Origin of the sequence: Pseudomonas guariconensis (assembly GCF_900102675.1) — a bacterium.
Classification (GTDB): domain Bacteria; phylum Pseudomonadota; class Gammaproteobacteria; order Pseudomonadales; family Pseudomonadaceae; genus Aquipseudomonas; species Aquipseudomonas guariconensis.
On the sequence record NZ_FMYX01000014.1, the window covers coordinates 1 to 55248 of the forward strand.

56 protein-coding genes (1 of these 56 only partly in view) are annotated in these 55248 nt (G+C 62.3%); 28 read left to right on the top strand and 28 right to left on the bottom strand.

Annotated features, from left to right (window positions below):
- Positions 1 to 218 precede the first annotated feature (218 nt).
- Entirely contained in the window at positions 219 to 1160 is a 942-nt protein-coding gene (locus tag BLS27_RS20130) for an AEC family transporter (protein ID WP_090346597.1), read from the top strand.
- A 54-nt stretch (positions 1161 to 1214) separates the two neighbouring features.
- Entirely contained in the window at positions 1215 to 2573 is a 1359-nt protein-coding gene (locus BLS27_RS20135; protein WP_043213224.1) for an amino acid permease, read from the top strand.
- Between the two features lie 120 nt (positions 2574 to 2693).
- Here BLS27_RS20135 and BLS27_RS20140 read toward each other — a convergent pair whose 3' ends face one another.
- The 6 genes from BLS27_RS20140 to gatC form a co-directional block, all read right to left on the bottom strand.
- Entirely contained in the window at positions 2694 to 3068 is a 375-nt protein-coding gene (locus BLS27_RS20140; protein WP_043213226.1) for a carboxymuconolactone decarboxylase family protein, read from the bottom strand.
- Between the two features lie 10 nt (positions 3069 to 3078).
- On the bottom strand, positions 3079 to 4122 hold the full coding sequence (locus tag BLS27_RS20145) for a calcium/sodium antiporter (RefSeq protein WP_070577098.1): 1044 nt from the start codon (positions 4120 to 4122) through the stop codon (positions 3079 to 3081).
- A gap of 61 nt (positions 4123 to 4183) precedes the next feature.
- Positions 4184 to 4558, bottom strand: coding sequence for a septal ring lytic transglycosylase RlpA family protein (locus BLS27_RS20150; protein WP_090346600.1), 375 nt, complete (start codon positions 4556 to 4558; stop codon positions 4184 to 4186).
- Positions 4559 to 4697: 139 nt separating this feature from the next.
- The gene (gene gatB, locus BLS27_RS20155) at positions 4698 to 6143 is read right to left on the bottom strand and encodes an Asp-tRNA(Asn)/Glu-tRNA(Gln) amidotransferase subunit GatB (protein ID WP_090346604.1); all 1446 of its coding nucleotides are present in this window, start codon (positions 6141 to 6143) and stop codon (positions 4698 to 4700) included.
- Positions 6144 to 6154: 11 nt separating this feature from the next.
- On the bottom strand, positions 6155 to 7606 hold the full coding sequence (gene gatA, locus BLS27_RS20160) for an Asp-tRNA(Asn)/Glu-tRNA(Gln) amidotransferase subunit GatA (RefSeq protein WP_043213233.1): 1452 nt from the start codon (positions 7604 to 7606) through the stop codon (positions 6155 to 6157).
- 15 nt (positions 7607 to 7621) lie between these two features.
- Positions 7622 to 7909 carry an Asp-tRNA(Asn)/Glu-tRNA(Gln) amidotransferase subunit GatC gene (gatC, locus tag BLS27_RS20165; protein ID WP_043213235.1) on the bottom strand — a complete coding sequence of 96 codons (288 nt, stop codon included), beginning with the start codon at positions 7907 to 7909 and terminating at the stop codon, positions 7622 to 7624.
- 201 nt (positions 7910 to 8110) lie between these two features.
- On the opposite strand from gatC, the gene mreB reads away from it, so the two are divergent.
- The 8 genes from mreB to tldD all read left to right on the top strand — a co-directional run bounded on the left by mreB (position 8111) and on the right by tldD (position 19206).
- Positions 8111 to 9148 carry a rod shape-determining protein MreB gene (gene mreB / locus BLS27_RS20170; protein WP_039575577.1) on the top strand — a complete coding sequence of 346 codons (1038 nt, stop codon included), beginning with the start codon at positions 8111 to 8113 and terminating at the stop codon, positions 9146 to 9148.
- Positions 9149 to 9359: 211 nt separating this feature from the next.
- The gene (mreC, locus tag BLS27_RS20175; protein WP_232095248.1) at positions 9360 to 10379 is read left to right on the top strand and encodes a rod shape-determining protein MreC; all 1020 of its coding nucleotides are present in this window, start codon (positions 9360 to 9362) and stop codon (positions 10377 to 10379) included.
- A complete protein-coding gene (gene mreD, locus BLS27_RS20180; RefSeq protein WP_043213239.1) occupies positions 10379 to 10867 on the top strand; it encodes a rod shape-determining protein MreD in 489 nt (162 codons plus the stop codon). Before mreC ends, mreD begins: the two co-directional genes overlap by 1 nt.
- 33 nt (positions 10868 to 10900) lie before the next feature.
- Positions 10901 to 11500 carry a Maf family protein gene (locus tag BLS27_RS20185; protein WP_043213242.1) on the top strand — a complete coding sequence of 200 codons (600 nt, stop codon included), beginning with the start codon at positions 10901 to 10903 and terminating at the stop codon, positions 11498 to 11500.
- 54 nt (positions 11501 to 11554) lie between these two features.
- Entirely contained in the window at positions 11555 to 13012 is a 1458-nt protein-coding gene (rng, locus tag BLS27_RS20190; protein ID WP_043213244.1) for a ribonuclease G, read from the top strand.
- An 82-nt stretch (positions 13013 to 13094) separates the two neighbouring features.
- Complete coding sequence (locus tag BLS27_RS20195; protein WP_090346608.1) at positions 13095 to 16913, top strand: YhdP family protein; 3819 nt, start codon at positions 13095 to 13097, stop codon at positions 16911 to 16913.
- Positions 16913 to 17764, top strand: coding sequence for a carbon-nitrogen hydrolase family protein (locus tag BLS27_RS20200; protein ID WP_090346610.1), 852 nt, complete (start codon positions 16913 to 16915; stop codon positions 17762 to 17764). Before BLS27_RS20195 ends, BLS27_RS20200 begins: the two co-directional genes overlap by 1 nt.
- Before the next feature lie 2 nt (positions 17765 to 17766).
- The gene (gene tldD / locus BLS27_RS20205) at positions 17767 to 19206 is read left to right on the top strand and encodes a metalloprotease TldD (RefSeq protein WP_043213252.1); all 1440 of its coding nucleotides are present in this window, start codon (positions 17767 to 17769) and stop codon (positions 19204 to 19206) included.
- A 72-nt stretch (positions 19207 to 19278) separates the two neighbouring features.
- Here the strand turns inward: tldD and yjgA are convergent, their stop codons facing one another.
- Positions 19279 to 19800, bottom strand: coding sequence for a ribosome biogenesis factor YjgA (gene yjgA, locus BLS27_RS20210; protein ID WP_043213253.1), 522 nt, complete (start codon positions 19798 to 19800; stop codon positions 19279 to 19281).
- A gap of 109 nt (positions 19801 to 19909) precedes the next feature.
- On the opposite strand from yjgA, the gene pmbA reads away from it, so the two are divergent.
- Entirely contained in the window at positions 19910 to 21256 is a 1347-nt protein-coding gene (gene pmbA / locus BLS27_RS20215) for a metalloprotease PmbA (protein WP_043213256.1), read from the top strand.
- 160 nt (positions 21257 to 21416) lie between these two features.
- Here pmbA and BLS27_RS20220 read toward each other — a convergent pair whose 3' ends face one another.
- From BLS27_RS20220 to BLS27_RS20265, 10 genes are all read right to left on the bottom strand, one after another.
- The gene (locus tag BLS27_RS20220) at positions 21417 to 21689 is read right to left on the bottom strand and encodes an HPr family phosphocarrier protein (RefSeq protein WP_043213258.1); all 273 of its coding nucleotides are present in this window, start codon (positions 21687 to 21689) and stop codon (positions 21417 to 21419) included.
- Between the two features lie 20 nt (positions 21690 to 21709).
- Positions 21710 to 22564 (bottom strand): RNase adapter RapZ, encoded by an 855-nt coding sequence (gene rapZ / locus BLS27_RS20225; protein ID WP_043213260.1) that lies wholly within the window; start codon positions 22562 to 22564, stop codon positions 21710 to 21712.
- Positions 22565 to 22566: 2 nt separating this feature from the next.
- The gene (ptsN, locus tag BLS27_RS20230; RefSeq protein WP_043213263.1) at positions 22567 to 23031 is read right to left on the bottom strand and encodes a PTS IIA-like nitrogen regulatory protein PtsN; all 465 of its coding nucleotides are present in this window, start codon (positions 23029 to 23031) and stop codon (positions 22567 to 22569) included.
- A gap of 12 nt (positions 23032 to 23043) precedes the next feature.
- Positions 23044 to 23352, bottom strand: a complete 309-nt coding sequence (gene hpf / locus BLS27_RS20235; RefSeq protein WP_043213265.1) for a ribosome hibernation-promoting factor, HPF/YfiA family — start codon at positions 23350 to 23352, stop codon at positions 23044 to 23046.
- A 77-nt stretch (positions 23353 to 23429) separates the two neighbouring features.
- Positions 23430 to 24923, bottom strand: a complete 1494-nt coding sequence (locus tag BLS27_RS20240; protein WP_090346613.1) for an RNA polymerase factor sigma-54 — start codon at positions 24921 to 24923, stop codon at positions 23430 to 23432.
- 158 nt (positions 24924 to 25081) lie between these two features.
- Positions 25082 to 25807 carry an LPS export ABC transporter ATP-binding protein gene (gene lptB, locus BLS27_RS20245; protein ID WP_043213270.1) on the bottom strand — a complete coding sequence of 242 codons (726 nt, stop codon included), beginning with the start codon at positions 25805 to 25807 and terminating at the stop codon, positions 25082 to 25084.
- Positions 25808 to 26332 carry a lipopolysaccharide transport periplasmic protein LptA gene (gene lptA, locus BLS27_RS20250; RefSeq protein ID WP_090346615.1) on the bottom strand — a complete coding sequence of 175 codons (525 nt, stop codon included), beginning with the start codon at positions 26330 to 26332 and terminating at the stop codon, positions 25808 to 25810.
- Complete coding sequence (lptC, locus tag BLS27_RS20255; protein WP_043213277.1) at positions 26319 to 26891, bottom strand: LPS export ABC transporter periplasmic protein LptC; 573 nt, start codon at positions 26889 to 26891, stop codon at positions 26319 to 26321. Before lptC ends, lptA begins: the two co-directional genes overlap by 14 nt.
- Positions 26892 to 26899: 8 nt before the next feature.
- Positions 26900 to 27424 carry a KdsC family phosphatase gene (locus BLS27_RS20260; RefSeq protein WP_043213281.1) on the bottom strand — a complete coding sequence of 175 codons (525 nt, stop codon included), beginning with the start codon at positions 27422 to 27424 and terminating at the stop codon, positions 26900 to 26902.
- Between the two features lie 14 nt (positions 27425 to 27438).
- Complete coding sequence (locus BLS27_RS20265) at positions 27439 to 28416, bottom strand: KpsF/GutQ family sugar-phosphate isomerase (protein ID WP_043213283.1); 978 nt, start codon at positions 28414 to 28416, stop codon at positions 27439 to 27441.
- A 234-nt stretch (positions 28417 to 28650) separates the two neighbouring features.
- On the opposite strand from BLS27_RS20265, the gene BLS27_RS20270 reads away from it, so the two are divergent.
- The 14 genes from BLS27_RS20270 (at position 28651) to BLS27_RS20340 (ending at position 40494) form a co-directional block, all read left to right on the top strand.
- Positions 28651 to 29460: an ATP-binding cassette domain-containing protein gene (locus tag BLS27_RS20270; protein ID WP_043213285.1), complete on the top strand. Its 810-nt coding sequence runs from the start codon at positions 28651 to 28653 to the stop codon at positions 29458 to 29460.
- Complete coding sequence (gene mlaE, locus BLS27_RS20275) at positions 29460 to 30257, top strand: lipid asymmetry maintenance ABC transporter permease subunit MlaE (RefSeq protein WP_043213287.1); 798 nt, start codon at positions 29460 to 29462, stop codon at positions 30255 to 30257. The genes BLS27_RS20270 and mlaE overlap by 1 nt, the downstream gene beginning before the upstream one ends.
- Complete coding sequence (mlaD, locus tag BLS27_RS20280; RefSeq protein WP_009683030.1) at positions 30257 to 30742, top strand: outer membrane lipid asymmetry maintenance protein MlaD; 486 nt, start codon at positions 30257 to 30259, stop codon at positions 30740 to 30742. Before mlaE ends, mlaD begins: the two co-directional genes overlap by 1 nt.
- Before the next feature lie 9 nt (positions 30743 to 30751).
- Positions 30752 to 31405: an MlaC/ttg2D family ABC transporter substrate-binding protein gene (locus BLS27_RS20285; RefSeq protein ID WP_043213291.1), complete on the top strand. Its 654-nt coding sequence runs from the start codon at positions 30752 to 30754 to the stop codon at positions 31403 to 31405.
- The gene (locus BLS27_RS20290; RefSeq protein ID WP_043213294.1) at positions 31402 to 31704 is read left to right on the top strand and encodes an STAS domain-containing protein; all 303 of its coding nucleotides are present in this window, start codon (positions 31402 to 31404) and stop codon (positions 31702 to 31704) included. Before BLS27_RS20285 ends, BLS27_RS20290 begins: the two co-directional genes overlap by 4 nt.
- 118 nt (positions 31705 to 31822) lie before the next feature.
- Positions 31823 to 32062: a BolA family protein gene (locus BLS27_RS20295; RefSeq protein WP_029613593.1), complete on the top strand. Its 240-nt coding sequence runs from the start codon at positions 31823 to 31825 to the stop codon at positions 32060 to 32062.
- 24 nt (positions 32063 to 32086) lie between these two features.
- Complete coding sequence (gene murA, locus BLS27_RS20300; RefSeq protein ID WP_043213299.1) at positions 32087 to 33352, top strand: UDP-N-acetylglucosamine 1-carboxyvinyltransferase; 1266 nt, start codon at positions 32087 to 32089, stop codon at positions 33350 to 33352.
- 88 nt (positions 33353 to 33440) lie between these two features.
- Complete coding sequence (gene hisG, locus BLS27_RS20305; protein WP_043213301.1) at positions 33441 to 34076, top strand: ATP phosphoribosyltransferase; 636 nt, start codon at positions 33441 to 33443, stop codon at positions 34074 to 34076.
- Positions 34077 to 34201: 125 nt separating this feature from the next.
- Positions 34202 to 35527, top strand: a complete 1326-nt coding sequence (gene hisD / locus BLS27_RS20310; RefSeq protein ID WP_090346618.1) for a histidinol dehydrogenase — start codon at positions 34202 to 34204, stop codon at positions 35525 to 35527.
- Positions 35528 to 35529: 2 nt separating this feature from the next.
- A complete protein-coding gene (gene hisC, locus BLS27_RS20315; RefSeq protein ID WP_090346621.1) occupies positions 35530 to 36573 on the top strand; it encodes a histidinol-phosphate transaminase in 1044 nt (347 codons plus the stop codon).
- Positions 36574 to 37626: 1053 nt separating this feature from the next.
- Positions 37627 to 38274 (top strand): FadR/GntR family transcriptional regulator, encoded by a 648-nt coding sequence (locus BLS27_RS20325; RefSeq protein ID WP_043210736.1) that lies wholly within the window; start codon positions 37627 to 37629, stop codon positions 38272 to 38274.
- Positions 38275 to 38287: 13 nt separating this feature from the next.
- Positions 38288 to 39568 carry a CynX/NimT family MFS transporter gene (locus tag BLS27_RS20330; RefSeq protein ID WP_090346625.1) on the top strand — a complete coding sequence of 427 codons (1281 nt, stop codon included), beginning with the start codon at positions 38288 to 38290 and terminating at the stop codon, positions 39566 to 39568.
- Positions 39569 to 39654: 86 nt separating this feature from the next.
- Positions 39655 to 40128, top strand: a complete 474-nt coding sequence (locus BLS27_RS20335; RefSeq protein WP_090346628.1) for a nuclear transport factor 2 family protein — start codon at positions 39655 to 39657, stop codon at positions 40126 to 40128.
- 54 nt (positions 40129 to 40182) lie between these two features.
- Positions 40183 to 40494 carry a GIY-YIG nuclease family protein gene (locus BLS27_RS20340; RefSeq protein WP_052352455.1) on the top strand — a complete coding sequence of 104 codons (312 nt, stop codon included), beginning with the start codon at positions 40183 to 40185 and terminating at the stop codon, positions 40492 to 40494.
- A gap of 31 nt (positions 40495 to 40525) precedes the next feature.
- On the opposite strand, the gene yejK is transcribed toward BLS27_RS20340, so the two are convergent.
- Positions 40526 to 41533, bottom strand: coding sequence for a nucleoid-associated protein YejK (gene yejK, locus BLS27_RS20345; RefSeq protein ID WP_043210730.1), 1008 nt, complete (start codon positions 41531 to 41533; stop codon positions 40526 to 40528).
- A 395-nt stretch (positions 41534 to 41928) separates the two neighbouring features.
- Here yejK and BLS27_RS20350 point away from each other — a divergent pair, with 395 nt between their 5' ends.
- Positions 41929 to 42210, top strand: a complete 282-nt coding sequence (locus tag BLS27_RS20350) for an HU family DNA-binding protein (protein ID WP_043210728.1) — start codon at positions 41929 to 41931, stop codon at positions 42208 to 42210.
- A gap of 70 nt (positions 42211 to 42280) precedes the next feature.
- Here the strand turns inward: BLS27_RS20350 and rlmF are convergent, their stop codons facing one another.
- The 5 genes from rlmF to BLS27_RS20375 form a co-directional block, all read right to left on the bottom strand.
- On the bottom strand, positions 42281 to 43219 hold the full coding sequence (gene rlmF, locus BLS27_RS20355; protein WP_090346631.1) for a 23S rRNA (adenine(1618)-N(6))-methyltransferase RlmF: 939 nt from the start codon (positions 43217 to 43219) through the stop codon (positions 42281 to 42283).
- 108 nt (positions 43220 to 43327) lie between these two features.
- Positions 43328 to 46174: a valine--tRNA ligase gene (locus BLS27_RS20360; RefSeq protein WP_043210725.1), complete on the bottom strand. Its 2847-nt coding sequence runs from the start codon at positions 46172 to 46174 to the stop codon at positions 43328 to 43330.
- Between the two features lie 200 nt (positions 46175 to 46374).
- The gene (locus tag BLS27_RS20365) at positions 46375 to 46743 is read right to left on the bottom strand and encodes a DNA polymerase III subunit chi (RefSeq protein ID WP_090346634.1); all 369 of its coding nucleotides are present in this window, start codon (positions 46741 to 46743) and stop codon (positions 46375 to 46377) included.
- Positions 46744 to 46748: 5 nt separating this feature from the next.
- Positions 46749 to 47177 (bottom strand): DNA polymerase III subunit chi, encoded by a 429-nt coding sequence (locus tag BLS27_RS20370; protein WP_043210720.1) that lies wholly within the window; start codon positions 47175 to 47177, stop codon positions 46749 to 46751.
- Positions 47178 to 47225: 48 nt separating this feature from the next.
- Positions 47226 to 48716, bottom strand: a complete 1491-nt coding sequence (locus tag BLS27_RS20375; protein ID WP_090346637.1) for a leucyl aminopeptidase — start codon at positions 48714 to 48716, stop codon at positions 47226 to 47228.
- 271 nt (positions 48717 to 48987) lie between these two features.
- On the opposite strand from BLS27_RS20375, the gene lptF reads away from it, so the two are divergent.
- Positions 48988 to 50103, top strand: coding sequence for an LPS export ABC transporter permease LptF (gene lptF, locus BLS27_RS20385; protein WP_090346640.1), 1116 nt, complete (start codon positions 48988 to 48990; stop codon positions 50101 to 50103).
- A complete protein-coding gene (gene lptG / locus BLS27_RS20390) occupies positions 50096 to 51157 on the top strand; it encodes an LPS export ABC transporter permease LptG (RefSeq protein WP_043210713.1) in 1062 nt (353 codons plus the stop codon). The genes lptF and lptG overlap by 8 nt, the downstream gene beginning before the upstream one ends.
- Before the next feature lie 161 nt (positions 51158 to 51318).
- On the opposite strand, the gene BLS27_RS20395 is transcribed toward lptG, so the two are convergent.
- The 5 genes from BLS27_RS20395 to gcvP all read right to left on the bottom strand — a co-directional run.
- A complete protein-coding gene (locus BLS27_RS20395) occupies positions 51319 to 51807 on the bottom strand; it encodes an RDD family protein (RefSeq protein WP_043210711.1) in 489 nt (162 codons plus the stop codon).
- An 89-nt stretch (positions 51808 to 51896) separates the two neighbouring features.
- The gene (locus BLS27_RS20400) at positions 51897 to 52109 is read right to left on the bottom strand and encodes a cold-shock protein (RefSeq protein WP_043210709.1); all 213 of its coding nucleotides are present in this window, start codon (positions 52107 to 52109) and stop codon (positions 51897 to 51899) included.
- A 344-nt stretch (positions 52110 to 52453) separates the two neighbouring features.
- Positions 52454 to 53575 (bottom strand): glycine cleavage system aminomethyltransferase GcvT, encoded by a 1122-nt coding sequence (gcvT, locus tag BLS27_RS20405; RefSeq protein ID WP_043210708.1) that lies wholly within the window; start codon positions 53573 to 53575, stop codon positions 52454 to 52456.
- A gap of 26 nt (positions 53576 to 53601) precedes the next feature.
- Positions 53602 to 54978 (bottom strand): L-serine ammonia-lyase, encoded by a 1377-nt coding sequence (locus tag BLS27_RS20410; protein WP_090346644.1) that lies wholly within the window; start codon positions 54976 to 54978, stop codon positions 53602 to 53604.
- A 144-nt stretch (positions 54979 to 55122) separates the two neighbouring features.
- On the bottom strand, positions 55123 to 55248 hold the 3' end of the coding sequence (gene gcvP / locus BLS27_RS20415; RefSeq protein WP_043210703.1) for an aminomethyl-transferring glycine dehydrogenase. The gene runs 2730 nt beyond the window's last position; only the last 126 of its 2856 coding nucleotides appear in the window; the start codon falls outside the window, past its right edge; its stop codon occupies positions 55123 to 55125.

Here is a 55248-nt window from a genome sequence, read left to right on the forward strand (position 1 = left end):
CCGCATGTGGGAGCCAGCGGTTTTTGCCTACTTTTGCCCAAGAGCAAAAGTAGGTCGCCGTAAAGGCGAAAAGCGCCGGTGGCGCCCCCACCAAACCCGGATATTCACCCAGCCTGAAAGCCAAACTTGCAGGAAGCTTCCTAAATCACCGCCAATTCCCCGCAACTCCCACCGCTCGCGTATCATTAGCCCCCTAACGGCAACCCCCAGGACCCGCAATGCTCGCCCTCCTCATCCAGACGCTGAACATCACGGCCCCGGTGTTCGCCATGCTGTTCATGGGCGTGCTCCTCAAACGCATCCGCCTGATCGACGACAGCTTCATCAAGGTCGCCTCGACCCTGGTCTTCAATGTCTGCATGCCAGCCTTACTGTTCCTGGGTATCTATCACGCCGACCTCGCCACCGCAGTCAAGCCCGGAGTACTGGTCTATTTCATCATCGCCACCCTGGCAGGCTTCGCCATGGCCTGGGGCCTGGCCATCTGGCGCTGTCCGCCTGTCGACCGGGGCATCTACACCCAGGGCGCCTTTCGCGGCAACAACGGTGTGATCGGCCTGGCCCTGGCGGCCAGTCTGTACGGTGACTACGGCATTTCCCTGGGGGCAGTGCTCGCGGGGTTGGTAATCCTTTTGTACAACTCCCTGTCGGCAGTGGTCCTGGCGGTCTACAGCCCGGACCTGAAGTCCGACCCCTGGAGCATCTGCAAGAGCATCCTGAGCAACCCGCTGATCATCAGCGTGCTGCTTGCCGCCCCCATGGCTTACGCCCAGATTCCATTGCCCAACTGGTTGCTCACCTCCAGCGACTACTTGGCGCAAATGACCCTGCCGCTGGCACTGATCTGCATCGGTGGCACCTTGTCCCTCGCGGCGCTGCGTGACAGCGGCAGGCTGGCGATCGATGCCAGCCTGGTCAAGGTTGTCTGGCTGCCATTGCTCGGCACGCTGAGCGCCTGGTTATGGGGTTTTCGAGGAGCGGAACTGGGCATCCTGTTCCTCTATATCGGCAGCCCGACCGCCGCTGCCAGCTATGTGATGGCGCGGGCCGCCAATGGCAATCATGAGCTGGCAGCCTCGATCATCGTGATTACTACGCTACTTGCTGCGATCACCACCAATATTGGCATTTTCATCTTGCAGTGGGGCGGATGGATCTAGATCCTTGACTGCAAATAACACCAACAACACTGCCTCCCGAATTGAGGACACTTCATGCAAGACCAGAGCACGCCCGAGCGGTTGCAGCGCGGGCTGAAGAATCGCCACATCCAGCTTATCGCGCTGGGCGGGGCCATCGGCACCGGGCTTTTCCTGGGAATCGCCCAGACCATCCAGTTGGCCGGCCCGTCCGTTCTGCTGGGCTATGCCATCGCTGGATTGATGGCTTTTCTGATCATGCGCCAACTCGGCGAGATGGTGGTCGAAGAGCCGGTCGCTGGCAGCTTCAGCCACTTCGCCCATCAGTACTGGAGCGAGTTCGCAGGTTTTGTCTCAGGCTGGAACTACTGGGTGGTGTATGTGCTGGTCGGCATGGCCGAACTCACGGCCGTCGGTATCTACGTGCAGTACTGGTGGCCGGATTTCCCCACCTGGGCCACCGCAGCGATCTTCTTCGTGGTGATCAACGCCATCAACCTGACCCAGGTGAAGGTCTACGGTGAACTGGAGTTCTGGTTCGCCCTGGTCAAGGTGGTGGCCATCGTCAGCATGATCGGCTTTGGTGCCTGGCTGCTGGGCAGTGGCCATGGCGGGCCGGACGCCAGTGTTGCCAACCTGTGGCAGTACGGTGGGTTCTTCCCCAACGGCATCACCGGGCTCATCATGGCCCTGGCGGTGATCATGTTCTCCTTCGGCGGGTTGGAACTGGTGGGAATCACCGCTGCTGAAGCGGACAACCCCCGTGAAAGCATTCCGAAGGCCACCAACCAGGTGGTCTATCGCATCCTGATTTTCTACATCGGCGCCCTTGCGGTGCTGTTGTCGCTCTACCCTTGGCAGAAAGTCGTGCAAGGCGGCAGCCCGTTCGTGATGATCTTCCACGAACTGGATAGCGATCTGGTGGCGACCATCCTCAACATCGTGGTGCTCACCGCTGCGCTGTCGGTGTACAACAGCTGCGTATACGCCAACAGCCGCATGCTGTTCGGCCTGGCCAGCCAGGGCGATGCCCCGCGTCAATTGCTGAAAGTCAGCCGCCGGGGTGTGCCGCTGACCGCGTTGGGTGTCTCTGCGCTGGCGACAGGGCTTTGCGTGCTGATCAACTATCTGATGCCGGGGGAGGCCTTCGGCTTGCTGATGGCGCTGGCAGTATCGGCACTGGTTATCAACTGGGCGAGCATCAGCATCACCCACCTGAAGTTCCGCAAGGCCAAGCTGGCGGCGGGCATCATGCCGTTCTACCGCAGTCTGGGACATCCGCTGACCAACTACCTGTGCCTGGCATTCATCGTGTTGATCTTGGTGGTGATGTACCTGACGCCACCGATCCGCATTTCCGTGATGCTGATCCCGCTGTGGATCGCGGTCTTGTGGGTGGCGTTCAAGTTGAAGAAGGCTCGCCAAGCCAGATAAGAACGGCGGCGGCTTCGTCGCGGATGAATCCACTTCCACAGGTGTTGCGCACTGAATGAAGGCAGCGCAATACCTGTGGGTGTGGTAAGGCCGCGAAGCGGAGGGGCATTGAAGACGGCTTCAGCCTTCGTAGCTGTCGATCACTTCCTGTGCCGCGCGGAACGCATCGATTGCCGCTGGCACCCCCGCATACACAGCGCAGTGCAGCAGCGCTTCGCGAATCTCTTCCACGGTGCAGCCGTTGTTCAATGCACCGCGGACATGGCCTTTGAGCTCCTGAGGGCATTTGAGGGCGGTCAAGGCGGCCAAGGTGATCAGGCTGCGGGTCTTGAGTGGCAACCCTTCACGGGCCCAGACGCTGCCCCAGGCGTGTTCGTTGACGAAGTCCTGCAGTGGCTGGGTGAAGTCGGTGGCGTTGTTCAGTGCCCGGTCGACGAACGCATCGCCCATGACCTGGCGGCGTATCTGCTCGCCGGATTTTCTCGAGTCGGTCATATCCAATTCCTTAGTGTTGACGGCGCCAGGCGCGTACCGTGGTGTACAGCAGCACCAGGCCGAGCACGGGCATTACGTAGAACAGCATGAGCCGCTCCAGGCGGCCAGCCAGCGGCATGCCGGTGGTGAACGCCACCACATGCAGGCCATAGGCCAGATACAGGCAAAGGAACACCAGGCCTTCAGCGCGGGTGACCCGGTAGCCGGAATAGAACACCGGCAGGCTCAGTGCCGCGACGCCCAACATCACCGGTAAGTCGAAGTCCAAGGCATTGGGTGAGATCGACAAGGGTGTCGGGGTGACCAGGGCGGTCAGACCCAGCACGGCCAGCAGGTTGAACAGGTTGCTGCCGATCACCGTGCCTACTGCGATCTCCCGTTCACCTCGCAAGGCGGCGATCAATGCTGCTGCGAGCTCGGGCAGCGATGTGCAGACCGCGACAACCGTAAGGCCGATGATTCGCTCGGAAAGACCCAGGTCGGTGGCGACCTCGACCGCCGCCTCCAGCAGCAGGTGGCCTCCCAGGCTCAGCAAGCCCAGGCCGAACAGTACTTGCAGCGCGGCGCCGCTCCAGAAGCGTGGAGCGCTGCTATGAATGGCCTCGGGGGCCGGGTAGGTCCGGGCGTAGTGGCGTGACTGGTGCCAGAGCATGGCCAGATAACCCAGCAGACCAAGCAAGAGCAGCAGGCCTTCGAGCCGCCCCAGCTGTCCGTTGATTGCCAGCAGATAGACCAGCGCGCTGGCGGCGATCATCAGCGGGATGTCCAGACGCACCAGTTGCCGGGAAACCCGCAAGGGAATGATCAACGCAGCCAGGCCGAGAATCACCAGCACATTGAAGATATTGCTGCCGACCACGCTGCCCACTGCGACGTCCGGTGCCCCCTGGTAGGCCGCTTGCAGGCTCACGGTCAGTTGCGGCGCGGTACTGCCGAAAGCCACCAGACTCAGACCGATGATCAGCGGGCGTACGTGCAGGCGCGTGGCCAGGCGCAAGGCAGCGCGTACCAAAAGCTCCGCGCCGATGACGAGCAGCACGAGGCCCACGCCCAGTTGCAGAAGGCTGAAGGTGGGAAGGGTGGCCAGGTCGAAAATGGTTGGGACTCCTGTCAGATCAGTCGCTCAGCCCTTGTACCCGGACGCGCGCCGTTCCGCTACGGATCATCCCGATTTTTTCTGCGGCAGCCCGTGACAGGTCGATCAGTCGGCCTCGCGTGTGCGGGCCGCGGTCGTTGATACGCACGACGACGCTGCGCTTGTTGCTCAGGTTGGTCACCAGTACGCGGCTGCCAAAAGGCAGGCTGCGGTGGGCGGCGGTCAGGCCATGCTGGTTGAAGGGTTCGCCGCTGGCGGTGCGTTTGCCGTGGTGACGGGAGCCGTAATAAGAGGCAGTGCCGGTCTGGTCGTAACCGCGGGAATCGATATCGTGACTGGCGCAGCCGGCCAGCAGGGAAAAGAGGGCGAGGGTGCCGAGGGAACGCTTGATCAAGTCGAAAGCTCCAGGACTGCGGTTTCAGGGCGCTACGCACCCCATCGCCTGCTTCGCCAGCGTCCACAGGATGGCGGCTATACCTCCTGCGGAAGCTGGCGATGCCTGCGTTGGACTGCCTAGCAGCCCCAGAACAGAATCACCCTTCGAGCTTGGCTTTGAGCAATTGGTTCACTTGCCCCGGGTTGGCTTTGCCCTTGGATGCCTTCATTGCCTGGCCGACGAAGAAGCCGAACATCTTGCCACGCTTGGCCTCGTCGGCGGCGCGGTACTGTTCGACCTGTTCGGCGTTGGCAGCGAGCATCTCGTCGAGCATCTTTTCGATCGCACCGGTGTCGGTCACCTGCTTGAGGCCTTTGCTTTCGATGATGCTGTCAGCGTCGCCTTCACCGGCGGCCATGGCCTCGAACACTGTCTTGGCGATCTTGCCGCTGATGGTGTTGTCACGGATGCGCAGCAGCATGCCGCCGAGCTGCTCGGCAGTGACGGGGGCTTGGTCGATCTCCACCCCCAGCTTGTTGAGCAGGCTGCCCAGCTCGACCATCACCCAGTTGGCGGCGAGCTTGGCGTCGCCACCGATGCGGGCGACTTCCTCGAAGTAGTCGGCCTGTTCGCGGCTAGCTGCCAATACGTTGGCGTCATAGGCCGACAGGCCGTACTGGCTCTGGAAACGCTCGACTTTCTGCTGCGGCAGTTCCGGCAGGCTGGCGCGGGTAGCTTCGAGGAAGGCGTCCTCGATCACCACTGGCAGCAGGTCCGGGTCGGGGAAGTAACGGTAGTCGTTGGCCTCCTCCTTGCTGCGCATCGAGCGCGTTTCGTCTTTGTTCGGGTCGTACAGACGGGTTTCCTGGACAACCTTGCCGCCGTCCTCGATGAGGTCGATCTGGCGTTGGATCTCGCTGTTGATCGCACGCTCGATGAAGCGGAACGAGTTGACGTTCTTGATCTCGCAGCGGGTGCCGAACTCGGTCTGGCCTTTCGGGCGGACCGAAACGTTGCAGTCGCAGCGCAGCGAGCCTTCGGCCATGTTGCCGTCGCAGATACCCAGGTAGCGGACCAGGGCGTGGATTGCCTTGACGTAGGCCACGGCTTCCTTGGCGCTGCGCATGTCCGGTTCGGAGACGATTTCCAGCAGTGGCGTACCGGCGCGGTTCAGGTCGATGCCGGTGGAGCCGCTGAAGTCTTCGTGCAGGCTCTTGCCGGCGTCTTCCTCCAAGTGCGCGCGGGTGATGCCGATGCGCTTGATGGTGCCGTCTTCCAGGGCGATGTCCAGGTGGCCCTTGCCGACGATCGGTAGGTCCATCTGGCTGATCTGGTAGCCCTTGGGCAGGTCCGGGTAGAAGTAGTTCTTGCGCGCGAACACGTTGCGCTTGCCGATTTCGGCGTCGATCGCCAGGCCGAACATGCAGGCCATGCGCACGGCTTCCTGGTTCAGCACCGGCAGAACGCCGGGCATGCCGAGGTCGACCAGGCTGGCCTGGGTGTTCGGCTCGGAGCCGAAGGTGGTGGCGCTGCCGGAGAAGATCTTCGACTGGGTGGCGAGCTGGGTATGAATCTCCAGCCCGATCACAACTTCCCATTGCATGTGTGAATTCCTCAGAAGCCGTTAGGGGCGCGGGTGTGCCAGTCGGTGACTTGCTGGTAACGGTGCGCGACGTTGAGCAGGCGGCCTTCCTGGAAGTACGGCGCCAGCAGCTGCACGCCGACCGGCAGGCCTTCGACGAAGCCGGCTGGCATCGACAGGCCCGGCAGGCCGGCCAGGTTGGCGGTAATGGTGTAGACGTCTTCCAGGTAGGCGGCGACCGGGTCGCTGCTCTTGGCACCGAGCTTCCAGGCCGGGTTCGGCGTGGTTGGGCCGAGGATTACGTCGACCTGCTCGAAGGCGGCCATGAAGTCGTTCTTGATCAGTCGGCGGATCTGCTGCGCCTTGACGTAGTAGGCGTCGTAATAGCCAGCCGACAGGGCGTAGGTGCCGACCATGATGCGCCGTTGCACTTCGATGCCGAAGCCTTCGCCGCGGGAGCGCTTGTACAGGTCGGTGAGGTCCTTGGGCTCCTCGCAGCGGTAGCCGAAGCGCACGCCGTCGAAGCGCGACAGGTTGGAGGAGGCCTCGGCGGGCGCGATCACGTAGTACGCCGGGATCGCGTGCTGCATGTTCGGCAGGCTGATTTCCTTGATCACCGCGCCGAGCTTTTCGAGCTCCTTGACGCTGGCCTGGATCAGGTCGGCGATGCGTGGGTCGAGGCCGGCACCGAAGTATTCCTTCGGCAAGCCGATGCGCAGGCCTTCGAGCGGTGCATTCAGGCTGGCGCTGTAGTCCGGCACCGGCTCGTCGATGCTGGTGGAGTCCTTGGCGTCGAAGCCGGCCATGCCCTGCAGCAGCAAGGCGCAGTCCTCGGCGGTGCGAGCCATCGGGCCGCCTTGGTCGAGGCTCGAGGCGTAGGCGATCATGCCCCAGCGCGAGACGCGACCGTAGGTCGGCTTCAGACCGGTGAGGTTGGTCAGTGCAGCCGGCTGGCGGATCGAACCGCCGGTGTCGGTGCCGGTGGCGGCCGGCAGCAGGCGCGCGGCCACTGCAGCGGCGGAACCACCCGAAGAACCGCCAGGGACGTGCTCGAGGTTCCAGGGGTTCTTCACCGGGCCATAGTGGCTGGATTCGTTGGCCGAGCCCATGGCGAACTCGTCCATGTTGGTCTTGCCCAGGGTGACCATGCCGGCTTCGGCCAGCTTGGCGACCACGGTGGCATCATAGGGCGCCTTGAAGTTGTCGAGCATCTTCGAGCCGCAGCTGGTGCGGATGCCGTTGGTGCAGAACAGGTCCTTGTGGGCGATCGGTGCGCCGAGCAGGGGGCTGTTCTCGCCGGCAGCGCGACGGGCGTCGGCGGCGCGGGCCTGTTGCAGGGCCTGCTCTTCGGTAATGCTGATGAAACTGTTGATCTGAGGGTCGAGCTGCTTGATGCGCGCCAGCAGGGCGCCGGTCAGCTCTTCGGAGGAAAACGACTTGTCGGCGAGTCCACGGGTGATCTCGGCCAGGGTCAATTGATGCATGGCAGGCTGTTTCCCTTACTCGATGACTTTCGGAACCAGGTACAGGCCGTTTTCGGTCGCCGGGGCGATGGCCTGGTAGCGGTCACGCTGATTGCTTTCGGTAACCTGGTCGGGGCGCAGACGCTGGCTGGCCTCCAGAGGGTGGGCCAGGGGTTCGATGCCGTTGGTGTCGACGGCTTGCATCTGGTCGACCAGCCCGAGAATACTGTTCAAGGCATCGGTAATGCGTGGCAGTTCGCCTTCATTCAGGCCCAGGCGGGCCAGATGGGCGATCTTTTCCACGTCGCAGCGTTGAAGCGCCATGGGGATCTCCAGGAAAAACGGAACGGATAGGGTCCGTGGTGAGGAACATGCCAGCCGATCGATGGTCATACGGCCGCGATCATCTGCTGGCGTGCTCGGAAAAACTGCCAATTTAACATATTGGCTCCTTGCCCAAAATCCCCGCCATTGTTAGAGTTTGCCGCACTTTTTTACCCACGCTTTGCCTAGGGTCACTTTCCCATGTTCAAGAAACTGCGTGGCATGTTTTCCAGCGATCTGTCCATCGACCTGGGTACTGCCAACACCCTTATCTACGTGCGTGAGCGCGGTATCGTCCTGAATGAACCCTCGGTCGTTGCCATTCGTACCCACGGCAACCAGAAAAGCGTCGTCGCGGTCGGTACCGAGGCCAAGCGCATGCTGGGCCGTACGCCTGGCAACATCGCTGCCATTCGTCCGATGAAGGACGGCGTGATCGCCGATTTCAGCGTTTGTGAAAAAATGCTGCAGTACTTCATCAACAAGGTTCACGAGAACAGCTTCCTGCAGCCCAGCCCGCGTGTGCTGATCTGCGTGCCGTGCAAATCGACCCAGGTAGAGCGCCGCGCCATTCGCGAGTCCGCCCTGGGAGCCGGTGCCCGTGAGGTGTTCCTGATCGAAGAACCGATGGCCGCAGCCATTGGTGCCGGCCTGCCGGTAGAGGAAGCCCGCGGCTCGATGGTCGTGGACATCGGCGGTGGCACCACGGAGATCGCGCTGATTTCCCTGAACGGCGTGGTCTACGCCGAATCCGTGCGGGTAGGTGGTGATCGCTTCGACGAAGCCATCGTGACTTACGTACGCCGCAACTATGGCAGCCTGATCGGCGAATCCACCGCCGAGCGCATCAAACAGGAAATCGGCACCGCCTACCCGGGCGGCGAAATTCGCGAAGTCGACGTTCGTGGCCGTAACCTGGCTGAAGGCGTGCCGCGGGCCTTCACCCTCAACTCCAATGAGGTGCTCGAAGCCCTGCAGGAATCCCTGGCAACCATCGTCCAGGCGGTCAAGAGCGCCCTGGAGCAGTCGCCGCCAGAGCTGGCTTCGGACATCGCCGAACGTGGCCTGGTGTTGACCGGTGGCGGTGCGCTGCTGCGTGACCTCGACAAGCTGCTGGCCCAGGAAACCGGCCTGCCGGTGATCGTCGCCGAAGATCCTCTGACCTGCGTTGCCCGCGGTGGTGGTCGTGCACTGGAGATGATGGACAAGCACGCCATGGATCTGCTCTCCAGCGAGTGATCCCATACGGTCCATGCATGCATGGATTGTGTTCGCCCGGTTTACAGGTAGCACGCACAGTGCTACCTGTATGCGCTGGGCTGGCGTCCGTCCGGGCGTCGTTTCCGTTAACCCGCAAGCAGGCCGGTGCATTGCTTCATGTCCAATGACCTCCTGAATCGTCGTCCACGAGGAACGGCCCATTAAACCGCTTTTCTCCAAGGGCCCCTCGCTGGGCGTTCGTCTCCTGGTACTGGTGGTGCTGTCGGTCGCGCTGATGGTGGTCGATTCGCGCTTCGCGGTGCTCAAGCCAGTGCGCAGCCAGATGGGGCTGGTACTGATGGAATCCTATTGGGTCACCGACTTGCCGCAACGCCTGTGGCAGGGTGTGGCCAGCCAGTTCGGCAGCCGTACCGAATTGATCGCGGAAAACGAAAAACTCAAGACCGAAGCCCTGTTGCTGCAAGGGCGGCTGCAGAAGCTGGCGGCCCTGACCGAGCAGAACGTGCGGTTGCGCGAATTGCTGAACTCCTCGGCGCTGGTCAATGAGAAGGTCGAAGTGGCCGAACTTATCGGCGTGGACCCCAACCCCTTCACTCACCGCATCCTCATCAACAAGGGCGAGCGTGACGGCGTGTTCCTCGGTCAGCCGGTGCTCGATGCCCGTGGCCTGATGGGGCAGGTGGTCGAGTTGATGCCTTACACCTCGCGCGTTCTGTTGCTGACCGACACCACTCACAGCATTCCGGTCCAGGTCAACCGCAACGGCCTACGGGCCATCGCCAGCGGCACCGGCAACCCGGAGCGTCTGGAGCTGCGTCATGTGGCTGACACGGCTGACATCAAAGAGGGCGACCTGCTGGTCAGCTCCGGGATGGGCCAGCGCTTCCCTGCAGGTTACCCGGTGGCCACCGTCAACGAAGTGATCCACGATTCCGGTCAGCCATTTGCGATCGTGCGCGCGATTCCCACCGCCGCGCTCAACCGCAGCCGCTACATGTTGCTGGTGTTCAGCGACCGGCGCACGGCCGAGCAGCGTGCTACCGATGCCGGGATCGCCCAGGAAGAGGCCGATCGCAAAGGCGCGACGGGCACCAACGGCCAGGGTACCGGCGAAGGCGGGCAGGGTACGCCTGCCACGACACCTGCCCCAGCGGCCGCCCCCGCCGCGCCTGTGGTCCCTGCACCTGCTGCTGCCCCTGCCGCGCCGGCATCGGCTCCCGCAGCACCGCCCCCCTCCCGGAGACAATGATGGCTCGCTCCCGCAGCAAGAACGGCTGGGTGATCTGGCTGACATTCATCATCGGCCTGTTGCTCAGCGTTTCGCCAATGCCCCAGTTCATGGAAGTGTTCCGGCCCATGTGGCTGGCCATGCTGGTGTCCTTCTGGACCTTGGCGGTGCCCAACAAGGTCGGCATGACCACTGCATTCATTCTCGGTCTGGCAGAGGATGTGCTGTACGGCACCCTGTTAGGGCAGAACGCCCTGATCCTGACGCTGATCACGTTCCTGGTACTGTCCTTGCAACAGCGCCTGCGTATGTATCCCATGTGGCAGCAGAGCCTGGTGATCCTGGTGATCTTCGGCATCGCCCAGCTGATCCAGCTGTGGCTCAGCGCCCTGACCGGTAACCGCCTGCCCACGCTTGCATTGGTCTGGTCGGCGGTCATCAGTGCCTTGCTCTGGCCATGGATCAGCTTTGCCCTGCGCGATTTGCGCCGACGCTTGCACATCAACTGACGGCAACGCCGAATCTGACAGGGAGATGTCGACATGACCCCGCTGTACCTGGCCTCAGGCTCGCCACGCCGTCGTGAACTGCTGGCGCAGATAGGCGTCCCGTTCACCCTGGTCGCTGCCCCCATCGATGAAACTCCGCTACCAGGCGAAGGCGCTGCCGATTATGTCGAGCGTCTGGCCCGGGCCAAGGCGGCTGCAGGCCTCGCCCAGGTTCAAGGCGCTGGGGTGGTGTTGGGGGCCGACACCGCCGTGGTGCTCGATGGCCGCATCCTCGGCAAGCCCGAAAACCGTGAACATTCCCTGGCCATGCTGGCCGAACTTTCCGATCGCGAGCACCAGGTGCTCACCGCCGTCGCCTTGACCGATGGCCAGCGGTGCCTGAGCGCCTGCGTGGCGAGCACCGTGCGTTTCCGTGCGATCGGCGCAAGCGAGGCCGAGCGCTATTGGGCCAGTGGCGAACCGCAGGACAAGGCCGGTGGCTATGCCATCCAGGGCCTTGGTGCGGTCTTCGTCACCGGTCTTACCGGCAGCTACTCGGCCGTGGTCGGCCTGCCTTTGAGCGAAACCGCCGATCTGCTCGGGCAGTTCGCGATTGCATGCTGGCAACAGCACGAGGTTCCAGCGCCGCGCTAGCCAGCTACTCGACCGCGATCCATCATTACCGAACACCTTTGACGAGAGCCTGCCATGAGTGAAGAGATCCTGATCAACATCACCCCGATGGAGTCACGTGTGGCAGTGGTGGAAAACGGTGTCCTGCAAGAGGTCCACGTCGAGCGCACACAGCGTCGGGGCATTGTCGGCAACATCTACAAAGGCAAAGTGGTACGCGTCCTGCCCGGCATGCAGGCGGCTTTCGTCGACATAGGCTTGGAACGCGCTGCCTTCATCCACGCCTCGGAAATCTCCCAACGTGAAGGTTCGGCGGTGGAGAACATCACCGCCTTGGTCCATGAAGGCCAGGCGCTGGTGGTCCAGGTGACGAAGGATCCGATCGGCACCAAGGGCGCCCGCCTGACCACCCAGTTGTCGATCCCGTCGCGCTACCTGGTATACATGCCACGCAGCAGCCACGTGGGTATTTCCCTGAAAATCGAGGATGAGGCCGAGCGCGAGCGCCTCAAGCAAGTGGTCAGCGATTGCGTGGAAAAAGAAGACATCAAGGACGCTGGTGGCTTCATCCTGCGCACCGCCGCCGAGGGCGCCCGGACCGACGAAATCCTCCAGGACATCCGTTACCTGCGTCGCCTGTGGGAGCAGATCGGCAGCCAGATCCAGACCTGCGGCGCCCCGTTGGTCATCTACGAGGATCTGGGGCTGGCCTTGCGTACCCTACGTGACCTGGTCAATCCGAAGATTGAGAAGATCCGCATCGATTCTCGAGAAACCTTCCAGAAAACCACGCAGTTCGTCGCCGAACTGATGCCTGAGATCGCCGACCGCCTCGAACACTATCCGGGCGAGCGGCCGATCTTCGACTTGTATGGCGTCGAGGACGAGATCCAGCGCGCCCTGGAGCGCAAGGTGCCGCTCAAGTCCGGTGGCTATCTGGTGGTCGATCCTGCCGAGGCGATGACCACGATCGATGTCAACACCGGTGCCTTCGTCGGCCATCGCAACCTCGAAGAGACCATCTTCAAGACCAATCTCGAAGCGGCTACTGCCATTGCCAGACAACTGCGCCTGCGCAACATCGGCGGGATCATCATCATCGACTTCATCGACATGGAGGACGAGGAGCATCAGCGCCAGGTGCTGCGCACCCTGGAAAAGCAGCTCGAGCGGGATCACGCCAAGACCAACATCATCGGCATCACTGAGCTGGGCTTGGTTCAGATGACCCGCAAGCGCACCCGTGAAAGCCTCGAGCAGGTGCTGTGCGAGCCCTGCATCGCGTGCCAGGGACGCGGCAAGCTGAAGACGCCCGAGACCGTGTGTTACGAAATTTTCCGGGAGATCCTCCGTGAGGCCCGGGCATACCAGGCCGAGGGTTACCGGGTTCTGGCCAATCAGAAAGTCGTCGATCGCCTGCTGGACGAGGAGTCCGGCAACGTTGCCGAACTGGAGGCTTTCATCGGTCGGACCATTCGCTTCCAGGTCGAATCCATGTACTCGCAGGAACAATACGATGTGGTGCTGCTCTGACTCGTTCTGAAACCTTTATGCGGTCGGGCGTGCTGGCAAAGCCACGGTACCGAGCCATAGTTAAGGCACGACTTGGAGGGCCATGGCCATGGGACGTCTGACCCACGTTCTAGGCGCCTTGACCCGCTGGGGGCTGGGATTCTGCGCCCTGCTGGCGGTGCTGGTGGCGCTGTACGTCAGCCTCGGTCGGGAACTGGTCCCCTTGGTGGCCGAATACCGTGCCGAAGTAGAAAGCAAGGCCGAGCAAGCCTTGGGGCTGCCGGTGCATGTCGGTGCCCTCGAGGGACGCTGGAGTGGCCTGGCACCGGTGCTGCGGGTGCGCGACCTGCAAGTGGGCGAGGGCGCCTCGGCATTGCGCCTGGATGAAGTCAAGGCCGTTCCTGACCTGTGGGCCAGCCTCAAAGCGCGCGAACTGCGTCTGGCGCGTATCCAGCTGGGCGGTCTGCAACTGATCCTGCGTGAGGACGAACAGGGCGCATGGGCGCTCGAAGGGCTGCCCCGCAAGGACGATACGCCTTTGGACCCCGCCCAGGTCCTGCAACGCTTGCGACAACTGGGCAGGGTCGATGTCTTCGACAGTCAGGTGACCCTCCATCCCTGGCAACGCGATCCTCTGACCCTCACCTATGTGAGCCTGGGTTTGCAGGCCGGTGCGTCCCGCCAGGCCCTGGATCTTCGCGCGACATTGCCGGATGGTCAGCCCATGGCCATCAATGTGCATAGCCGCGCCAATGCCCAGGCCTGGCGCGACGGTGAATTCGAAGCCTACCTGAGCCTGCCGCAAAGCGATTGGGCCCGCTGGCTGCCGCCACGTCTGTTGGGGCAGTGGAAGGCTCGTACCTTGCGGGCGGGGGGAGAATTCTGGGTCGATTGGGGGCGGGGCCAGTTGCAACGGGCGGTAGTGCGGCTCAATGCGCCGCAGCTGCGCGGTGCCTACAGCGAGCGCAAAGCGGTGACCCTCGATAACCTGGCTTTGACCGCCTGGCTCCAGCGCGGCAAGGACGGTTTCGAAGGTGTGGTCGATTCGTTGGCCGTCAGCATCGGCAAGCAGCGTTGGGAAACCCATGTACAGCTCAAGCAGCAGGTCGGCGAGGAGGCGAACCAGGAAAGCTGGCAGATCCAGGCCGACCGGCTTGACCTGACGCCGCTGACGCCGCTGGTCCAAGGGCTGGCGCCGTTGCCGGAAAAACTCATGGCCGTGGTAGACGCCCTAAAGGTCACCGGAGCGCTGCGCAATGTGCGCCTGGACGTGCGCCCCAAGGCTGAGGGAGACCAGCGCCTGCAGTTCGCCGCCAACCTCGAGAAGGTCGGCTTCGATGCCTATCACGGCGCCCCGGCAGCCGGTAACGTGAGCGGTAGCATCAGCGGCGACCTGGGCAAAGGCGAACTGCGCCTGGATACCGACGCCTTCATGTTGCATCTGTATCCCATCTTCGCCAAACCCTGGCACTACCAGAAGGCCAACGCACGGCTCACCTGGCGCCTGGACCAGGAAGGCTTCACCCTGATCGCCCCTTACATCAAGGTGCTGGGTGAAGAAGGCAAGATTGCCGCTGACTTCCTCATCCGCTTGTTGTTCGAGGAAGGCCGCGAGGATTACATGGATTTGCGCGTCGGCCTGACCGAAGGTGACGGGCGCTACACTGCCAAGTACCTGCCCGAGGTGCTCAGTCCTGCCCTGGACGAGTGGCTGCGCAGCGCTATCGTCAAAGGCAACGTCGATGAAGGCTATTTCCAGTATCAAGGCTCGCTGAACCATGGCGCATCGCCCGAAGCGCGGAGCATCAGCCTGTTCTTCAAGGTGCACGATGCGGCGCTGGACTTCCAGCCCGGCTGGCCGCAGGTGCAGCAGGTCGATGGCGATGTGCTGATCGAGGACAGCGGCGTGCGCATCAAGGCCCGGCATGGCCAACTGCTCGACACCCAGGTCAGTGATGTCAGCGTCGATATCCCTCATGTGGCGGCTGGCGAGCACAGCCATCTGTACCTTGATGGGGATTTCGATGGTCGTCTGAGCGATGGCCTGAAGATTCTCCAAGAGGCTCCGATCGGCACTGGCGAAATGTTTGCCGGTTGGGAGGGCGAAGGGCCGCTCAAGGGTAAGGTCAAGCTCGATATTCCCCTGGCCCATGGCGAGCACCCCAAGGTGCAGGTCGATTTCGCCACCGCCGATGCGCGCCTGAAGGTCGCCCCGCCGAGCCTGGAGTTGAACCGTTTGAAAGGCGACTTCAGCTTTGATCTGGACAAAGGCCTAAGTGGCAAGAGCATCACCTTGCAGGCCTTCGGCAAACCGGTCACCGCGCAGATTTTCGCTGAGGGCAAGCCCGGTCAGATCCAGACCCGCATCGATGCCAGTGGCCAGATGCCCCTCAAGGCACTGACCGACTGGCTGAAATTCACCCAGCCGCTGCCCGCATCAGGCGATCTCCCCTTCCAGTTACAAATCAACCTGGGCAGTCGCGATAACCGGCTGAGCGTCAACTCCTCGCTCAAAGGCCTGGCAATCGATCTGCCTGCCCCATTCGGCAAGGCCTCTCAGGACACCCGCGACAGCCGTTTCAGCATGACGCTCAAAGGGCCTGAACGGCGTATCGATGCCAGCTACGGTGAGCTTGCCCGCTTCGCCTATGCTGCACCAGCCGCCACGCTGGCCCAGGGGCGCGGGGAGCTGCTGCTGGGCGGTGGCACCGCACAACTGCCGTCTGGCCAGGGCCTGCGGGTGCGGGGGCGGATCGAATCGCTGGATATTGCACCCTGGCAAGCGCAAATGGAGCGCTTCGCAGGTCAAGATCCAGGCGGCAATGCCCGGCAGAACCTGCAGGGCGTGGACTTGAGCATTGGCCAGCTCAAGGCGTTTGGCCTCGATCTGAACCAGGCGGTCGTGCGTCTGGCCCGTGGCAGTGGTGCCTGGGACGCACGTCTGGACAGCCGGGAGGTCATTGGCAACGCGCGCCTTCCCGATGCCAAGTCGGCGCCGATTGTCGTCAGATTGCAAACCTTGCGCCTGCCGCCTGGGGATCCTGCGGGCAAGCAGCCTGAGGATGCGCCGGACCCGCTCGCGGATTTCGACCCGCGCAAGGTGCCGGCCCTGGATGTGACGATCGACAAGCTGTACCGCGGAGATGATCTGTTCGGTAGCCTGGCGGTCAAACTGCGCCCTACACCGCGCGGCATGATTTTCGATGACGTCGACCTGGACCTTAAAGGCCTGCGTATCGATGGAAGCGGTGGCTGGGAAGGCGAGCCAGGGAGTACCGGCAGCTGGTACAAAGGCCGCCTGGAGGGCAAGAACCTGGCCGATGTACTCAAGGCGTGGGGCTTCGCGCCCACCGCCACCAGCCGTGACTTCCGCCTCGACGTGGATGGTCGCTGGCCTGGCTCGCCGGCGTGGGTGGCGCTCAAGCGTTTCTCCGGAAGCCTGGATGCCGCCTTGCGCTCCGGTCAGTTCGTCGAAGTCGAAGGCAGTGCCCAGGCACTGCGGGTATTCGGCCTGCTCAACTTCAACTCCATTGGTCGGCGTCTACGCCTGGACTTCTCCGATCTGTTCGACAAAGGCCTGGCCTACGACCGGGTCAAGGGCTTGCTGGTAGCAAGCCAGGGGGTCTATGTGACCCGCGAGCCGATCACTATCAAAGGCCCCTCGAGCAACTTCGAACTCGATGGCACGTTGGACCTGGTGAGCGATCGCGTCGATGCAAACCTGCAGGTGACCTTGCCGGTCACCAACAACCTGCCGCTAGCCGCCTTGATCGTCGGCGCACCGGCTGTCGGTGGCGCCCTGTTCCTGGTGGACCGGCTGATCGGTGATCGTGTGTCGCGCTTTGCCAGCGTGAACTACCGCATCGAGGGGCCCTGGAAAGAGCCTAGAATGACCTTTGTGAAACCTTTCGAGAAACGCTAATGAAGTCAGCGGTCATCCAGATGGTCAGCCAGGACGATGTGCTGGCCAACCTGCAGCGCGCCAGGGCTCTGTTGGAGCAGGCTGCCGACGGCGGCGCCCGGCTGGCGGTGCTGCCGGAGAACTTCGCCGCCATGGGGCGGCGCGATGCGGCGGCGATCGGCCACGCCGAAGCCCTTGGTCAGGGCCCGATCCTGCCCTGGTTGAAACGCACGGCCCGCGACCTCAGGTTATGGATTGTGGCCGGCACCCTGCCATTGCCGCCTGCCGACCAGCCAGATGCAAAGGCCCATGCCTGCTCTTTGCTGATCGACGAGGACGGTGAGGTCGCGGCGCGTTACGACAAGCTGCACTTGTTCGATGTGGATGTGGCTGACAGCCGCGGGCGCTATCGTGAGTCCGATGACTATGCCCACGGCAGCCAGGTGGTGGTCGCCGATACGCCGGTCGGTCGTCTGGGTCTCACGGTGTGCTACGACTTGCGCTTTCCCGAGCTGTACAGCGCCTTGCGCGAGGCCGGTGCGGAACTGATCAGCGCTCCGGCGGCCTTCACCGCTGTGACCGGCGCGGCCCATTGGGAAGTGCTGATTCGTGCGAGGGCGATCGAAACCCAGTGCTACCTATTGGCGGCAGCCCAGGGCGGCACTCATCCGGGACCACGGGAAACCCATGGTCATGCGGCGATCATCGACCCTTGGGGACGGATCATCGCCGAACAGGCGCGCGGCGAAGGCGTATTGCTGGCCGAGCGCGACAGCGCAGAACAGGCGTCCATCCGGACGCGAATGCCGGTTGCCTTGCACCGGCGCTTTTTCTCGCAGGACGCCTTGCGGCCTGCGCACACCTCGGAGTGACTATGAGCCAGATGTTATCCACCGTCAGCGAACAGCTGCTGGCCCCGGGCGGACTGACCCTGGACAGCCTGCAGGCTGTGCTTGGCGAGTTGGCGGGGCCCGGTATCGATGCAGCCGACCTGTACTTCCAGGGGCAGATTTCAGAGACCTGGGCGCTGGAGGACGGCATCGTCAAGGAAGGCAGTTTCAACCTTGACCAAGGCGTGGGCGTGCGTGCTCAGTCCGGTGAGAAGACCGGCTTCGCCTACAGTAATGCCATTAACCTCGAGGCCCTGACCTCGGCGGCCCGTGCCGCGAGATCGATTTCACGCGCTGGGCAGGAAGGCCGCGTACAGGCCTTCCGCAGCCAGGATGTGGTGGCCCTGTACGCTCCGGACAATCCGCTGGACGTGCTCAGTCGCGCCGAAAAAGTCGAGCTGCTCAAGCGCGTGGATGCGGCCACTCGCGCTCTGGATCCGCGTATCCAGCAGGTCACCGTGAGCATGGCCGGGGTCTGGGAGCGGATCCTGGTGGCCGCGGTCGATGGCAGCCTGGCAGCTGATGTTCGCCCGCTGGTGCGCTTCAACGTCAGTGTGATCGTCGAGCAGAACGGTCGCCGCGAGCGCGGTGGCCAAGGCGGAGGCGGGCGTACCGACTACCGCTATTTCACCGAGGAGCGGGTCATGGGGTATGCCCGGGAGGCGCTTCGCCAGGCGCTGGTCAACCTCGAAGCCAAGCCGGCCCCGGCAGGTACCTTGCCGGTGGTCCTCGGCCCGGGCTGGTCCGGCGTACTGCTGCATGAAGCGGTGGGCCATGGCCTGGAAGGGGACTTCAACCGCAAGGGCAGTTCGGCCTACAGCGGGCGTATTGGCGAGCAGGTGGCCTCGACGCTGTGCACCATCGTCGACGACGGCACGCTCGAGGGGCGCCGTGGTTCGCTGAGCGTGGACGACGAGGGGACCCCGACCGAGTGCACCACGTTGATCGAGAACGGCATTCTCAAGGGCTACATGCAAGACAAGCTCAATGCACGCCTGATGGGCATGGCGGTCACCGGCAACGGACGGCGCGAATCCTATGCCCACCTGCCGATGCCGCGCATGACCAACACCTACATGCGCGCCGGTGACAGCGACCCACAGGAAATCATCGCCTCGGTGAAAAAGGGTATCTACTGCGCCAACCTCGGTGGTGGCCAGGTTGATATCACCAGCGGCAAGTTCGTGTTCTCGACCAGCGAGGCCTACCTCATCGAGGATGGCAAGATCACAGCGCCGGTCAAGGGTGCGACCCTGATCGGCAATGGTCCGGAGGCGATGAGCCGGGTTTCGATGGTCGGCAACGACCTGGCTTTGGACAGCGGCGTCGGGACGTGCGGCAAGGATGGGCAATCGGTGCCGGTAGGCGTTGGCCAACCGACCCTGAAACTGGACGCGATCACCGTGGGTGGTACAGGCGCGTGACAAGGGTAAAGGACCGCATTGCGGTCCTTTGGGATTTCACCGGGGTTGCATGTCAGCCCCGGGACGAGGACCTCAGCGCAGGCCCCGTTGGGTCTCGTCGAGGTCGCGTATGTATTTGAAGACCTTGCGCGCGGCGGCCGGCGGTTTGTTCCGGGCCTTCTCGTGCTGGGCATGACGGATCAGCGAGCGCAGGTGCTGGCGGTCGGTGTCGGGATACTCGTTGACGAAGCGCTCGAGGTCTTCGTCATTGCCATCGACCAGGCGATCGCGCCAACGCTCCAGGTTATGGAAACGTTCGTTGTACTGGCGGCTCGAGCTGTCGATTTGTTCGAGCAGTGCATGGATGGCATCGATGTCCTGATCGCGCATCAGCTTGCCGACGAACGACATATGGCGTTTGCGAGCACCATGAGCAGTGTGCTTGTGGGCTTCGGCCAGTGCCCGGCGCAGCTCGTCGGTCAGGGGCAGGCGAGCCAGGGTATCGGCCTTGAGCGTGGTGAGGCGCTCTCCGAGCTCGACCAGCGCATGCAGCTCGCGCTTGATCTGGGTTTTGCTTTTTTCGCCGTCGAAGGCGTCGTCGTAAGAATCAACCATGGTGGCAGTCCGCTAGAAATCGCCGCCATGATAACCAGTCGGGGGCCGCTTGTCCGGCCCGGTCGTAGAATGACCCTAGCCGTACGCAGAATTTCGAGTGGAGAGAACCATGAGTGCAGTCCAGAGCGTAGGCCCCAAGGACCTGCCGGCGTTGCAGGAACAGGTCGAGGCGATCATCGCCGAAGCACGTCGCCAGGGCGCCAGCGCCTGCGAAGTTGCGGTGTCGCTGGAGCAGGGCTTGTCCACTACGGTGCGTCAACGTGAGGTCGAGACGGTCGAGTTCAACCGCGATCAAGGTTTTGGTATCACCCTTTATGTTGGCCAGCGCAAAGGCTCGGCCAGTACATCGGCCAGCGGCCCGGACGCGATTCGCGAGACTGTGGCGGCTGCGCTGGCCATTGCCCAGCACACCTCCGAGGATGAATGCGCAGGCCTGGCCGATGCGGCGCTGATGGCCCGCGAGATCCCTGATCTCGACCTTTACCATGATTGGGCCCTGGAGCCGGAAAAGGCCGTCGAGATGGCATTGGCCTGTGAGGCCGCAGCCTTCGATGCCGACCCGCGCATCCTCAATGCCGATGGCACGACCCTGAACACCCACCAAGGCTGCCGAGTCTATGGCAACAGCCACGGTTTCATCGGCGGTTATGCCTCCACGCGCCATAGCCTGAGCTGCGTGATGATCGCCGAAGGCGAAGGACAGATGCAGCGTGACTACTGGTACGACGTCAATCGCCAGGGCCAATTGCTGGCCGACCCGCGTAGCATCGGGCAGCGCGCCGCACAGCGTGCCGCCAGCCGCCTGGGTGCTCGTCCGGTGCCGACCTGCGAGGTGCCCGTGCTGTTTTCCGCGGAACTGGCCGGCGGGTTGTTCGGCAGCTTCCTGTCGGCCATCTCCGGCGGCAATCTGTACCGTAAATCCTCCTTCCTTGATGGCGCTATCGGCCAGCGTCTGTTCCCTACCTGGCTGACGCTCGATGAACGTCCCCACTTGCCGCGAGCCCTGGGAAGCGCAGCTTTCGACGGCGATGGCCTGGCGACCTATGCAAAGCCATTCGTGGAAAAAGGCGAGCTGGTCTCCTACCTGCTGGGCACCTATTCCGGACGCAAGCTGGGACTGCCAAGTACTGCCAACGCTGGTGGTGTGCATAACCTGTTCGTCACCCATGGGGTGGAGGACCAGGCCGCACTGATCCGCCGCATGGGGCGTGGCTTGCTGGTAACCGAACTGATGGGGCACGGCCTCAACATGGTGACGGGGGATTACTCCCGCGGCGCGGCGGGCTTCTGGGTAGAGAATGGCGAGATCCAGTTCCCCGTCCAGGAGGTGACGATCGCCGGCAACATGAAGGACATGTTCCAGCAGATCGTAGCGATCGGCAGTGATATCGAAACCCGGAGCAATATTCATAGCGGCTCGGTGCTGATCGAGCGGATGACGGTGGCGGGGAGCTGATACCTGCCAGCAGGCGGGACGATTGAAACTCAGGGCCGCATAGCGGCCCTTTGCTTTTGTTCTGTGTGGGGGATGTTGCCATCCCAGAATTGGATCTGAGCCGGTACGGCTACGCGGCAAGGTCAGCCAGGTCGGCTCGATTTGAGCCCTTCGCGGCGGATTACTCGCCTTCGTCGAAATAGTTGTTGATCAACTCGACCAAGGCGTCCATGGCCTCATTGTCCTGTTCTCCCTCGGTCATCAGGTGCACCTGGGTGCCCTTGCCCGCGGCGAGCATCATCACTGCCATGATGCTCTTGCCATCCACCATTTTGTCCGGCGCACGCCCCACCCTGACCTGGCAGGGGAAGCGCCCGGCTACGCCAACGAACTTGGCTGCCGCCCGGGCGTGGAGCCCCAGCTTGTTGATGATGGTGATTTCGCGGGCGGGCATTGGGGTGCGGATCCTGTGGGCTAGAGGTCGCGATGGCGGACCTGGACGTTTTTCAGGGTGGGTTGCAAAAGTTGGCCCAGGCGCTCGGTCAGGTAGACAGAACGGTGGTGACCGCCTGTGCAGCCAATCGCGATGGTGACATAGGCGCGATTGCTGGCGGCGAATCGTGGCAGCCATTTGAGCAGATAACTGGAGATGTCCTGGAACATCTCTTCGACATCCGGTTGGGCGGCCAGGTAGTCGATTACCGGCTGCTCCAGCCCGGAGTGTTCGCGTAGCTCGGGCTTCCAATACGGATTAGGCAGGCAACGGACATCGAACACCAGATCGGCATCCACGGGCATGCCGCGCTTGAAGCCAAAGGACTCCACCAGAAACGCTGTGCCTGGCTCGGGCTGATTGAGCAGACGCAGCTTGATCGAGTCGCGCAACTGGTAAAGGTTGAGGTTGGTGGTGTCGATCTTGAGATCGGCCAGATCGGCGATCGGGCCCAGCAGTTCGCTTTCGACACGGATCGCTTCGGCGAGGGAGCGATTGGCGTTGGTCAGCGGGTGTCGACGACGCGTTTCGGAGAAGCGCTTGAGCAGGGTCTCCTCGTCGGCATCCAGATACAGCACGTCGCACTGGATATGCTGGGCTCGCGCGCCCTCAAGCAGTTCGGGGAAGCGCGTCAGGTGACTGGGCAGGTTGCGCGCGTCGATGGAGACAGCCACCTTGGGTTGCAGCAGTTCGGTATTGATCAACGCGTTTTCTGCCAACTGCGGCAATAGCCCGGCGGGTAGGTTGTCGATGCAGTAATAACCGTTGTCTTCCAGCACGTCGAGGGCGGTGCTTTTGCCGGAGCCAGACCGGCCGCTGACGATGATCAGGCGCATGTTCAGTGCTCGTTCTGTGCGTCCAGGACTACCTGGTACAGGGCCTCGCTGCTGTTGGCGGCACGCAGGCGATCGCGGACCTCCTTGCGATCGAGCATGCTGGCAATCTGGCGCAGCAGTTCAAGGTGGGCGTCGGTGGCGGCTTCTGGCACAAGCAGGACGAACAGCAGATCCACCGGCGCGCCATCGATGGCGTCATAGTCGATGGGGGCATCCAGGTGCAGCAGGGCGCTGACCGGAGCGGTGCAGCCTTCGAGGCGACAATGGGGGATGGCGATGCCGTTGCCGAAACCGGTGGATCCGAGCTTTTCACGGCCAACCAGTTTTTCGAATACGTCTTCCATCTCCAGTTCGGGCACTTCCCTGGCGATCAGGGTGGCGATTTCCTGGAGCACGCGCTTTTTACTGCCGCCCGGCACGTTCACGAGGGAACGGCCGGGGGTCAGGATGGTTTCAAGTCGGATCATGGATGAGAGGGATCAGCGGGCGGCTGCACCTTGCAGCAGGCTTTGCTGTTTTTCCTTATGTTTTTTCAGTTGGCGGTCGAGCTTGTCAGCCAGGGCGTCGATCGCTGCATACATGTCTTGGTGTTCGGCATTGGCGACCACTTCACCGCCGGGAATCTGGAGTGTGGCCTCCACCTTCTGCTGCAGTTTTTCGACCTTCATGATCACCGTCACGTTGGTGATCTTGTCGAAATGCCCCTCCACGCGGGCGAGCTTTTCAAGGACATACTCGCGCAGTGGTTGAGTGACTTCTACATGCTGTCCACTGATGTTGACTTGCATACAGCTTCTCCTTTGTTGCCCGTGCATAAAGGGCAGGTATTGCACCTGCCACTGAAACGCTATGGCTCTTCCAGGGGCTACATCAGTCGCTTGCGCTCACTCGACGGTGCGATGCCGAGGGACTCGCGGTACTTGGCGACGGTGCGACGGGCTACCTGGATGCCTTGTGCCTCCAGTAAACCAGCGATCTTGCTGTCACTCAATGGCTTTTTCTGATTTTCCGCCGCAACCAGTTTCTTGATGATCGCGCGGATCGCCGTAGACGAGCATTCACCGCCTTCGGAGGTGCTTACATGGCTCGAGAAAAAGTATTTCAGTTCGTAGATACCGCGCGGGGTATGCATGTATTTCTGCGTGGTGACCCGGGAAATGGTCGATTCGTGCATGCCTACCGCTTCGGCGATATCGTGCAGTACCAGCGGCTTCATCGCCTCGTCACCATGGTCCAGGAAGCCTCGCTGGTGCTCGACGATCTGGGTGGCGACCTTCATCAGCGTCTCGTTGCGACTTTGCAGGCTCTTGATGAACCAGCGCGCTTCTTGCAACTGGTTGCGCATGAAGGTGTTGTCGGCGCTGGTATCGGCGCGGCGGACGAAGCCGGCATACTGCGGGTTGACCCGCAGGCGTGGTATCGCTTCCTGGTTCAGTTCGACCAGCCAGCGGTCGCTGTCCTTGCGCACGATGACGTCGGGAACCACGTACTCGGGCTCGCTGGACTCGATCTGCGAACCAGGGCGCGGGTTCAGGCTCTGCACCAGTTCGATGACCTGGCGCAGCTCGTCCTCCTTGATCTTCATGCGACGCATCAGCTGGCTGTAGTCGCGGCTGCCGAGCAAGTCGATGAAATCAGTGACCAGGCGCTGCGCCTCAGCCATCCAGGGGGTGTTCGCCGGAAGCTGACGTAGCTGCAGCAGCAGGCACTCGCCAAGGCTGCGGGCGCCAATGCCTGCGGGTTCGAATTGCTGGATGCGGTGCAGTACCGCTTCGACTTCGTCGAGCTCGATATCCAGTTCGGGGTCGAAGCCTGCGCAGATTTCTTCGAGGCTGTCCTCCAGGTAACCCTGTTCGTTGATGCTGTCGATCAGGGTCACGGCGATCAGCCGGTCGGTGTCGGACATCGGCGCCAGGTTGAGTTGCCACAGAAGATGGCTCTGCAGGCTTTCGCCGACGGAAGTGCGGGTGGTGAAGTCCCACTCGTCGTCATCGCTGGCGGGCAGGTTGCTGGCACTGGTCTGGTAGATGTCTTCCCAGGCAGTGTCCACGGGTAATTCGTTGGGGATGCGCTCGTTCCATTCGCCTTCCTCCAGGTTCTCGGCACTGCTGGTGCTTTCCTGGAAGCTGCTCTCTTGGGCTTCGGCAGCCGGCTTGCTTTCGGCGTTGTCGGCCATCGGGTCGCTGTTGTCGAAGTCGTCGCCGTCTTCCTGACGTTCGAGCATCGGATTGGACTCCAGCGCTTCCTGGATTTCTTGTTGCAGGTCCAGGGTGGATAGCTGGAGCAGACGGATGGCCTGTTGCAACTGCGGGGTCATCGTCAGTTGCTGGCCCATTTTTAGGACGAGCGATGGTTTCATGGCTGGGGCTTAATACCTTGTTCGCCGGCGCGCATGCGCCATCCACTACACGTAGGGCGCCGAGGCGCCAATTTTAAGCAAGTTATATGCCTGAAATTGTAGCGTTTGCCTAGAGCACTGTGTCACTTCCTTCAGTGCTCCAAGCAGACTCCGGGCCTTTAAAGTCGGAACTCGTGGCCCAGGTAAACCTCCTTGACCAAATCGTTGGCCAGGATGGTCTCGGCGTCGCCCTCGGCGATCAGCTGACCATCATTGACGATGTAGGCGGTTTCACAGATATCAAGGGTTTCACGGACGTTGTGGTCGGTGATCAGCACCCCGATGCCCTTGGCCTTGAGGTGGTGGATGATCTGTTTGATATCGCCAACGGAGATCGGGTCTACACCCGCGAAAGGTTCGTCCAGCAGGATGAACTTCGGTGCGGTGGCCAGGGCGCGGGCGATCTCGACCCGGCGGCGTTCGCCACCGGAGAGGCTCATGCCAAGGTTGTCGCGGATGTGGCTGATGTGGAATTCCTGCAGAAGGCTTTCCAGCTCCTTTCTGCGGCCGTCACGGTCGAGCTCCTTGCGGGTCTCGAGGATGGCCATGATGTTGTCGGCCACCGACAGCTTGCGGAAGATCGAGGCTTCCTGGGGCAGATAGCCGATGCCGGCGCGGGCGCGACCGTGCATGGGCTGGTGGCTGACGTCCAGGTTGTCGATCAGTACGCGTCCCTGGTCGGCGCGGACCAGGCCAACGATCATGTAGAAGCAGGTGGTCTTGCCGGCGCCGTTGGGGCCGAGCAGGCCGACGATCTGACCGCTGTCGATCGACAGGCTGACGTCGCGGACAACCTGGCGGCTCTTGTAGCTCTTGGCCAAGTGCTGGGCTTTGAGGGTTGCCATTTACTCGGTCTTCTTCTTCGGCTGGATCACCATGTCGATACGCTGACGTGGTGAAGTCACATTGCCACCACGACCGGCGGTAGCCACCTGGGTCTTGGTGTTGTAGACGATCTTCTCGCCTTCGGTGGTGTTGCCTTCGTTCTCGACCTTGGCGCGGTCGGTGAGGATCACCATGTCCTTTTGCGCCTGGTACTGGATGGTCACGCCCCAGCCTTTCATCTTGTCGGGTTTGGCGGCGCTCTGCTGTTGCTCGAAGTAGGCCAGGTTGCCCACCGAGGTGACCACGTCTATATCGCCGGAGGCGGCACGGGTGATGGTCACGGTGTTGCCTTTGATCATCATCGAACCCTGGGTGATGATCACGTCGCCGGTGTAGGTGGCGACGCCTTGCTTGTCGTCCAGGTGAGCGTTGTCAGCCTGGATGCGGATAGGCTGGTCACGATCGTTCGGCAGGGCCAAGGCGCTCGCGCTTCCCAGTGCCGCGCTCAGGCTGAGCAAAAAGGGGAGGGTGTTAACGAGCCTCATACTGTCCTCTTACGTTGGACAGCAGGTCCATCCTGCCGTCTTTCAAATACGCTTTCATTCCTTTGCCCGTAGTCGTCCCACCGGCGCCGTCGATTCTAACGGCTTGCTCGGTCTGCGCATATTGCTTCTGCGGGAAGACGGTCATGCGGGTGGTGGTGATGATCGTTTCGCGCTGCTTTTCATCGGTGCGGGCAACCCGGACCTTGTCGATCAGCTCGACCTCGCTGCCATCCGGGTTGACCTCGGCGCGCACGCTCTGCACGTGCCAGGGATACTGGGTGCCCCGGTACATGTGCAGGTCCGGCGTGGTCACCAGGGTGATCTCGCTGGACTTGAGGTGCTCCACCTTGTCGGCGGTCATTTCGTATTGCACCTTGCCATCAGGCAGGTACTGCACGCTGTGGGCATTGATCGCATAGTAGTCGATGGCATTCTCATCGACCTGGGCCACCGGCTTTTCGAGGAAACTCTCGGGGCTGATGTTCCAGTAGCCGACGGCCACCAGCAGTGCGGCGATCGCACCGAGCAGCACGATATTCCTGGCTTTCTTGCTGAACATGTCTGGCCTTAGAGGTAGTTGGCGTTGGCAGCGTCCAGGGTGCCCTGGGCCTGCATGATCAGTTCACAGAACTCGCGTGCGGCACCTTCGCCGCCGCGGGCCTGGGTCACGCCATGGGCGTGCTGGCGAACGAACGGGGCGGCGCTTGCCACCGCCATGCCAAGGCCTACGCGGCGGATCACCGGCAGGTCTGGCAGGTCATCGCCCAAGTAGGCGACCTGTTCATAGCTTAGGCCCAGTTCGGCGAGCAGGCTGTCGAGCACTACCAGTTTGTCCTCGCGGCCCTGGAACAGGTGCGGGATGCCGAGGTTTTTTGCTCGGCGCTCGACCACCGGGGTCTTGCGCCCGCTGATGATCGCTGTGGTCACGCCCGAAGCCATGAGCATCTTGATGCCGTGGCCATCCAGGGTGTTGAAGGTCTTGAACTCGCTGCCGTCTTCAAGGAAATACAGACGTCCGTCGGTCAGCACGCCATCGACATCGAACACGGCCAGCTTGATGGCCTTGCCGCGTTGCAGAAGATCCGGGTTCATTGCATTGCACTCCATCACATCACGCCTGCGCGCAGCAGGTCATGCATGTTCAAGGCGCCGGTGGGGCGGTCGTTCTGGTCGACCACCACCAGCGCGTTGATCTTGTTGTCTTCCATGATGCGCAAGGCCTCGGCGGCGAGCATCTCGGCGCGTGCGGTTTTGCCGTGGACGGTCATCACCTGGTCGATGATGGTCTTGTGCACATCGATGTTGCGCTCCAGGGCGCGGCGCAGGTCGCCGTCGGTGAACACCCCGGCCAGACGGCCGTCGGCCTCCAGGACCACGGTCATGCCTACCAAACTCTTGCGCGACATCTCTACCAGGGCGTCCTTGAGCAGGGTGCCACGCGGCACGATCGGCAGTGCTTCGCCGGTGTGCATGACGTTTTCCACCTTCAGCAGCAGGCGGCGACCCAGCGCGCCTCCCGGATGGGAGAAAGCGAAGTCTTCGGCCGTGAACCCGCGTGCCTCGAGCAGGGCGATGGCCAGGGCGTCACCCAGCACCAGCGCGGCAGTGGTGGAGGAGGTGGGCGCAAGATTGAGCGGGCAGGCCTCCTGGGCGACGCTGGCATCAAGGTTGACCTCGGCGGCCTGGGCCAGGGGAGAGTCCGGGTTGCCAGTGAGGCTGATCATCTGGATGCCCAGGCGCTTGATCAATGGCAGCAGGGTAACGATCTCGGCGGTGCTGCCTGAGTTGGACAGTGCCAGGATGACATCGTCGCGGGTGATCATGCCCATGTCGCCGTGGCTGGCCTCGGCCGGGTGCACGAAAAACGCTGGGGTGCCGGTGCTGGCGAGGGTCGCGGCGATCTTGTTGCCGATATGGCCCGACTTGCCCATGCCGAGCACGACGACTCTGCCTTTGCTGTTCAGAATCAGCTCACAAGCTTTGACGAAATTGCCGTCGATGCGGGGCAGCAGGCCCTCTACGGCTTCGAGTTCCAGGCGCAGGGTGCGCTGGGCGGATTGGATCAGCTCGCTGGATTGGCTCATGTCGGAAAGCAATGTCTGGTAAAAAAGGTGCCGATTATAACGGCAATGTGCGAAACCCTCATCTTTCGTTTGCCTGGGTTGCTGTCGCGGGCCTGAACAGCCCCTGCAATGGCCTTGGGGGCGGCATTGCAGCGGTGCTATAGTTCGCCGCTATTGCGCCCGGCAGGGACGCGTGTGCCTTCATGAAGAGGGTAGGCGTCCATTGCAGACGAGGCTGCATCGCAAGGAGTCTAGATGAGTGTGGATAGCGCCTACGCGGTCGAGTTGAAGGGGGTTACCTTCAAGCGCGGTTCGCGCAGCATTTTCAGCAATGTCGACATACGCATCCCACGGGGTAAGGTCACCGGCATCATGGGGCCTTCCGGGTGCGGCAAGACAACCCTGTTGCGCCTGATGGGCGCGCAGTTGCGTCCCTCCAGCGGCGAGGTTTGGGTCGCCGGGCAGAACCTGCCGAGCCTGTCGCGCAGCGACCTGTTCGATGCGCGCAAGCAGATGGGCGTTCTGTTCCAGAGCGGTGCCTTGTTCACCGATCTCGACGTTTTCGAGAACGTTGCATTCCCGTTGCGGGTGCACACCCAATTGTCGGACGAGATGATCCGCGACATCGTTCTGATGAAGCTGCAGGCCGTGGGCCTGCGCGGGGCTATCGACCTGATGCCGGACGAGCTGTCCGGTGGCATGAAGCGCCGGGTGGCGCTGGCTCGGGCGATCGCGCTGGATCCACAGATCCTCATGTACGACGAACCTTTCGTCGGTCAGGATCCCATCGCCATGGGGGTGCTCGTGCGCCTGATCCGGCTGCTCAACGACGCCCTTGGGATCACCAGTATCGTGGTTTCCCATGACCTGGCCGAGACCGCGAGCATCGCTGACTACATCTATGTGGTCGGTGATGGCCAGGTGCTGGGGCAGGGCACGCCCGACGAGCTGATGGGGTCGGATAATCCGCGTATCCGCCAGTTCATGAAGGGCGATCCGGATGGCCCGGTGCCATTTCACTTTCCTGCGCCTGACTATCGCGCCGATCTGCTGGGGGCGCGGTGATGCGCAGAAAATCCATACTCGAACGCATTCGTTTGTTCGGCCGCTCGGCCATCGACGTCCTGGCTGTGCTCGGCCGCTCCTGCCTGTTCCTCGGGCACGCCATGGGTGGGCGCGGAGGCATCGGTGGCGGCTTCCAGTTGCTGGTCAAGCAGCTTTATTCGGTAGGTGTACTGTCGCTGGCGATCATCGTGGTTTCCGGCGTGTTCATCGGCATGGTGCTGTCGCTGCAGGGCTACAGCATTCTCACCAAGTACGGATCGGAGCAGGCCGTTGGCCAGATGATCGCCCTGACCTTGCTGCGTGAGCTCGGGCCGGTTGTGACTGCCTTGCTGTTCGCAGGGCGCGCGGGCTCGGCCCTGACCGCCGAAATCGGCAACATGAAGTCGACCGAACAACTGTCCAGTCTGGAGATGATCGGTGTCGACCCACTCAAGTACATCGTCGCCCCGCGTCTGTGGGCCGGTTTCATCTCGCTGCCGATGCTGGCGCTGATTTTCAGTGTGGTCGGTATCTGGGGCGGATCCTGGGTGGCCGTGGATTGGCTGGGCGTCTACGAGGGCTCGTTCTGGGCCAACATGCAAAACAGTGTTTCCTTCACCGACGACGTGCTCAACGGGTTGATCAAAAGCGTTGTGTTCGCCTTCGTCGTGACCTGGATCGCCGTGTTCCAGGGGTATGACTGCGAACCCACTTCGGAAGGGATCAGCCGTGCCACCACCAAGACCGTGGTCTATGCCTCGTTGGCAGTCCTGGGTCTGGACTTTATTCTGACCGCCTTGATGTTTGGAGATTTCTGATGCAAAACCGCACCCTGGAAATCGGTGTCGGCCTGTTCCTGCTGGCCGGGATCCTGGCGTTGCTGCTGCTGGCCTTGCGCGTCAGTGGTTTGTCCGCAAGCCCCAGCAGCGACACCTATAAAGTTTATGCGTACTTCGACAATATCGCTGGTTTGACGGTCAGAGCTAAAGTGACCATGGCCGGTGTGACCATCGGCAAGGTCACGGCCATCGATCTGGATCGCGACTCCTACACCGGTCGGGTGACCCTGCAGCTGGACAAAAGCGTCGACAATCTGCCGACCGACTCCACTGCTTCTATCCTGACCGCCGGATTGCTCGGCGAGAAGTACATCGGCATCAGCGTGGGTGGTGAAGAAGACGTGCTCAAGGATGGCTCTACCATCCATGACACCCAGTCGGCACTGGTGCTGGAAGATCTGATTGGCAAGTTCCTGCTCAATTCCGTTGGCAAGGAACCTAAAGAAGCCCAACCCGCTAATTAAGGAGTTTCCATGATCTCGATCCTGCGACGCGGCCTGCTGGTCCTATTGGCGGCCTTCCCTCTGCTGGCCCTGGCGGCACCTGGGCAAACCCCACGTGACGTGGTGCAAGGCACCACCGATGCCCTGTTGAGCGACCTCAAGGCCAATAAGGAACAGTACAAGACCAACCCTCAGGCCTTCTACGATGCGCTCAATCGTATTCTCGGCCCAGTGGTCGATGCCGATGGCATCTCCAAGAGCATCATGACCGTGAAGTATTCGCGCAAGGCCACGCCCGAGCAGATGCAGCGTTTCCAGGAAAACTTCAAGCGTAGCCTGATGCAGTTCTATGGCAACGCACTGCTGGAGTACAACAACCAAGGCATCACCGTCGATCCGGCCAAGACTGAAAATGGCGATCGCGCCAGCGTGGGCATGAAGGTCACCGGCAACAACGGTGCGGTTTATCCGGTCCAGTACACCCTGCAAAAGCTCGGTGACGAGTGGAAGGTACGTAACGTGATCGTCAATGGCATCAACATCGGCAAGCTGTTCCGCGATCAGTTCGCAGATGCCATGCAGCGCAATGGCAACAATCTGGACAAGACCATCGACGGCTGGGCCGGCGAGGTGGCCAAGGCCAAGGAAGCGGCCGACAATTCGCCAGACAAGGAAGTGAAATGAGCGAAGCTGGCGTGAGCATGACCGAGCCGGGCGTCCTGCGCCTGGCCGGGGTTCTGGACTACCGCAGCGGTCCGGCCCTGCGCAAGGAGGGCAAGGCGCTGATCGCGGCTTGTCGTGAGTCTAGGCTGGTGTTCGATTGCTCGTCGGTGGCCAAGTCCAGCAGTGTCGGCCTCTCCCTGCTGCTGGGCTTCATCCGTGATGCCCAGGCCGCAGGCAAGGGCTGGGAACTGCGTGGCATGCCTGATGACATGCGGGAAATCGCCGGGGTTTATGACCTCGATGAAGTGTTGGCGGGCTGATGGTTCGCCACTAAGGGATAGCCCCTCGGTCAGCGCACCCCACCATGGGCTTCGCAGGCGAGGGGCTTTTTTGTATGATGGCCGACCCGCGCGCACTGGGCGCCGATTGAGGTTGAGCATGCAGGCCGTAGAAGTTAAAAGCTTCCTTGAAGAGAAATTGCCGGGAACCCGGGTCGAAGTTGAGGGCGAAGGCTGCAACTTCCAGTTGAACGTGATCAGCGACGAGCTGGCCGGCCAGAGCCCGGTCAAGCGCCAGCAGGCGATCTATGCTCACCTGAATCCGTGGATCGCCGATGGCAGCATCCATGCGGTAACCATGAAATTTTTCAGCAGCGCAGCCTGGGCTGAGCGCACCTGAGCCAACGTTGGCGGCGAGATTGCAATGGACAAACTGATTATCACTGGCGGCGCGCGCCTCGACGGCGAGATCCGCATTTCCGGGGCGAAGAACGCCGCCCTGCCAATTCTTTCGGCGACCCTGCTGGCTGACGGCCCGGTCACCGTAGGCAACCTGCCACACCTGCACGACATCACCACCATGATCGAGCTGTTCGGCCGCATGGGCATCGAGCCTGTGATCGACGAGAAGCTCTCGGTGGAGATCGACCCGCGCACCATCAAGACCCTGGTTGCGCCCTACGAGCTGGTCAAGACCATGCGTGCCTCGATCCTCGTGCTCGGCCCGATGGTCGCCCGTTTCGGTGAAGCTGAAGTCGCGCTGCCTGGCGGTTGCGCCATCGGTTCGCGCCCTGTAGACCTGCACATCCGCGGTCTCGAGGCCATGGGTGCGAAGATCGAAGTCGAAGGTGGCTACATCAAGGCCAAGGCGCCTGAAGGCGGCCTGCGTGGTGCGCACTTCTTCTTCGACACCGTCAGCGTGACCGGTACCGAGAACATCATGATGGCTGCTGCCCTGGCCAAGGGCCGCAGTGTGCTGCAGAACGCCGCCCGCGAGCCTGAAGTGGTCGACCTGGCCAACTTCCTGATCGCGATGGGCGCCAAGATCCAAGGCGCCGGCACCGACACCATCACCATCGATGGCGTCGAACGCCTGCACTCGGCCACCTACCGCGTGATGCCCGACCGTATCGAGACCGGCACCTACCTGGTCGCCGCTGCCGTCACCGGCGGTCGCGTGAAGGTCAAGGACACCGATCCGACCATCCTTGAAGCCGTACTGGAAAAACTCAAGGAAGCGGGTGCCGAAGTCACAGCCGGCGAAGACTGGATCGAGCTGGACATGCACGGCAAGCGACCGAAGGCCGTCAACCTGCGTACTGCTCCGTACCCGGCCTTCCCGACCGACATGCAGGCGCAGTTCATCTCGCTCAACGCCATCGCCGAAGGCACTGGCGCGGTGATCGAGACCATCTTCGAAAACCGCTTCATGCACGTCTATGAAATGCACCGCATGGGTGCGCAGATCCAGGTCGAAGGCAACACCGCCATCGTGACTGGGGTCAAGGCGCTCAAGGGTGCACCGGTCATGGCTACGGACCTGCGGGCTTCGGCCAGCCTGGTGCTGTCGGCCCTGGTCGCCGAGGGCGATACCCTGATCGACCGCATCTACCACATCGACCGTGGTTACGAGTGCATCGAGGAAAAACTGCAGATGCTCGGGGCGAAGATCCGCCGCGTACCGGGCTAGTCTGTTCGGCGCAGGGATGCGCCACCGAATTCCACGCGGCCGGGCGCTTGCCCGGTCGGCTGTAGCCGCTTAAGGACCGACGTTTCCCATGTTGACCATCGCGCTATCCAAGGGCCGAATCCTCGACGATACCCTGCCATTGCTGGCCGAGGCCGGTATCGTGCCGACCGAGAATCCGGACAAGAGCCGCAAGCTGATCATCCCGACGACCCAGGACGATGTGCGCCTGCTGATCGTGCGCGCCACCGACGTGCCGACTTATGTCGAGCATGGGGCCGCTGACCTCGGTGTGGCCGGCAAGGACGTGTTGATGGAATACGGCGGTCAGGGTCTGTACGAGCCGCTGGACCTGCAGATTGCCCGCTGCAAGCTGATGACCGCCGGGGCGGTTGGCGCGCCGGAACCCAAGGGGCGTCTGCGCGTGGCTACCAAGTTCGTCAATGTAGCCAAGCGCTATTACGCCGAGCAGGGCCGTCAGGTCGACATCATCAAGCTGTACGGTTCCATGGAGCTGGCACCTCTGATCGGCCTGGCCGACAAGATCATCGACGTGGTCGACACCGGCAACACGCTGCGTGCCAACGGTCTGGAACCCCAGGAGCTGATCGCAACCATCAGCTCGCGCCTGGTGGTCAACAAAGCCTCCATGAAAATGCAGCATGCCCGCATCCAGAGCTTGATCGACACCCTGCGCCAAGCCGTCGAATCGCGACACCGCGGCTGACTTTCGCACGCGACTTTCTGTCGCGTCCGTCTATCCGCGTCATCGCCATTTTTCTCGGGTGCCCGCGCGGATGGACTGGTAGCCTAGGGCGCCTGAGCATTCGCTAATAAAACGAGGCCCTCGTCATGACCGTGTCCACTGCAATTGCCCGTCTCAATGCCGCTGATCCGGATTTCGCCCGACATCTGGATCATCTGCTGAGCTGGGAAAGCGTGTCCGATGACGCGGTCAATCAGCGCGTGCTCGACATCATCAAGGCTGTCCGCGAGCGGGGCGATGCCGCGTTGGTCGAGTTCACCCAGCGTTTCGATGGCGTCGAGGCCAAGGGTATCGACGACCTGATCCTAGGCCGTGAACGCCTGGAGCTGGCATTGACCCGCATCACGCCCACCCAGCGCGAAGCTTTGGAGATCGCCGCCAGCCGAGTGCGTAGCTACCACGAGCGGCAGAAGCAGGATTCCTGGCAATACACCGAGGCCGATGGCACCGTGCTCGGCCAGAAAGTCACGCCGCTGGACCGCGCCGGCCTGTACGTGCCGGGCGGCAAGGCCTCGTACCCATCGTCGGTGCTGATGAACGCCATCCCGGCCAAAGTCGCCGGTGTGTCCGAAGTGGTGATGGTGGTGCCGACCCCACGCGGGGAGGTCAACGAACTGGTGCTGGCCGCCGCGTGCATCGCAGGCGTCGATCGCGTCTTCACCATCGGTGGCGCCCAAGCCGTTGCGGCCCTGGCCTACGGGACCGAGAGCGTGCCCCAGGTGGACAAGATCGTCGGTCCGGGCAACATCTACGTAGCCACTGCCAAGCGCCACGTGTTCGGCCAGGTTGGCATCGACATGATCGCCGGTCCGTCGGAGATTCTCGTTGTCTGCGACGGCCAGACCGACCCGGACTGGATTGCCATGGACCTGTTCTCCCAGGCTGAGCACGACGAGGATGCCCAGGCGATTCTCGTCAGCCCTGACGCCGCCTTCCTCGATCGCGTGGCGGCCAGTATCGCCAAGCTGTTGCCGACCATGGAGCGGGCCGAGATCATCGAGAAATCGATCAATGGTCGTGGCGCGCTGATCCAGGTTCGCGACATGCAACAGGCCATGGACGTTGCGAACCGCATTGCTCCCGAGCACTTGGAGCTTTCGGTCGCCGATCCGCAGGCATGGTTGCCGCAGATCCGTCATGCGGGCGCGATCTTCATGGGGCGTCACACCAGCGAAGCCTTGGGCGACTACTGCGCCGGCCCCAACCACGTGCTGCCGACCTCCGGCACCGCGCGCTTTTCCTCGCCGTTGGGCGTGTATGACTTCCAGAAGCGTTCGTCGATCATCTACTGCTCGGAGCAGGCCGCTTCCGAGCTGGGCCACACGGCATCGGTCCTGGCGCGCGGCGAATCGCTGACCGCCCACGCCCGCAGTGCCGAATACCGCATCCTCACCGAGAGCAAGGGGAACTGAACATGAGCCGTTTCTGGAGCCCCTTCGTCAAGGACCTGGTGCCTTACGTACCGGGGGAGCAACCCAAGCTGACCCGCCTGGTCAAGCTCAATACCAACGAGAACCCCTACGGCCCGTCGCCCAAGGCCTTGGAGGCCATGCAAGGCGAGCTGAACGACAACCTGCGCCTGTACCCGGATCCGAACGGTGATCGGCTCAAGCAGGCGGTCGCCGACTACTATGGCGTCACTGCCCAGCAAGTGTTCGTCGGCAACGGCTCGGATGAAGTGTTGGCGCACATCTTCCACGGCTTGTTCCAGCATGATGCGCCGCTGTTGTTCCCGGACATCAGCTACAGCTTCTACCCGGTCTACTGCGGCCTTTACGGAATCGCATTCGAGCAGGTGGCGCTGGATGAGCAATTCCAGATCCGCATCGAGGACTATAAGAAGCCCAACGCCGGCATCATCTTCCCCAACCCCAACGCACCGACCGGTTGCCTGTTGCCGTTGCAGGCGATCGAGCAACTGCTGCAGGCCAACCGTGACTCGGTGGTGGTGGTGGATGAAGCCTATATCGATTTCGGCGGCGAGACCGCCATCAGCCTGGTGGACCGCTACGATAACCTGCTGGTGACCCAGACCCTGTCCAAGTCGCGCTCCCTGGCCGGCCTGCGGGTCGGCCTGGCGGTGGGGAATCCTGCGCTGATCGAGGCGCTGGAGCGGATCAAGAACAGCTTCAACTCCTACCCGCTCGACCGCATGGCGATCGTGGGCGCGGCGGCAGCGTTCGAAGACCGAGCCTACTTTGACCAGACCTGCCACAAGGTGATCGAGAGCCGTGAGGCGTTGGTCGAGCAATTGACGGCGCGCGGTTTTGAAGTGCTGCCTTCGGCGGCCAACTTCATCTTTGCACGGCACCCTGAGCGGGACGCTGCCCAGGTGGCGGCGCGCTTGCGCGAGCAAGGGGTGATCGTGCGGCACTTCAAGCAAGAGCGGATTGCGCAGTTCCTTCGGATTACCATCGGGACACTGGAGCAGAACCAGGCGTTGCTTGATGCGCTGTGAGTGAGTAGGTGGATGGGTGGTTGGTGGTTCGACGGGCGTGGAGTTATCCGTTGATGTGCTGACACTGATCACCTGTTCGCCCTTATGTTGGTTGTTGGTTGTTGGTTGTTGGTTGTTGGTTGTTGGTTGTGGGTTTTGAGGTTTGTGGGCTTATCCGTTTTATTTGTCGACGGTTAATCACCTTTCCGCCTTTACGGCGGGTCACTTTTGGTCTTGGCCAAAAGTAACCAAAAGCCGCGCGCCCCTGCATCCGGCCCGGCGCTTCGCACCGGGTTCCCTCGCTGCGGTGTCTTACGGGGCCTCGCGGCCTCCGGCTGGCTGCGCCAGCCTCCATCTCGCGACTTCGGCTACGCCGAAGGGCGCTACGCGCCTGCCCCTACAGACACCTCCGCTCGGCCTGCTGATGGGGCGCAAGTTACGGGCGGCGCCTGGGCTGGCGTTGTTTTATTGAGTGGTTTTTGTGGTGAGCTTTTGGGCCATTCGCGGGTAAACCGGGGCGCCGAACCGCCGCTCCTACCCGCAAATAGGCTGGAACAAACACCCAAACAATTAACTTGTTTGCCGTTGCCGTTGCCGTTGCCGTTGCCGTTGCCGTTGCCGTTGCTTTTGATGCGCGATAGTCCAGACACCACCCATCGCGACCTCAGAAGGCCGAGTGGAGGTGTCTGTAGGAGCAGGCGCGCAGCGCCCTTCGGCGTGAGCCGAAGTCGCGAGATGGAGGTTTGCACAGCAAACCGGAGGCCGCGAAGCCCCGAAAGGCACCGGAGCGGAGGGAACCCCGGAGCGCAGCGCAGGGGCCGCATGTGGGAGCCAGCGGTTTTTGCCTACTTTTGCCCAAGAGCAAAAGTAGGTCGCCGTAAAGGCGAAAAGCGCCGGTGGCGCCCCCACCAACACCGGATATTCACACAGCCTGAAAGCCCAAGCCCAAGCCCAAGCCCAAGCCCAAGCCCAAGCCCAAGCCCAAGCCCAAGCCCAAGCCCAAGCCCGAAACCTTGCCCCACTCCCACCACCCAGCTATCTTACCCAAAATTCATCCGATGACCGGATCTACCCATGACCCTACTCATCAAACGCTCCCTAGTTGAACAAGCCGTCGACCAACTCCGCACCCGCATCACCAGCGGTATCTGGTCCATCGGCCAACGCCTGCCCACTGAACCCGAACTCGCCCACGAACTAGGCATCAGCCGCAACACCGTTCGTGAAGCCATGCGCGTGCTCGCCTTCAGCGGCCTGGTCGAGATCCGCCAAGGCGATGGTAGTTACCTGCGCACCGCCCAAGACCCGCTCCAGGCGGTCCAGGCCATGGCCCGCTGCACGTCGGAACAGGCCCGGGAAACTCGCCGTATTCTGGAAACCGAAGCGATCGGCCTGGCCGCCCAGCGCCGCACCGAAGCGGATATACACCGCCTGCGCCAGGCTTTGCAGAACACTGCTGCGCATTTTCATGGCGATATAAAGACTTACGTTGAGTGCGACTTGGTCTTTCACCAGCAGTTAGTGGACGCCGCCCACAACCCTGCGTTGAGCGAGCTCTACCGTTACTTTTCCGGCGTTGTGGCAGCGGCGTTGGAGCACAACATGGCGACCACCCCCCGGTGCCAGACGGTATTCGACCTGCACGGTCAGATCGTCGATGCCATCGAACAATGTGATCCGGAACGTGCCAAGCACTTGAGCCGTACCCTAATTGAATCCTGACAATGAGACGCCCATGGCCGCACCCACCATTCACGAAACTGCTCATCGCCAGCAGGAATTCGAAGAACTGCTGATCGACGCCGAAGCCGACGACGAGCAGGTCCAGCAGCAGCCTGTAGTGCTGCAGCGGCCATGGTTGCTGTTGCTTGGCTTGGTACTGGTGGCACTGAACCTGCGTCCTGCGCTGTCGAGCATGGCGCCGGTACTGGGCCAAGTATCGGAGGGACTAGGGCTGAACGCGTCCCAGGCGGGCCTGCTGACGACTTTGCCAGTGCTGTGTCTTGGCCTGTTCGCTCCATTGGCACCGGTCCTGGCTCGACGCTTTGGCAGTGAGCGGGTGGTGCTGGGCATTCTGCTGACCTTGGCGCTGGGTATTTGGGTACGCAGTGTCCTGGGGGTGACCGGCGTGTTTCTGGGCAGTGTCATGGCCGGCGCGAGCATCGGCATCATCGGCGTGTTGCTTCCGGGCATCGTCAAACGGGACTTCCCACAGCATGCCGGTACCCTGACCGGTGTCTATACCATGGCCTTGTGCCTGGGGGCGGCTCTGGCCGCCGGTGCCACGGTGCCATTGGCGCGCCACTTCGATGACAGTTGGGCCTTGGGCTTGGGCTTCTGGCTGGTGCCTGCGTTGATCGCGATGGTGGTATGGCTGCCCCAGGCGCGCCAGGGGCACGGCCTGCACAAGGTGGCCTATCGGGTGCGCGGTCTATGGCGCGATCCGCTGGCCTGGCAGGTCACGCTGTACATGGGCTTGCAGTCTTCGCTGGCCTACATCGTGTTTGGCTGGCTCCCCTCGATGCTCATCGGCCGAGGCCTGAGCCCTACGGAGGCTGGGTTGGTGTTGTCCGGGTCGGTGATCGTGCAACTGGTGAGCTCGCTCAGCGCGCCTTGGCTGGCCACCCGAGGCAAGGACCAGCGCCTGGCTATCGTCATCGTCATGCTGGTCACCCTGGCAGGGTTGTTCGGTTGCTTGTATGCACCGGTTTCAGGGCTGTGGGGCTGGGCCGTCGTGCTCGGACTGGGGCAGGGTGGTACGTTCGCCCTGGCGTTGACGTTGATCGTGCTGCGCTCGAAGGATTCCCATGTAGCTGCGAATCTTTCGAGCATGGCGCAAGGGGTCGGCTATACGTTGGCGTCCGCAGGGCCGTTTGCCGTAGGCCTGGTGCATGACCTGACGGGGGGCTGGACGGCTGTGGGCTGGATATTCGCGGCGCTGGGCATTGGGGCGATTCTGTTCGGCCTTGGGGCTGGGCGGGCATTGCATGTGCAGGTGGTCAGCGAGAAGGTGTGACAAAGCCTATTCATGGCGCGAATGAGCATGGCGCTCCCATGCGGGGCACATTATCGTTGAGGTTTGCCCCCGGAGGGACCCGCCCCATGAGCGACGCCAATCGTGAGCTGATCACACGTTTCTACCAAGCCTTCCAGCGCCTGGACGCCGAGGCGATGGTGGCTTGCTACAGCGATGACATCACCTTCAGTGACCCTGTCTTCGGTACCTTGCGAGGCCGTGATGTGGGGGACATGTGGCGGATGCTGACCAGCCGTGCCAAAAATTTCTCCCTGACCTTCGACAGCGTCAGCGCCAATCAGGACGGGGGGAATGCGCACTGGGTGGCGCGCTATCTGTTCACCCAGACCGGGCGCACTGTTGTCAATGACATACAGGCCCGCTTCGTGATCCGCGATGGGCTGATTTGCCAGCATGACGACAGTTTCGACCTGTGGCGCTGGTCGCGCCAAGCCTTGGGCCTGCCGGGTTTGCTGCTGGGCTGGTCGCCGTTGCTGCAGAACAAAGTTCGCCAGCAAGCGTTCAAGGGGTTGCGGACATACCAGCAAAGCGCGGTATAGCCACGGGCTGTTCATTTTCGTGTTAGGTGTAGTGGGGCTTTGGGTTTCAAATTAATGACGCAAAGAGTGGATGCTCCGAGTGAAAAACCTCCGGGCGGGGATGTGAAACCCTGGTATGTCTATCTGGTGCGGGCTGCCAACGGTTCGCTGTATTGCGGTATCAGTGATGACCCACAGCGGCGGTTCCTGAAGCATCAGAGGGGGCAGGGGGCGCGTTACTTCAAGACCAGCCCGGCCCAGGCGCTGGTATATATGGAGCAGTGGCCGGACAAAGGCGAGGCACTGCGTCAGGAGCGGTTGGTGAAAAAGCTGCGCAAATCGGCCAAGGAAGCGCTGGTGGCAGCCTATGCAGGTACCGAAGGCTAGATGAGGGGCTGCGCTGCAGCCCCGGCTATGCTCAATCCTTGCGCCGCTTGAGCTGATCGACCAGTTGGGTCGGCAGGCCCTTGATGATCAAGGTGCCGGCTTCTTCGTCATATTCCACCTTCGATCCCAGCAAGTGGGCCTCGAAGCTGATCGACAGGCCTTCGGCGCGGCCGGTGAAACGGCGGAACTGGTTGAGGGTGCGTTTATCCGCAGGAATCTCCGGCGACAGGCCGTAATCCTTGTTGCGAATGTGGTCGTAGAAGGCCTTGGGTCGATCTTCATCGATCAGGCTGGACAGTTCTTCCAGTGTCACCGGCTCACCGAGTTTGGTCTGAGTGGTGGCGTAGTCGACCAAGGTCTGGGTCTTTTCGCGGGCGGCCTCCTCGGGCAGGTCCTCGCTTTCGACGAAGTCGCTGAAGGCCTTGAGCAGGGTACGGGTCTCACCTGGGCCGTCGACACCTTCCTGGCAACCGATGAAGTCGCGGAAGTAGTCCGACACCTTCTTGCCATTCTTGCCCTTGATGAACGAGATGTACTGCTTGGAGTTCTGGTTGTTCTTCCACTCCGACAAGTTGACCCGCGCCGCCAGGTGCAACTGGCCGAGGTCGAGGTGACGCGACGGGGTGACATCGAGCTCGGCGTTCACAGCCACGCCTTCGCTGTGGTGCAGCAGGGCGATGGCCAGGTACTCGGTCATGCCTTGCTGGTAATGGGCGAACAGGATATGGCCGCCGGTGGACAGGTTGGATTCTTCCATCAGCTTTTGCAGGTGCTCTACAGCGATGCGGCTGAAGGCGGTGAAGTCTTTTTCTTCATCCAGGTACTGCTTGAGCCAGCCGCTGAAGGGGTAGGCCCCCGATTCGCTGTGGAAGAACCCCCAGGCCTTGCCTTGCTTGGCGTTGTAGCTGTCGTTGAGGTCGGCCAGCAGGTTTTCGATGGCGTCGGAAGCGCCGAGTTCGGAGTCTCGGGCATGCAGGACTGCTGGGCTGCCATCGGGTTTCTTGTCGATCAGGTGAACGATGCAATGACGGATTGGCATGGAAATCTCGAGCGGGGTTGGGCGGTGCTAGGCCGCGCTGCAAAGTCGTGCAGTTTAACCCAGGCAGAGGGCGATGCAGTGGTCAGATAGTGGCGTAAATGTCTGCTGTTCGTTTTTTGTTCAATTTTTTGCGTTTTACGATAAAAGCCCCGAAAAACCTGCATAAAATCGAAGTCGGCAGCGGATATTTATCTATTCCTGTGGTAGCTTTGCGCGGTCTTGCGCCCCTTGGGTGGCGCATTGCTGGCAGATCGCTGGGCTCGTGTCGAACCAAACGCCGATTTTCGTATCTACATACGCGATTGGCGCGGCCCGCCGGATTTTTCAGGGGCTGGCCCGATTACCGACCTGGCACGCTGCATAACCACTGAATTTGATAGGGAAGGAACACCACCATGGCATTGACCAAAGACCAACTGATTGCCGATATCGCCGAAGCCATCGACGCGCCGAAAACCACCGCGCGTAACGCCCTGGAGCAACTGGGCCAGATCGTCGCCGACCAACTGGAAAACGGCGCTGAAATCACCCTGCCAGGCATCGGCAAGCTGAAAGTCTCCGAGCGTCCTGCCCGTACCGGCCGCAACCCTTCGACTGGCGCTGCCATCGAAATCGCTGCCAAGAAAGTCGTCAAGTTCGTACCTGCCAAGGTCCTGAACGACGCCGTCAACAAGTAATTGTTGAAGCTTTGAAAAAACCGCGCCCGGCTTGTCCGGGCGCGGTTTTTTCATGCCCGCGAAAGGGGTATCAGCGTGAGCGATGCCAGGCTTGGCGCGCGGCGGCGTCTTGGAAGCTCCAGGCTACCATGCGGCTCTGTTTCTGGCCTTGCCCCATGGCCACGACCTGTTGTGCCTTCACGCCTGCCTTCCTCAGCGCCGCCTCGATACCGGGCAAGTTGCTGGCCTTGGATACCAGGCTGGTGAACCACAGCACCTGGCCGGCGTACTGCACGCTCTCTTCCACCAACTGGGTGACGAAGCGGATCTCTCCGCCCTCGCACCACAGCTCGTTGTTCTGCCCGCCGAAATTGAGCACTGGCAGCTTGCGCTTGGGATCCTGTTTGCCAAGGTTCTTCCATTTGCGCTGGCTACCGCGGGTGGCTTCGTCGCGGGAGGCATGGAACGGCGGGTTGCACAGGGTGACCTCGAAACGCTCGTCATCCTGCAGCAGGCCGGTGAGGATGTGCTTGCGGTTGGCTTGCTGGCGCAAGGAGATGACCTTGCCCAGGCCGTTGGCCTGGACGATGGTCCGGGCCGATGCCAGGGCCACCGCGTCGATGTCCGAACCCACGAAACGCCAGCGGTAGTCGCTGTGGCCAAGCAGCGGGTAGATGCAGTTGGCACCGACGCCGATGTCCAGCGCGCGCACCTGTACGCCTCGGGGGATCTCGCCGCCGCAATCCTCGGCCAGCAAGTCGGCCAGCACATGGATGTAGTCGGCCCGTCCAGGGATGGGCGGGCACAGGTAGCCGGCCGGGATGTCCCAGTGTTGGATGCCGTATTGGGCCTTGAGCAAGGCGCTGTTGAAGACCCGTACCGCTTCGGGATTGGCGAAGTCGATGCTCGGCTTGCCATAGGGGTTGGTAATGGTGAATTTGCCCAGCTCAGGATGGGCTTTGATCAGGCTGGGGAAATCGTAGCGGCCCTGATGGCGATTGCGCGGGTGCAGGGTGGGTTTTTGATTCATGGGGTGAAATCTCAAAAGCATCGCGGGACAAGCCCACTCCCACCATGATCGTCGTTGATCTGTGGGAGCGGGCTTGTCCCGCGAGGGCATCACTGAGGTCTGCGGCTGTTAAAGTGCCGCGATCCGCGCATGTTGCTCTGTCAAGTTGGCCAGGGCCTGTTCGGACTCGGCCAGCTTGGCGCGTTCTTTTTCGATCACGGCAGGCGGGGCCTTGTCGACGAACGCGGCATTGGACAGCTTGCCGCCTACGCGCTGGACTTCGCCTTGCAGACGCTGGATTTCCTTGCTCAGGCGTGCCAGTTCCGCGTCCTTGTCGATCAGGCCGGCCATCGGCACCAGTACCTGCAAGTCACCCACCAGTGCGGTGGCCGACAGCGGTGCTTCGTCCTGCTCGCCGAGCACGGTGAACGACTCGACCTTGGCCAGCTTCTTGAGCAGCGCCTCGTTCTCCTGCAGGCGACGCTGGTCGTGCGCATTGGCGTTCTTGAGGAACAGCGGCAGCGGCTTGCCAGGGCCGATGTTCATCTCGGCGCGAATGTTGCGCAGACCTACCATCAGTTGCTGCAGCCACTCGATATCGCCTTCGGCGGCGGTGTCGATGCGGCTTTCATTGGCCACAGGCCAAGGTTGCAGCATGATGGTCTTGCCTTCGATACCGGCCAGCGGCGCGATGCGCTGCCAGATTTCTTCGGTGATGAACGGCATGAACGGGTGTGCCAGGCGCAAGGCGACTTCCAGCACGCGAACCAAGGTCCGGCGAGTGCCGCGGGCGCGCTCGACCGGGGCATTCTCGTCCCACAGTACCGGCTTGGACAGCTCCAGATACCAGTCGCAGTACTGGTTCCAGATGAACTCGTACAAGGCCTGGCTGGCCAGGTCGAAGCGGAACTGCTCGAGCTGGCGGGTCACCTCGGCTTCGGTGCGCTGCAGCTGCGAGATGATCCAGCGATCGGCCAGCGACAGTTCGTAGGCCTCGCCGTTCTGGCCGCAATCCTCGCCTTTGTCCAGCACGTAGCGGGCGGCGTTCCAGATCTTGTTGCAGAAGTTGCGATAACCCTCGACGCGGCCCATGTCGAACTTGATGTCGCGGCCGGTGGAAGCCAGCGAGCAGAAGGTGAAGCGCAGGGCGTCGGTGCCGTAGCTGGCGATGCCTTCGGGGAACTCGGCCTTGGTCTGCTTGGCGATCTTTTCGGCGAGCTTGGGCTGCATCATGCCGCTGGTGCGTTTTTCCAGCAGGGCCTCAAGGGTGATGCCGTCGACGATGTCCAGTGGATCGAGGACGTTGCCCTTGGACTTGGACATCTTCTGGCCCTGGCCGTCACGTACAAGGCCGTGGACGTACACGGTCTTGAACGGTACCTGCGGGGTGCCATCTTCGTTCTTGATCAGGTGCATGGTCAGCATGATCATGCGCGCAACCCAGAAGAAGATGATGTCGAAACCGGTGACCAGCACATCGGTGGAGTGGAACTTCTTGAGGAACTCGGTCTGCTCCGGCCAGCCCAAGGTGGAGAAGGTCCACAGGCCCGAACTGAACCAGGTGTCGAGGACGTCCTCGTCCTGGCGCAGCGCCACGTCGGCGCCCAGGTTGTGCTTGGCACGGACTTCTTCTTCGCTGCGACCGACATAGACCTGGCCGGCTTCGTCGTACCAGGCCGGGATGCGGTGCCCCCACCACAGCTGGCGGCTGATACACCAGTCCTGGATATCACGCATCCAGGAGAAGTACATGTTTTCGTACTGCTTGGGCACGAACTGAATGCGGCCGTCTTCCACGGCGGCGATGGCAGGTTCTGCCAGCGGCTTGGTAGAGACGTACCACTGGTCGGTCAGCCACGGCTCGATGACCGTGCCGGAACGGTCGCCCTTGGGTACCTTCAGGGCGTGGTCGTCGATGCTGACCAGCAGGCCCTGGGCGTCCAGGTCGGCGACGATCTGCTTGCGCGCGACGAAGCGGTCCAGGCCTGCGTACTGGGCCGGCAGGCTGGTGTCGATCTGCTCGTTGACGCTGCCGTCGAGGTTGAAGGCCTGGGCGCTTGCCAGCACCAGGGCGTTCTTGTCGAAGATGTTCAGCAGTGGCAGGTTGTGGCGCTTGCCGACTTCATAGTCGTTGAAGTCGTGGGCCGGGGTGATTTTCACGCAGCCGGTGCCGAACTCCGGATCGCAGTAATCGTCGGCGATGATCGGGATGCGGCGGCCGACCAGCGGCAGCTCGACGAACTTGCCGATCAGGGCCTGGTAGCGCTCGTCGTTCGGGTTCACAGCAACGGCCGCGTCACCCAGTAAGGTTTCCGGACGGGTGGTGGCAACGACCAAGTGGTCCTTGCCTTCGGCGGTCTTGGCGCCATCGGCCAGTGGGTAGCGCAGGTTCCACAGGTGGCCTTTCTCGTCGTGGTTTTCCACTTCGAGGTCGGAAATGGCGGTATGCAGCTTGGTGTCCCAGTTGACCAGGCGCTTGCCACGGTAGATCAGGCCGTCTTCATGCAGGCGCACGAAGGCTTCCTTGACCGCTTCGGACAGACCGTCGTCCATGGTGAACCGTTCGCGGGTCCAGTCGACCGACGAGCCCAGGCGGCGAATCTGGCGGCTGATGTTGCCGCCGGACTGATCCTTCCACTCCCAGACCTTCTCCAGGAACTTCTCGCGGCCCAGGTCATGACGGTTCTGGCCCTTGGCCTCGAGCTGGCGCTCCACCAGCATCTGGGTGGCGATACCGGCGTGGTCGGTGCCTGGCTGCCACAGGGTGTTGCGGCCCTGCATGCGGCGGAAGCGGATCAGGGCGTCCATGATCGCGTTGTTGAAGCCGTGGCCCATGTGCAGGCTGCCGGTCACGTTCGGCGGCGGGATCATGATGGTGTAGGACTCGCCTGCACCTTGCGGGGCGAAATAGTTCTCGGACTCCCAAGTGTTGTACCAGGAAGTTTCGATGGCGTGCGGCTGGTAGGTCTTATCCATGCGCGGCGGGACCCTATGGCATTAATTCGGGAAAGCCGGGAAGTATAACCAAGCCAGGGGCCGCAGGCGACAAGCTGCTGATATCTGTAGGCGCAACGGTGTCTTCTTTGTGGACAAACCTGCTCCCACGGACCTCGTGCGCGCCTTGAGCGCGGCGGTGTACCGGTAGTGACGGGTTTGCCCGCAAAGAAAAGCGGCGTTTATTCGGAGCGCTTGAGCAGACGTTCCATGCGCGCATCGAGGCGTCGTTTGATCTCGTTCTCGATGTGCGGGGTGAAGTCGTTGATCACGTCTTGCATGATCTGTTGGGCAGCGACGCGCAGGTCGGCTTCAAGGTGCAGCAGGGTGTCCTGGCGGCGGGTCTGCGGATCGTCTGCGGTGGTTGCGACCGAGAGAGGCTCGGCCACCGGCGAGGTGTTGCCTGCTGGCTCGTCGAGCAGCAGGGGAATCTGCTCGACCGTTTCGGTCAGCAGGGGCGGTTGCAGATCGGCATCGCCCAGCAACTGGCGGATCGACTCTAGGTCGTCGAGCAGATGAGCGGAATCGGGCAGGGGAGAGTGCTTGTCCATCGTCGTCAAAGTCGCTGTAAGCGGTGGTCTTGCAGAGCATAGCCCTGTTCGCGGTAGAAACGGAATCGTTCTCGCGCAGCCTGGCGAATGCCCGGCTCCTCGACGACGATCTCGGCAACCCGTTCGAACTGGCCGACGAACCCCGGTACCTCGGCGCCGAGGTTGATCAACAGGTCGCGGTGGGTGCCGGCGTCATCACCCAGCCCCAGGGCTACTGCTGCTTCGGCGTTGGCTTCGGCAGGGTCGTGCGGGACGAAGGCCTCGCCCTTGAAGTGCCACAGGCGCTCGTCCAGCGCGTTGCGCTGCTCGGCGTCCTGACAGTGCAGATAGACCCGATGGCCCAGGCGCCAGGCCTTTTCGCACAGCTTGCAGGCGAAATCCAGGCGCGCCGACAACGCATCGGTGGGCAGGATATAGAAATCGACTTTGCTCATGTTCGGTCAACCGGCCGGCAGCGCGCGGGCGCCACCGGCCTTGTGGCATCAGGCGTTGGCGCGATCGAGCAGATATTGGGTCAGCAGCGGGACCGGGCGGCCCGAGGCGCCTTTGTCCTTGCCGCCGCTGATCCAGGCGGTGCCGGCAACGTCCAGATGCGCCCAGTTATAAGCTTTGGCGAAGCGCGACAGGAAGCAGCCTGCGGTGATGGTGCCAGCCTTGGGGCCACCGATGTTGGCGATGTCGGCGAACGGGCTGTCCAACTGCTCTTGGTACTCATCGAACAGCGGCAGTTGCCAGGCACGGTCGTCGGCGCGCTTGCCGGCGTCGAGCAGTTGGCCGACCAGTTCGTCGTTGTTGCCCATCAGCCCCGAGGTATGGCTGCCCAGGGCGACGATGCAGGCGCCGGTCAGGGTAGCGATGTCGATCACTGCCTGAGGTTTGAAGCGTTCGGCGTAGGTCAGGGTGTCGCACAGCACCAGACGGCCTTCGGCGTCGGTGTTGAGGATCTCGACGGTCTGGCCGCTCATGGTGGTGACGATGTCGCCCGGGCGCGTGGCGCCGCCGCTGGGCATGTTCTCGGCGCAAGCCAGCAGGCACACCAGGTTGATCGGCAGCTGCAGCTGCAGCACGGCGCGCAGGGTGCCGAAGACACTGGCCGCACCACACATGTCGTACTTCATTTCATCCATGCCGGCGCCAGGCTTGAGGCTGATGCCGCCGGTGTCGAAGGTGATGCCCTTGCCGACCAGCACGAACGGTTTTTCGCTCTTCTTGCCGCCCTGGTAGTTGAGCACGATCAGCCGTGGCGGCTGGTCGCTGCCCTGGCCAACGGCGTAGAACGCGCCCATGCCCAGGTCCTTGATCTTTTTCTCGTCCAGCACCTCGACCTTGAGGTTTTTGTGCGCCTTGCCCAGCTCCTTGGCCTGTTCGGCGAGGAACGTCGGGTGGCACAGGTTCGGCGGCAGGTTGCCCAGGTCGCGGGTGAAGGACATGCCCGAGGCGATGGCGCTGGCGTGCTTCACGGCGCGCTCGACTTCAGCCTGGCCGGGCTTGTCGGTCAGCAGGGTGACTTTCTTGAGGGCGCGGGGCTCGGCCTTCTGGCTCTTGAAACGGTCGAAGACGTACTCGCCATCGAGCAGGGTCTCGGCCAGCAGGCGATATTTGGCGTAATGGGCGTCGCGGGCGGTGACGCTGACGTCATCCAGAGCCAGCACCGCGTCGCTGCCGTTCAGGCCCTTGAGCACACCGGCGACACTGGCGACCAGCTTGCGCCAGCTGCGATCCCCCAGCGCTTCCTTGCCGCTGCCGACCAGCAGCACGCGCTCGGCCTTCAGGCCCGGCAGGCTGTGCAGCAGCAGGGTCTGGCCCGGCTTGCCTGCCAGGTCGCCGCGCTTGAGCACCGCGCTGATTGCGCCATTGCTGGCCTGGTCGACGGCTTTGGCGATGTCGCCGAGCTTGCGCCCTTCAGCGACGGCCAGCACCAAGGTGGCGGTTTTCAAGGAGGCGGCGGCTACACTTTTTACAACCAGTTCCATGTCAGGGTCCCCGAATGATCTGTCAGTTGGCGCAGTCTCGTGCAAGCGCTCGAAACAGGTGTGGCCGCAAGGTCGCGTGCCACTTGAAAAGCTGCCAGTTTGAGCCTGGGGGAACCTGGATGACAACCCCGACATGCGCCGTCATGCGCGGCCAAGTGACAGGCGCGGTCAATCACAGGATAATGCGCGCACTTTATATGGAGGTTCGCCGTCGGCGAACCGGCAAGTCATTGTTTGGCTCTGCGCCCCTGACAACCCAGGAGTGTCTGGTTTGATCGTCTTTCGTTATCTGTCCCGCGAGGTCCTGGTGACCTTGAGCGCCGTCAGCGCCGTGCTGCTGGTGATCATCATGAGCGGGCGCTTCATCAAGTACCTGGCTCAGGCCGCCCAGGGCGTGCTCGATCCGAGCGTGCTGTTCCTGATCATGGGCTTCCGTTTGCCGGGCTTCCTGCAACTGATCCTGCCCTTGGGCCTGTTCCTCGGCATCCTGCTGGCTTATGGCCGGCTCTACCTCGAAAGCGAGATGACCGTGCTTTCTGCCACTGGCATGAGCCAGCAGCGCCTGCTGGCGCTGACCATGGCGCCAGCCGCGCTGGTCGCCCTGCTGGTGGCCTGGCTGAGCCTGAGCCTGGCGCCCCAGGGCGTTGCCCAGGTGCAGCAGATCATCAACCAGCAGGACGCCCTCACCGAGTTCGATACCCTGGTGCCCGGGCGCTTCCAGACTCTGCGCGATGGCTCGCGGGTGACCTACACCGAGCAGCTGTCGGACGATCGCGTCAATCTGAGTGGTGTGTTCATTTCCGAGAAGCGCTTCAACCAGGACAAGACCAAGGATCGTGCGCCTTCGGTGCTGGTCGCCGAGAAGGGGCACCAGGAAGTGCAGGCCGACGGCAATCGCTACCTGATCCTCCAGAACGGCTATCGCTACGACGGTAACCCCGGCCAGGCCGATTACCGCGCGATCAAGTACGACACCTATGGCGTGTTGCTGCCCAAGCCCGAAGTCAGCGAAGAAGTGACCGAGCGTGAAGCCATCCCCACGTCCGAGCTGTTCGGCAAGGACGGTCTGCGTGAACAGGCCGAGCTGCAGTGGCGCCTTTCCCTGCCGCTGCTGGTGTTCATCGTGACGCTGCTGGCGGTGCCGCTGTCCCGGGTCAATCCACGCCAAGGCCGCTTCCTCAAGCTGCTGCCGGCCATTCTTCTGTACATGGCTTATCTAACGATGCTCATTTCCGTACGCGGCGCCTTGGAGAAGGGCAAGATCCCGATCGCCCTGGGCATGTGGTGGGTCCACGGGCTGTTCCTGCTGATCGGCCTGGGCCTGATGTACTGGGAGCCGCTGCAGCTCAAGCGTGCCGCCCGTCGTACGGAGGTGGCCCATGGCTAAACTGGATCGCTATATCGGCCAGAGCGTGCTCCTGGCCATCCTGGCGGTGCTGGGCATCATCCTTGGCCTGGCTTCGCTGTTCGCCTTCATCGACGAGATGAGCGACCTGAGCGATACCTACACCGTGATGGACGCCGGCAGTTTCGTCCTGCTCACCGCGCCGCGCCGGTTGTACGAGATGTTGCCGATGGCTGCGCTGATTGGGTGCCTGATCGGCCTGGGCAGCCTGGCCAGCAGCAGTGAGTTGACCATCATGCGCGCCGCTGGCGTGTCCATCGGCCGTATCGTCTGGGCGGTGATGAAGCCCATGCTGGTGCTGATGTTGGTCGGCCTGCTGATCGGCGAGTACGTGGCGCCAGTCACCGAGAACAAGGCCCAGGCCGAGCGCTCCCTGGCCCAGGGTGGCGGTGATGCGCAGAGCTCCAAGCGCGGCATGTGGCACCGCCAGGGTGAAGAGTTCGTGCATATCAACTCGGTGCAGCCCAACGGCTTGCTGCTGGGGGTGACCCGCTACCGCTTCGACGCCGAGCGACACATCGTGACGTCCAGCTTTGCGCGCCGTGCGCAGTACAACGAGGACCACTGGGTGCTGAGCGACGTGGCCACCACCTACTTCCGTGGCGACCACACCGAAGTGGTTAAGGCGCCGCAGGAGCGCTGGGACGTGTCGGTAACGCCGCAACTGCTCAACACAGTGATCCTTGCGCCGGAATCCCTGTCGATCACCGGTTTGTGGGACTATATTCACTACCTGTCCGACCAGGGCCTGAACAACGCCCGTTACTGGTTGGCCTTCTGGACCAAAGTGCTGCAACCGATGGTGACCGCGGCCCTGGTGCTGATGGCGATCTCCTTCATCTTCGGCCCGCTGCGTTCCGTGACCTTGGGCCAGCGTGTGTTCACCGGTGTACTGGTGGGCTTCGTGTTCCGCATTGGCCAGGACCTGCTCGGCCCTTCCAGTCAGGTATTCGGCTTCCCGCCGCTGCTGGCGGTAGTGATCCCGGCCGGTATCTGTGCGCTGGCGGGTGTGTGGTTGTTGCGTCGGGCAGGGTAATGGCCCGAGCGACATGAAAAAGCCGACCCTAGGGTCGGCTTTTTTGTGGGTGGCGTTCTGCTTTGGCGGGTAAATCCGCTCCCACAGCTTTTGCAGTCTGCCGGCCGGAGGTGATCCTGCGGGAGCTGGCGAAGCCTGCGGGGGGCGTAGTAGCTACGACATTACGGTTTACGCTTGGGCACACGCACCAGCTGCGTGTCCGAATAGATGTCGTGCCAGCCACGCTTGCGCTTGTCGATCAACGCCCAGAAGAACCCGAGCCCCAGGCATAGCCAGGAAGCGATGGAAACGACAAAGCGCAGCAGCGCCTGCCATAGGCTGATCGCGCTTCCATCGGCGTTCTGCACGCGCACGCCCCACACCTGCATGCCCAGGGTCTGACCGCCGTGGGTCCAGAACTTGGCGAAGAAACCGAAGAGGGCGAACAGCAGCAAGGTCGACAACAGGGGGTCGCCGTCCAAGGCGCCGGCCTCGGTCAGCTCGCGCATGCGGGCTTCGCCGATGATCGACATCTGCACCATCTTGTAGACGCCTGCTGTCACGATCAGCAGGGCGGTACACAGCAGGAAGTCATAGAACATGGCGGCCAGTCGACGGCCCAGGCCAGCCGGGGGGAAGTCACCCTGAGGGGTGAGCAGGGGCTTTGACATGCATGACGCTCCGTATGACGAAGCCGCTATTCTACGGGCAAAAAAAAGCCCCTGCACTTGGCAGGGGCTTTTGGGAGTCTGGATCTCGCTTAGGCGATGACCTGAACCTTGTCAGCTTGCATGCCTTTTTGGCCTTGCACGGCTTCGAAGGAGACTTTCTGGCCTTCTTTCAGGCTCTTGAAGCCGTTGCCTTCGATGGCACGGAAGTGCACGAACAGATCCGGACCGCTTTCTGGGGTGATGAAGCCGTAACCTTTCTCGTCATTGAACCACTTGACGGTACCGTTCTGACGCTCAGCCATTGTCTTGTTTCCTATGAAGCTTAATTTTTGATGACAGTTACTTTCATATCTATCCGATATAAAAGATTACCGGGCTGGGTTGCAGGAAAGTAAGAGACGTCGAACGGGTTGTAGCAGATTCAGCTACTGGCCCAGGTCACGAACTGTTGCGACCCATGCAAACACAGTGCAGTGACTCTACGCTAACTCCGCCGACAAAAACAAGCCCTCCAGACCGCCGGAATTCAGGGTTTTTCCGATAACCGACAAAATTGTCGGAAACGGCATGGCGCCTGGGCTGGCGCTATGTTCAAAAGTTATTGGGCAGGTTCGAAAACGAATATGACGAACCTGCCCACAGTCAATCAACCGCGATAGTAACGTTGCGCAACGAAAGGCATTTTGCTGACCTTCAAGGCAACCTGCTTGCCGCGCACTACAGCAAACAATGCGGTATCGAGCGCGGCATGTTCGCTCTCGACATATCCCATGGCGACCGGTGCACCGAGGGTCGGGCCGAAACCACCACTGCACACTTCACCGACGGTGCGTCCGTCTGCGTCGACGATCTGTGCGCCTTCGCGAACCGGGGTGCGCTCCTGCGGCAGCAGGCCAACACGCTTGCGAGCAACACTTTGCCGTTGCTGCTCGAAGATGGCGTGGGCGCCAGGGAAACCACCGGCACGTTCGCCATCGGCGCGGCGTACTTTGGAGATGGCCCACAGCAAGCTGGCCTCCACCGGCGTGGTGCTGGTGTTCATGTCGTGGCCATACAGGCACAGACCAGCTTCCAGGCGCAGCGAGTCACGGGCGCCCAAGCCGATCGGCTGTACCTCGGGCTCGGCCAGCAGTCGGCGGGCCAAGGCTTCGGCATTGGCTGCCGGGACCGAGATCTCGTAACCGTCTTCACCGGTGTAGCCCGAGCGGCTGACATAGCAGTCGGCGCCGAGCAAGGTGACAGGGCGGAACTGCATGAACGTCATGCTGGCGACTTCCGGCGCCAGGCGCTCGAGCACCTTGACCGCCGCCGGGCCTTGCAGGGCGAGCAGGGCGCGCTCCTCGAACAGCGGCTCGATCTCGCAGCGGGAGCCGATGTGCTTTTGCAGGTGGGCCAGGTCCTGGTCCTTGCAGGCAGCGTTGACCACCAGGAACAGCTCGTCGTCACCCAGGTTGGCGACCATCAGGTCGTCGAGGATGCCACCTTGCTCGTTGGTGAACATCGCGTAGCGCTGCATGCCTACCGGCAGATCGATGATGTCCACTGGCACCAGCGATTCCAAGGCCTTGGCCGCATCGCTGCCGCGCAGACGGATCTGCCCCATGTGCGAGACGTCGAACAGACCTGCCTGCTCGCGGGTGTGCAAGTGTTCCTTGAGCACGCCCAGCGGGTACTGCACCGGCATGTCGTAGCCGGCGAACGGCACCATGCGTGCGCCCAGTTCCAGGTGCAGGGCGTGCAAGGGGGTCTTTTGCAGTGTTTCGGACATCGGTGACTCCTCGTTTTTTGTTCGGGTCAACATTCGATGATGTTGACGGCTAGACCACCGCGGGCGGTCTCCTTGTATTTGCTTTTCATGTCTGCGCCGGTCTGGCGCATGGTGCGGATGACCTTGTCGAGCGACACGTAATGTTGCCCATCGCCACGCAAGGCCATGCGTACCGCATTGATCGCCTTGACCGAGCCCATGGCGTTGCGCTCGATGCAGGGCACCTGGACCAGTCCGCCGATCGGATCGCAGGTCAGGCCCAGGTTGTGTTCCATGCCGATTTCGGCAGCGTTCTCGACTTGCTGCGGGGTGCCCCCCATGACCTCGCACAGTGCACCGGCGGCCATGGAGCAAGCCACGCCGACTTCCCCTTGGCAGCCGACTTCGGCGCCGGAGATCGAGGCGTTTTCCTTGTAAAGGATGCCGATGGCGGCGGCGGTGAGCAGAAACCGCACCACCCCGTCCTCGCTGGCGCCGGGCACGAAGCGCATGTAGTAGTGAAGGACCGCCGGGACGATGCCCGCCGCACCGTTGGTGGGCGCCGTGACCACCCGTCCGCCGTAGGCGTTTTCTTCATTGACCGCCAGCGCATAGAGGTTGACCCAGTCGAGCACCGACAAGGCGTCGCGCAGGTTCGCCTCGGGATGCCGGCTGAGCTGGCGGTACAACGCCGGAGCCCGTCGCTTGACCTTCAGCCCACCGGGTAGGATGCCCTCATGACGGCAACCCGCCTCGACGCAGTCCTGCATGACCTGCCAGATATGCAACAGGCGTGCGCGCGTCTGGCCCTCCGGGCGCCAGGCCGCTTCGTTGGCCAGCATCACCTGGCTGATCGACAGGTGCTGCTCGCTGCAGTGGGCGAGCAGTTCCTTGGCCGTGCGGAACGGGTAGGGCAGCACGGTGCTGTCCTCGACGATCCGGTCGTGACCGGCAGCGTCCTCGTCGACCACGAAACCTCCGCCCACCGAGTAATACTCCCGGCTACGGATTTGCAATCCGGCTTCATCGAAGGCGCGGAAGATCATGCCGTTGGGGTGGTAGGGCAGGGGTTTGCGGATCATCGCCAGGTGCTGTTTTTCGACGAAGCGGATCTCGTGCTCACCCAGCAGGCGCAGCCGGCCGCTGTCGCGGATCGCCTGCAGTCGCGCGGGAATCGATTCGGTGTCGATGGTGTCTGGATGCTCGCCTTCAAGGCCCAACAGGACAGCCTTGTCGCTGCCATGGCCCTTGCCGGTAGCTCCCAGCGAGCCATACAGCTCGGCCTTGATGCTGTCGGTCTGTGCCAACAGGCCATCACGGCGTAGCCCTTCGGCAAAGCGTGCGGCCGCCCGCATGGGGCCGACCGTGTGGGAGCTGGAGGGGCCGATGCCGATCTTGAACAGGTCGAAAACGCTCAAAGACATGGTGACCTCCTGCCAGATTGATTGGGCGGACGGTGAGCTCTGTGGGAGCAGGTTTACCCGCGAATGCGGCGGTTAAGCCACCCTCCATGTGCGGATAACCCCGCGCCCACAGGCCGCCACCCAAGTCAGGTGGCGCAAGGGCTATCAGGCGTCCTGGTAGCTCTCGATCGACGGGCACGCGCAGACCAGATTACGGTCGCCGAACACGTTGTCGACCCGACCCACCGGCGGCCAGTACTTGGCCTCCACCAGACTCGGCAGCGGGTACAC

What these genes read in the sequence shown, in the direction of transcription:
- BLS27_RS20130 (WP_090346597.1), top strand. Translation starts at nt 219, where the DNA reads ATGCTCGCCCTCCTCATCCAGACGCTGAACATCACGGCCCCGGTGTTC.
- BLS27_RS20135 (WP_043213224.1), top strand. Translation starts at nt 1,215, where the DNA reads ATGCAAGACCAGAGCACGCCCGAGCGGTTGCAGCGCGGGCTGAAGAAT.
- BLS27_RS20140 (WP_043213226.1), bottom strand. Translation starts at nt 3,068, where the DNA reads ATGACCGACTCGAGAAAATCCGGCGAGCAGATACGCCGCCAGGTCATG.
- gatB (WP_090346604.1), bottom strand. Translation starts at nt 6,143, where the DNA reads ATGCAATGGGAAGTTGTGATCGGGCTGGAGATTCATACCCAGCTCGCC.
- gatA (WP_043213233.1), bottom strand. Translation starts at nt 7,606, where the DNA reads ATGCATCAATTGACCCTGGCCGAGATCACCCGTGGACTCGCCGACAAG.
- gatC (WP_043213235.1), bottom strand. Translation starts at nt 7,909, where the DNA reads ATGGCGCTTCAACGCTGCGACGTGGAAAAGATCGCCCATCTGGCCCGC.
- mreB (WP_039575577.1), top strand. Translation starts at nt 8,111, where the DNA reads ATGTTCAAGAAACTGCGTGGCATGTTTTCCAGCGATCTGTCCATCGAC.
- mreD (WP_043213239.1), top strand. Translation starts at nt 10,379, where the DNA reads ATGGCTCGCTCCCGCAGCAAGAACGGCTGGGTGATCTGGCTGACATTC.
- BLS27_RS20185 (WP_043213242.1), top strand. Translation starts at nt 10,901, where the DNA reads ATGACCCCGCTGTACCTGGCCTCAGGCTCGCCACGCCGTCGTGAACTG.
- rng (WP_043213244.1), top strand. Translation starts at nt 11,555, where the DNA reads ATGAGTGAAGAGATCCTGATCAACATCACCCCGATGGAGTCACGTGTG.
- BLS27_RS20195 (WP_090346608.1), top strand. Translation starts at nt 13,095, where the DNA reads ATGGCCATGGGACGTCTGACCCACGTTCTAGGCGCCTTGACCCGCTGG.
- BLS27_RS20200 (WP_090346610.1), top strand. Translation starts at nt 16,913, where the DNA reads ATGAAGTCAGCGGTCATCCAGATGGTCAGCCAGGACGATGTGCTGGCC.
- tldD (WP_043213252.1), top strand. Translation starts at nt 17,767, where the DNA reads ATGAGCCAGATGTTATCCACCGTCAGCGAACAGCTGCTGGCCCCGGGC.
- yjgA (WP_043213253.1), bottom strand. Translation starts at nt 19,800, where the DNA reads ATGGTTGATTCTTACGACGACGCCTTCGACGGCGAAAAAAGCAAAACC.
- pmbA (WP_043213256.1), top strand. Translation starts at nt 19,910, where the DNA reads ATGAGTGCAGTCCAGAGCGTAGGCCCCAAGGACCTGCCGGCGTTGCAG.
- BLS27_RS20220 (WP_043213258.1), bottom strand. Translation starts at nt 21,689, where the DNA reads ATGCCCGCCCGCGAAATCACCATCATCAACAAGCTGGGGCTCCACGCC.
- rapZ (WP_043213260.1), bottom strand. Translation starts at nt 22,564, where the DNA reads ATGCGCCTGATCATCGTCAGCGGCCGGTCTGGCTCCGGCAAAAGCACC.
- ptsN (WP_043213263.1), bottom strand. Translation starts at nt 23,031, where the DNA reads ATGATCCGACTTGAAACCATCCTGACCCCCGGCCGTTCCCTCGTGAAC.
- hpf (WP_043213265.1), bottom strand. Translation starts at nt 23,352, where the DNA reads ATGCAAGTCAACATCAGTGGACAGCATGTAGAAGTCACTCAACCACTG.
- BLS27_RS20240 (WP_090346613.1), bottom strand. Translation starts at nt 24,923, where the DNA reads ATGAAACCATCGCTCGTCCTAAAAATGGGCCAGCAACTGACGATGACC.
- lptB (WP_043213270.1), bottom strand. Translation starts at nt 25,807, where the DNA reads ATGGCAACCCTCAAAGCCCAGCACTTGGCCAAGAGCTACAAGAGCCGC.
- lptA (WP_090346615.1), bottom strand. Translation starts at nt 26,332, where the DNA reads ATGAGGCTCGTTAACACCCTCCCCTTTTTGCTCAGCCTGAGCGCGGCA.
- lptC (WP_043213277.1), bottom strand. Translation starts at nt 26,891, where the DNA reads ATGTTCAGCAAGAAAGCCAGGAATATCGTGCTGCTCGGTGCGATCGCC.
- BLS27_RS20260 (WP_043213281.1), bottom strand. Translation starts at nt 27,424, where the DNA reads ATGAACCCGGATCTTCTGCAACGCGGCAAGGCCATCAAGCTGGCCGTG.
- BLS27_RS20265 (WP_043213283.1), bottom strand. Translation starts at nt 28,416, where the DNA reads ATGAGCCAATCCAGCGAGCTGATCCAATCCGCCCAGCGCACCCTGCGC.
- BLS27_RS20270 (WP_043213285.1), top strand. Translation starts at nt 28,651, where the DNA reads ATGAGTGTGGATAGCGCCTACGCGGTCGAGTTGAAGGGGGTTACCTTC.
- mlaE (WP_043213287.1), top strand. Translation starts at nt 29,460, where the DNA reads ATGCGCAGAAAATCCATACTCGAACGCATTCGTTTGTTCGGCCGCTCG.
- mlaD (WP_009683030.1), top strand. Translation starts at nt 30,257, where the DNA reads ATGCAAAACCGCACCCTGGAAATCGGTGTCGGCCTGTTCCTGCTGGCC.
- BLS27_RS20285 (WP_043213291.1), top strand. Translation starts at nt 30,752, where the DNA reads ATGATCTCGATCCTGCGACGCGGCCTGCTGGTCCTATTGGCGGCCTTC.
- BLS27_RS20290 (WP_043213294.1), top strand. Translation starts at nt 31,402, where the DNA reads ATGAGCGAAGCTGGCGTGAGCATGACCGAGCCGGGCGTCCTGCGCCTG.
- BLS27_RS20295 (WP_029613593.1), top strand. Translation starts at nt 31,823, where the DNA reads ATGCAGGCCGTAGAAGTTAAAAGCTTCCTTGAAGAGAAATTGCCGGGA.
- murA (WP_043213299.1), top strand. Translation starts at nt 32,087, where the DNA reads ATGGACAAACTGATTATCACTGGCGGCGCGCGCCTCGACGGCGAGATC.
- hisG (WP_043213301.1), top strand. Translation starts at nt 33,441, where the DNA reads ATGTTGACCATCGCGCTATCCAAGGGCCGAATCCTCGACGATACCCTG.
- hisD (WP_090346618.1), top strand. Translation starts at nt 34,202, where the DNA reads ATGACCGTGTCCACTGCAATTGCCCGTCTCAATGCCGCTGATCCGGAT.
- hisC (WP_090346621.1), top strand. Translation starts at nt 35,530, where the DNA reads ATGAGCCGTTTCTGGAGCCCCTTCGTCAAGGACCTGGTGCCTTACGTA.
- BLS27_RS20325 (WP_043210736.1), top strand. Translation starts at nt 37,627, where the DNA reads ATGACCCTACTCATCAAACGCTCCCTAGTTGAACAAGCCGTCGACCAA.
- BLS27_RS20330 (WP_090346625.1), top strand. Translation starts at nt 38,288, where the DNA reads ATGGCCGCACCCACCATTCACGAAACTGCTCATCGCCAGCAGGAATTC.
- BLS27_RS20335 (WP_090346628.1), top strand. Translation starts at nt 39,655, where the DNA reads ATGAGCGACGCCAATCGTGAGCTGATCACACGTTTCTACCAAGCCTTC.
- BLS27_RS20340 (WP_052352455.1), top strand. Translation starts at nt 40,183, where the DNA reads ATGACGCAAAGAGTGGATGCTCCGAGTGAAAAACCTCCGGGCGGGGAT.
- yejK (WP_043210730.1), bottom strand. Translation starts at nt 41,533, where the DNA reads ATGCCAATCCGTCATTGCATCGTTCACCTGATCGACAAGAAACCCGAT.
- BLS27_RS20350 (WP_043210728.1), top strand. Translation starts at nt 41,929, where the DNA reads ATGGCATTGACCAAAGACCAACTGATTGCCGATATCGCCGAAGCCATC.
- rlmF (WP_090346631.1), bottom strand. Translation starts at nt 43,219, where the DNA reads ATGAATCAAAAACCCACCCTGCACCCGCGCAATCGCCATCAGGGCCGC.
- BLS27_RS20360 (WP_043210725.1), bottom strand. Translation starts at nt 46,174, where the DNA reads ATGGATAAGACCTACCAGCCGCACGCCATCGAAACTTCCTGGTACAAC.
- BLS27_RS20365 (WP_090346634.1), bottom strand. Translation starts at nt 46,743, where the DNA reads ATGGACAAGCACTCTCCCCTGCCCGATTCCGCTCATCTGCTCGACGAC.
- BLS27_RS20370 (WP_043210720.1), bottom strand. Translation starts at nt 47,177, where the DNA reads ATGAGCAAAGTCGATTTCTATATCCTGCCCACCGATGCGTTGTCGGCG.
- BLS27_RS20375 (WP_090346637.1), bottom strand. Translation starts at nt 48,716, where the DNA reads ATGGAACTGGTTGTAAAAAGTGTAGCCGCCGCCTCCTTGAAAACCGCC.
- lptG (WP_043210713.1), top strand. Translation starts at nt 50,096, where the DNA reads ATGGCTAAACTGGATCGCTATATCGGCCAGAGCGTGCTCCTGGCCATC.
- BLS27_RS20395 (WP_043210711.1), bottom strand. Translation starts at nt 51,807, where the DNA reads ATGTCAAAGCCCCTGCTCACCCCTCAGGGTGACTTCCCCCCGGCTGGC.
- BLS27_RS20400 (WP_043210709.1), bottom strand. Translation starts at nt 52,109, where the DNA reads ATGGCTGAGCGTCAGAACGGTACCGTCAAGTGGTTCAATGACGAGAAA.
- gcvT (WP_043210708.1), bottom strand. Translation starts at nt 53,575, where the DNA reads ATGTCCGAAACACTGCAAAAGACCCCCTTGCACGCCCTGCACCTGGAA.
- BLS27_RS20410 (WP_090346644.1), bottom strand. Translation starts at nt 54,978, where the DNA reads ATGTCTTTGAGCGTTTTCGACCTGTTCAAGATCGGCATCGGCCCCTCC.